Below are 56,181 nucleotides of genomic sequence, written 5' to 3' on the forward strand. Positions count from 1 at the left end.
TGTCAGCCCGGCGCATTCTACTCGAATTCGCCATCCGTGCAACCCTTTTATTTAGCTAACCTTTTGATTTACAAGAGGTTTTGCTTGAGGACTGCGCCGGAAGTGGTGCGCATTATAGGGGCCTGAAAACTACCGTCAACCGTTTATTTGTACTTGGGCCAGATTTGTTTGGCTCCCCTCCTATATTCGTCGCGGGAGGCAATCTCACATTCAGAACAGCGTTAATGCATAGCTGAGGATTAGTCGGTTCTCATCAATATCACTGCGGTAGTTAGAACGTGCGGCCACATTGCGGATACGGATGCCAACGTTCTTCAACGGACCGCTCTGAACCGTATATCCGACGTCCAGGTCGCGCTCATGAGCACGACCCTCGAAGCCCCGATCCGTATCGACGTTATCGCTCGTGATGTAGCGTACCGTTGCAACCAGGCCCGGAACGCCGACCGCGGCGAAATCGTAGTCGTACCGCGCCTGCCAGGAACGCTCATCCTTTTCGGCGAACTCGTAGGTTGGCACCTCGTTGCCGAGCGGCGTTACGTTGGCGAAAACCCGAGGAAAAGCGCTGTCCCCGAACATTGCCTGGTAGCCGACATAGAATGTGTGGCCGCCTTGCCTTGCAGATAACAGCGAATAGAACGCCCGATTATCAATCTCTCCCGCAAGCTTGCTGCCATCTTCCTGCGAGTCATAGAAGCCCAGGTTGGCGCCAAGCGTCCAGCTGCCCAGTGGCTCGCTGTGCTTCAGACCGAGGAAGCGCTGGTCATATATGTCTTCAAGCTGAGCGTACCAGGCACTCAGCGAAGTCCGTTTGGCATTCAACGCATAATCGCCGCCAGCATAGTTGAAGGCATCGCTGAACCCCGCTTGCGGCGTGCGGCCCAGCATCGCACGCATCCGGTCATCACCCGCTTCATTGCGAAGGCTGGTCGAGCGCAGGTGTCCACCCCTGCAAGGTAAGGCCGGCGATCTCGTTGGAAACGAAACTGACGCCCTGATAAGTAGGCGGTAGCAGGCGAATGTCGCTGAAGGTCAACACCGGGAGATTTGGCTGTAGCTCGCCGATCCGCAATTCAGTGCTCGAGACTCGCACTTTCAGCGCAGCACCCAGGCGGGCGTAATCATCCGCTCCCCGGCCATCATCGGCCACCGGCAAGAGCCCCGTCCCCGCCCGATCAGGACTGCTGTCGAGCTTTACTCCCAGCATCCCGATTGCATCGACGCCTACCCCAACTGTGCCCTGCGTATAGCCGGACTTGAAGTTGAGAATGAATCCCTGCCCCCACTCCTCCGCCTTCGACTGCTGATTTGGCCCCTCGATATCCGAGAAGTCGCGGCTAAAGTAATAGTTGCGTGCCTGCAGCGTGGCAGTCGCATCCTCCATGAATCCACCGGCCTCGGCATGCACGTACAGCACGGCGGAAGCGGCAGCAATGGTCAGAGCCAGTCTCGAGATTGATCGTTTCTGCATGGTATTCGTCTCTTGTTGTTGTTTTTGGGTGCACGCAGCTGCTTCTCCGGCGTGGTGCCGGGGAGGACTACGTGTTGGATTACTCGGTTGTCGCGCCGGAAGATCGAAGTCAGCGGGCCGGCTGTCGCTCTTGCGCGTGATTTGCCGCTACGGGGCGAAGCTTTAAGCACAGATGAGCAGCAATGCCGAATATCAGCCCCCAAAACGCCGCGGACAGGCCGAGGAACGACATTCCGGATGCTGTTACCAGAAAGGTGATCAATGCAGCCTCACGGTCTGCGGGCATTGCCATCGCTGCACTCAGCGCCCCGCCAATAGCCGCCAGTAGTGCCAGACCGGCCAGCGCTGCGATCAGCGCGGGGGGAAACGCGGTGAAGATGGAGACCAGCGTCGCACCGAATACTCCCAGCAGCAGATAGAAGAAACCGCCCGATACGCCCGCAACGTAACGCTTCGCCGGATTCTCGTGAGCTTCCCGGCCCGTGCAGATCGCCGCTGTGATTGCAGCAAGGTTCAGTCCGTGGCAACCGAAGGGCGCCAGCAGCAACGAACCCAATGCGCTGCTGCTGATCAACGGGCTGGCCGGCGTGCTGTAGCCGTCGTTGCGCAGAACAGCCATTCCCGGAACGAATTGCCCGGTCAACGCCACCATCACCAGCGGGAAGGCCACATTCAGGATCACCTGCCAACTGAACTCCGGTGCGATCCACATCGGCGTTGCCAAGCCGATCACCAGGGCCTCGCTCTGCAATTCGCCAGAGGCGATGGTGATCGTTACGCCGACAACCAGTACCGCGAGCACCGCGTAGCGAGGCAAAGCACGCTTGAACACCAGATAGGTGGCGAACATCGCCAGCACCAGCCAGGGCTGCTCCTTTATAGAGATGAACAGGCCAGTACCAAAGCGGAACAGGATCCCCGCGAGCATGCCTGCGGCAATCGCGGCCGGCAGGCGGTTGATGATGCGGTCGAAGGCACCTGAAAGGCCCACCAACAGCACCACCACGCTGGTGACGATATAGGCGCCGACAGCCTCATTCAGCGTGATGTCTGGCAGCATGGTGACGAGCAACGCCGAGCCCGGCGCAGACCAGGCAATGATGATCGGCACCTTGTAGCGCAGGCTGAGCAGAATACCGAGCACGCCGCTACCGATGGAAATCGTCCAGACCCATGACGACAGTGCATCTTGGGGCAACCCACCCGCCTTGGCTGCCTGAAAGATGATCACCAGGGGGCCGGCGTAGGAGATTACCGTCGCGATGAATCCCGCGACCACGGCAGAAAGCGAACAGTCTCTGAGTAGCGTCTTCATGAAGCCTCGCAAGTCAGACCTGGCTATCCGTGACAGTGTCCGGACGGCTCTTGTTGTAGGTGTATCGTTTCAGTGGCTCAACAACGCAGCGGGACACGCCGCACCGCATTAATTGTTGGCGCGGCAGAGCCATCCGTGGCTGGCGCCGACATGCCTGCCTTACGCCTCCTGCAAAGCCCGCGGACGCGAGCTGCGCTGTTCGGCCTTCGGCGCGGGCGCTTTCTGCAGCTGGAAGTCGAAGTCGACCTCGGCGAAGCGGCCTTGCACACCGCGGCTGCGTGCGGCTTCGGCGTCATCAATGAAGTGAATGTCACCGACCAGCCCGTCGCGAGTTGCGTAAGCGAAGTCGTCCCACAAGTACTTGTCGCCGGCCAGGTTGATCTGGGTAGTCAGATGGCGATAGCCCGGCGCGGAGATGAAAAAATGGATGTGCGCCGGACGCTGGCCGTGGCGACCGAGGGTGTCGAGCACCTCCTGGGTCGGGCCGTCGGGCGAGCAGCCATAGCCGGAGGGCACGATGCTGCGCGCGCGGTAACAGCCGTTCTCGTCGGTGACGATGCGGCGACGCAGGTTGTAGTCGGACTGGCTCTTGTCGAAGTAGGAATAGTTGCCCTTGGTGTTGGCGTGCCACAGGTCGACTACCGCACCGGCAATTGGCTTGCCGTCCGGGCCGGTGACGCGACCCTGCAGGAACATCGTCGTGGCAACATCATCCTCGCTGCCGTCGTCCATGCGTGTCACGCCCTGAGCGATCGGCGCGCCGGCCACATAGAGCGGGCCTTCGATGGTGCGCGGCGTACCGCCAGTCAGGCCCTGCTGTTGGTCCTTGGCATCCTCCAGCAGATCGAGAAAATGCTCCAGACCGAGACCAGCAACCAGCAGACCCGCCTCGTGGCGGCCGCCCAGACGATTCAGGTAGTCCACCGCTTTCCAGAACTCATCCTGGGTAATTTCCAGATCCTCGATGATCTTCGCGGTATCGATCAGGATGCGGTTGACCACCGTCTTCATGCGGCGGCTGCCCTCGTCATTGTTGAAGCCGCTGGCTTCATTGAAGAACTTCTGGATTTCCGGGGAATGGGAGATTTTCACAGTCATGGCTCAGGCCTCGTCTTGTAGTTGTGGTGACGCGGGTTGATTGGCCGACGCACGCCAGCCCTTGAATAGTCGATCAGGTGTCGTCTTCACGAATCGAGGATGGGTGCCGGCACAGCGGATTGACCTCGATCTCCATATAGGGGAACAGCGGCAGCTGCATCAGGGTGTCGTGCAGTTCCTGAACGCTGGCCACATCGAACACGCTGTAGTTGGCGTACTGGCCGGCGATGCGCCAGAGGTGCCGCCACTTGCCTTCACGCATCAGGCCCTGGGCCAGTTCCTTCTCGTCAGCCTTCAGCTTGAACGCCTTGCCGGGGTCCATATCGACGGGCAGTTTTACGATCATCTTTACGTGGAACAGCATCAGTTCAGCCTCCAGTTACGTGCGACTGAAGAACGCCAGGCGCTCTTCGTCGAGGGTCAGGCCAAGGCCCGGCGTGCGCGGCACTTCCAGATGGAAGTCGCGGTAGACCGGCGGCTCGGCGACGATTTCTTCGGTGAGCAGCAGCGGGCCGAACAGCTCGGTGCCCCAGGTGAGCTTGTTAAGGGTGACGAAGGCATGCGCCGAGGCCAGGGTGCCGACGGCACCTTCGAGCATGGTGCCGCCGTAAAGCGCGATACCCGCCGCCTCGGCGATCTGCGCGGTGCGCAATACGGCACGTGGACCACCGTTCTTGGCGATCTTCAGGGCGAAGATGCTTGCGGCGCCGTCGGCGGCCAGGCTGAAGGCATCTTCGACGCTCTCGATGGATTCGTCGGCCATGATCGGTGCCGGGCTGCGCTGATTCAGGCGAATCTGCCCGCCGCGGTTGATCCGCGAGATCGGCTGTTCGATCAGGTCGATACCGTTGTCGCCGAGGATGCGGCAGGCACGCAGCGCCACCGACTCGTCCCATGCCTGATTGACATCGACGCGCACACTGGCGCGCTCGCCAAGGGCCTGCTTGATGGCGATGACGTGCTTGAGGTCGGCATTCACTTCGCCAGCGCCGATCTTCAGCTTGAAGATGCGATGGCGGCGGATATCGAGCATGCGCTCGGCCTCCTCGATGTCCTTGGCGGTGTTGCCGCTGGCCAGGGTCCAAGCGACTTCCAGGCTGTCGCGCACGCGGCCGCCAAGCAGCTCGCTGACCGGCAGCCCGAGGCGTTTGCCCTGGGCGTCGAGCAAAGCGGTTTCCAGTCCGGACTTGGCGAAGGTGTTGCCCTTCGCCGCCTTGTCCAGCCGCAGCATGGCGGCGTTGATATTCGCCGCATCCTGCCCCACCAGCAGCGGGCCGAGGTGGCTGTCGATGTTCTGCTTGATGCTTTCTGGGCTCTCGTTGCCGTAGGCCAGACCACCGATGGTGGTGGACTCACCAATACCTTCGATGCCGTCGCTGCACTGCACACGGATGATCACCAGCGTCTGTTGTTGCATGGTGTGCATCGCCAGCTTGTGCGGGCGGATGGTCGGCAGGTCGACGACGATTGCCTGGATGCTTTCGATCAGGATGGGGCTCATATCGATTTCCGATTTACCAATGTCAGGGTTCACGCCTTGGCCGCCGACAGCACGACTGGTGCGGCTTCCGGGCTGCGCTTGCTGGAGATGGCGAAGGCGGTCATGGCCAGTGCGGCGACGACGCCCGGCACGGCGAAGGCCATGAAGTTGAGTTGCAGCGGCAGGTTGATGCCCAGCAGCGCACCACCCAGCAGCGGGCCGACGATGGCGCCGTTGCGGCCGATGCCCGAGGCCCAGCCAAGCCCAGTGGAGCGGATCGAGAGGCCATAGAACTGCGCGGCGGTCGCGTACAGCAGGATCTGCGTGCCGATCACCGTGGCGCCGGCGATGAAGATCAGCGTGTACAGCACCGGCATCGGGGTCTTGAAGCCCAACAGGCTGATCGAGGCCACCGACACGGCGAAGAACACCACCACTACCTTGGACAGGTTGTAGCGATCGCCCAGCCAGCCGCCGAGAATCGCGCCAGCCATCCCCCCGAAATTCAGCGCCAGCAGGAACGACAGGCTGGAGCCCAGGCTGTAACCGGCGCTGGCCATCAATTTCGGCAGCCATGAACCCAGCGCGTAAACCATCAGCAGGCAGCAGAAGAACGCCAGCCACAGGGAGAAGGTGCGCACGCCACGACCGTCACGGAACAACTCAAGCACCGAAGCGCTCTTGCCCTTCACGTCGGTCATCACCAGTTCATCGGCTGCGGTCAGTTGGCGGCTCGGGTCGACTTTGTTCAGCAGCGCTCGGGCCTGCTCGTCCCGGCCCTGGCGGACCAGGAAGCCAACCGACTCCGGCAGATACCAGAGGATCACCGGCAACAACAGCAGCGGCACCGCGGCGGCGAAGAACATTGCTTCCCAGCCGAAGCGCGGCAGCATGTAGATCCCGAGGCCGGCCGACAGCATGCCGCCCAGCGAGTAGCCGCTGAACATGACGGCGACCAGCGTGCTACGCAGCTTCTTCGGCGCGTATTCGTTCATCAGCGCGACCACGTTGGGCATCAACCCGCCGCAGCCGAGGCCGGCGAGAAAGCGGAAGATGCCGAACTCGGTGGGTGTGCTGGCGAAGCCGTTGAGCACGGTAGCGCTGCTGAAGAGCACGAAACAGATGGCGATGCCCTTCTTGCGGCCGATGCGGTCGGCCAGGGTGCCGAAGACCAGCGCGCCGAACATCATCCCGAACAGCGCGTAACTACCCAGCGCACCGGCTTCGAGCGGGGTCAGTCCCCATTCCTTCATGATCACCGGCAGCACCACGCCATAGATGAACAGGTCATAGCCGTCGAAGATCAGCAGCAGTGCGCAGAGGCACACGACGAGCCAGTGAAAGCGGCTGAAGCGCGCGTTATCGATGATTTCGTGAACATCTACTTTTCGCATGGCAAGACTCTCTATTGTTTTTGTTAGTCGCGGGTCGGCCGCGGCGGTGAGTCGCCGCGCAGCCGACGTGCCTTGGCGTTGTCCGGCCGGGCCGGTCTGCTTCATTCAGCCGAGATCGCCACCGCCCACCGGCAGGGTCACGCCGGTGATATAGGACGCGTCGTCCGAGGCGAGAAACAGGATTGCGCCGGCCTGCTCGTCGACCGTCCCGTAGCGCTTCATCAGCGATGAATCGACGGTCTGATCGACGATCTGCTGGTACCAGAGCTTTTCCTGCTCGCTCTGCTCGGCGGCGTTGCGCGGGATGCGTCGTGGCGGCGCCTCGGTGCCGCCCGGCGCGGTGGCGTTGACGCGAATGCCGCGCTGGGCGTTCTCGAAGGCCAGGCACGCAGTCAGCGCATTCACCCCGCCCTTGGCCGCGCCATAGGGCACGCGATTCAGGCTACGCGTGGCAATCGAAGAAACGTTGACGATGGCGCCCGCGCCCTGCTCCAGCATGTGCGGCAGCGCGGCGTGACAACACCACAGCGTCGGGAACAGCGAGCGACGCACTTCGGCCTCGATCTCATGTTCCAGGTAATGCTCGAAGGGCTTGACCCAGATGGTGCCGCCGACGTTGTTGATCAAGATATCGAGGCGGCCGAAGCGCGCCTTCGCCGCGTTCATGACGCGATGGCAGTCGGCAAATTGCTCGAGATCGGCGGTGAGCGTCAGCACCTCGACGCCCGTAGCCCCCAGCTCATCGGCCAGTTCGTGGACCAGCTCGGAGCGGTCGACCAGAATCAGCCGTCCACCCTCTTCGCCCATGCGCTCGGCCACACGCCGGCCGATGCCCTGGGCCGCGCCGGTGATGACGGCAACCTTGTTCTGAAAACGTGTGTTCATCTACCCAACCTCTGGAATGACGAGGAATTCGGTGGGCAATGCTGCCCAGTTGCCCACTCAACGGCCGGCTGTCAGGCGCTGGCGGCAAACTTCTCGTAGTAGAAATTCGCAGGTTCCAGCCCTTGCTCCCGAATGAAGCCACTGACCGCCTCGACCATCGGAGGCGGGCCGCAGAGGTAGATGTCCACTTCACCATCGTTGAGGTGCCTGGGCTCGATGTGCTGGGTCACGTAACCCTTCTGTGGATAGGCGCTGTCCGGGCTGGCGACGCAGGCGCTGTAGGTGAAGTTGGGGATGCGCGCGGCGAAGGCCTCGAGCTTCTCCATTTCCACCAAGTCGTGGTCGTGGGTGACGCCGTAGATGAGGTGCAGCGGGTGCTCGCTGCCCTGCTCGGCGATCTTCTCCAGCATCGCGGTGAAGGGCGCGAGGCCGGTGCCGCCGGCCAGCAACAGCAGCGGCCGCTTGATCTCGCGCAGGTAAAAAGCGCCCAGCGGACCGGCCAGATTGACACTGTCGCCAGCCTTGGCAAGGTTGGTCAGGAAGCTGCTCATCAGCCCGCCCGGCACGTTGCGGATCAGGAAGCTGACTTCGCCATCCTTTTGCAGCGAGCTGAAGGAGTAGGCGCGGGTCTGATCGCTGCCAGGCACCTGCAGATTGACGTACTGCCCGGGCAGGAACGCCAGCTGGTTCAACGCCTCGCCCTTGATCGACAGCGCGAAGGTGCTCTCGGACAGCTGGCGCACATTGCTGATCGCAGCCTGGTAGTTGGCCTGCTGGGTCTTGCAAACGTCCGAGGCGGCCGGCACGCGAATCACGCAGTCGCTTTCGGCGCGCATCTGGCAGGTCAGCACGTAACCCTGCTCGGCTTCGGCTTCGCTCAGCGCGTCCTCGATGTATTCCTCGCCGAGGTCGTAGCGACCGCTTTCGGCGAAGCACTTGCAGGCTCCGCAGGCACCGTCCCGGCAATCCAGCGGGACGTTGATGCCTTGGCGGTAGGCGGCATCGGCGACGGTTTCACCTAAGTTGGCGTCGATGAAACGGGTGACGCCGTCTTCGAAGTTCAATGCGATCTTGTGAGTCATGGCGGCGCCCTCAGAGGTGGTACACGTCGATCATCTGGCGGATGTAGTCGTTCTTCAGCACGACTTTCTTGGCCTTGATCAGCGGGTTCTCGCCGCGCGTATCAAGGGTGTAGAAGCTGGTGCCGTAGAAGTGGTCGACCGTCTTGTAGCGAAAGCTCATCGTGTGCCAGTTGAAGCGCAGCTTGCAGACGCCATCGGCCTGCTCGAGCAACTCGAGGTTGCTGATGTTGTGGCTAGTGCGGGTATCCGGAATGGTCGCGCTGGAACGCTCGGTGCGGATGCGGAACACCCGGTCTTCGAGGCCGCTGCGGTTGCCGTACCAGATCAGCGAAATTTCGCTCATCGGGTCCTGGGTCAGCTGGTCGCGGTCATCCCAGGCTGGCATCCAGAAGGTGGCGTCCGGCGCATAGAGTTCGAGCCAGGCGTCCCAGTCCTTGTCATCCAGATAGCGCGCTTCGCGGTAGAGGAAGTCGCGCGCGGTTTCGTAGGAGAGAGTCATCACGCGCCCTCCACGTGGATCAGCTGGTCCTGCTCTTGCTGCACCGCCTTGATCATCTGCTGCTGCCAGTAGTGGTGCTGCAGCACGAACAGGCCTTCATCCTCGGTGCGCGCACCACTCATCAGAGGGTGCAGGTCGATCTCCTGCGCGCCCTCGTCGGCGCCATCGATCCAGTGCTTGGCTCCGCGGGACATGTCGTTCCATTCCATGGCGCGGCCGGCAAAGCCCTGCTGACAGGCGCGGAACTCTTCGAGGTCATCCGGCGTGGCCATACCACTGACGCTGAAGAAGTCTTCGTACTGGCGGATGCGGCGGGCGCGGGCTTCGGCGCTCTCGCCCTTGGGTGCGATGCAATAAATGGTGACTTCGGTCTTGTCGACGGAGATCGGCTTGGCGATGCGCAGCTGCGAGCCGAACTGGTCCATCAGGTACAGGTTCGGGTAGAGGCAGAGGTTGCGCGAGTTCTCGATCATCCAGTCGGTCCGGGCCTGGCCGAACTCAGCGACCATCTCCTCGCGACGGGCATACAGCGGGCGGTCCTCCGGGTTGTCCCAGCGGGTCCAGAGCAGCAGGTGGCCGTTCTCGAACGAGTAGAAGCCACCGCCCTTTTTGCCCCAGCCGCCGGCGCTCATGGCGCGGATGTCGTCACCGGCCTCTTTCAGCTTTCGCTGCTGCTGGGTGGCGGCGTAGTTCCAGTGCACGGCGGTGACGTGGTAGCCGTCGGCGCCGTTTTCGGCCTGCAGCTTCCAGTTGCCTTCATAGACATAGGTGGACGAGCCGCGTAGCACTTCGATGCCGTCCGGCGACTGGTCGACGACCATATCGATGATCTTCTTCGATTCGCCGAGGAAGTCTTCCAGCGGCGCCACGTCCTCACGCAGGCTGCCGAACAGGAAGCCGCGGTAGGACTCGAAGCGCGCGACCTTCTTCAGGTCGTGGGAGCCGTCGCAGTTGAAGCTATCCGGGTAGCCAGCTTCCTTCGGGTCCTTGACCTTAAGCAGCTTGCCCGAGTTATTGAACGTCCAGCCATGGAATGGACAGGTATAGGTCGCCTTGTTGCCGCTCTTGAAGCGACAGAGCATGGCGCCGCGATGGCTGCAGGCGTTGATGAAAGCATTGAGCTCGCCATCCTTGTTGCGGGCGATGAAGATCGGCTGACGCCCCATCTGGGTGGTGTAGTAGTCGTTCTTCTCGGGGATCTGGCTCTCATGGGCGAGGTAGAGCCAGTTGCCCTCGAAGATGTGTTTCATCTCCAGATCGAACAACCGAGGGTCGGTAAACATCTCGCGCTTGCAGCGAAAGACGCCCTTCTCTTTATCTTCTTCTAGCAGCGAATCAAGGTAGTCGAATCCCAGGGACATTGCCGGGGCCTCCATTGTTATTGTGTCTACGTGATGAAGGCTACGGCGCGGGCAACGGCATCAATATCCGTTTCCTGCAGGACCTTTATCCGCTTTCTGCAAAGTGCAAACGGACAGATTGATGCAGGCACGCAGGAACCCGCCCGCGCATCACACGGGGTGACGAGCAGCGAATGCGCAGTGGCAGGGGATGAAAAAAGAGCCGCTTCCGTCGGACCGGCAGCGACTCAAGGGGACTCAGTGATGGCGGCGCAGCGTATCCGAAGGTAGCTCGCCGAAGGTGCTCTTGTAGCTTTCAGAGAAACGCCCCAAGTGCATGAAGCCGTAGTCCATGGCGATCTCGGTGATGTTGCGCACCCTGGCCGAAGGATCGCTCAGCCGGCCATGGATCTGCTCCAGCTTGCGCTGGCGGATATAGGACTTCGGCGTGGTGCCGACCTTGCGTTCGAACAGCAGGTACAGCGAGCGCAGGCTCATGTTGGCCAGCTCGGCCAGTTGCCCGACGTAAATATCCCGCTTCAGATGCTCATCTATATAGTCGGCAATCCGCCCGAAGGACGGGCAACTGTCGCCAAACGGATCGCGGCGGATGTTGCTGGCCAGGCTACAGAGGAGCTTGCTGGCGATGATCCGGCTGTACTGCTCCTGAATCTGCGGAACACTCTGCTCGGATCCCGCCTCCTGGCAGATCAAGCCAAGCAGGCTGCCAAACCCATCGAGTTCGCTGAGCGCATGACGATTGCTGCCGAAGCGAATCCCCTCCGCCGGAGCCTGCCACTGGTTTTCGCTACAGGCCTTCTCCAGAAAGGAAGCCGGCAGCTTGACGATGAGCTTCTCGCAGTCATCCGAATAGGTCAGGTCGACCGGATCGTCCGGATTGATCAGCAGCAGCTCGCCGGGGGTGAAATACGCCACAGGCAATGGCCGCGCTGCAGCAGCTGCAGGTGGTAGATGGTCTCGAGCGCCGGCGAAGTGACATGAACGCTGCCGCCATAACTGATCTGGCACAGGTCAAGCTTGCCGAACTTGCAATGACTGAGGCTGGCTTGCGGACTGCCGGTGCGCGGCAGCTGGATGCAGTGCGCCCCCACGTGCTGATTGACGTAGTCCGAAACGGCATGCGGATCAGCATGCTCGAAGATCCTGCTTTTCTCGTTCAGCAGTCGTTCCATCACCAGACGCTCGCATTGTTCTTATAGTTGGCCGGTCAATCGTCAAGGCTGCCGGCGGCGATTCCTGCCATGCAGATGCATGCTCAAGCTTGATCTGCGTCAAGAATATCGCTTCGTTCGAGCATAGGAGATTCGACCAACGAACAACACCCCGTCGCTCGGTGACCGAACGGTTTTTTGCGCACGATGGTTGCGTCGAGCTCTCGTTATCAGCAAAAAGAGCTGCGAGGTGATGCGGCCAGGATTGTATTTGAGTGCGGTTGCGGCCGGCCCGCAGTCCGGCAAACAAAAAACCCGCCGAAGCGGGTCTACTCGTTGTTCCTTTTTCCTGGACCGCTCCCAGCGGCAAATCCTAATCACCGTCCCGGTGCTGTGCGAATCCTTCGCCACTACAGCTCAGACGAGCTGGCCAAACTGCGGTTGCTCGCCTAAGCAGCCTAGAGAGGCCTGCATAAGCGGCACCTGTATGAACTGCAATGATGGCAATAGTTCATTAAATTGCCATCAGATTAATCCAACGAAGACTATACGCCGGCAAAGAGAGGTAATTAACCCTCGAAGGGATACTCGGCAGAAGCATGAGATAGCTGGGCATCCGGTACCCTCAGCTCATCGAGTGAATGGTCAGCCCCAGCTTCTGGCGACCATCTTCATGGCTGCCTACGCGCACTACCTCGGTCAAGGCATCGAGCAAACGCCCTGCACGGTTTGCGCTCCCTGGGAAAGGGTTATGGGTGTTTCGATGGACATACGAATGAAGTCGCGTTTTTCGCTGTAATTCCTTTCATGCTGAAGCATTTTTTTCTTCCCTAAAGTAAGTGTGAAAAGTCGTTTATGCATGCCGACGAAGCTCGTCAGGCAAGACGCTCGACAACTCAGAGTTGGAACGCTTTAGGTGTGGGAGTTCCTTCATTCGGCGAAAAACAGCGCTTGCGCCTTGGGAGGTTGACCTTGGGCCGTCAAGCTCGTCCCTTCACTACTTGCCTTGCTTCAGGCAGTTTCCGCCGCTGCATGCTCGCGCAACGTCCCCCGCCGAACTGGAGTCGACGACAAAACGCGCGCGGCTCGACTGCTTTTGAATGGCGCTACCCCTTTCCAACTTGCTGGCCGGGGGTTTCCTTAATGTTCAGCCGGGAATGAGCCTGCTCGCTCGTAACGTGGCGAACACATCGAAAAACGCGTCATCGCTGGCTTGGTAATCAAGAAATCCGAGCTTCCGGCTTTTCGACATGTCCGTGGCTACCTCGATCGGCCGGCCAAGATCGGCATCGGAGTGCCACGGGGAGATAAGCTTTTCAATTTCGGGCTCAGCAAGGTTGAACTGCTTGGCCATGTCGCGCCAAATCAGCGCGTCGCCCGCCATCTGTTGCACCAGAGGAGCCGGACCATCAAACGGTGCTGCTTCAAGCTCAAACCATTCGGCGATGCGCGCCCACATCCACTTCCAACGGAATGTATCGCCGTTGACGATATTGAAGGCTTGGTTCGCCGCCACCGGCGTGGTCGAGGCCCAGCGCAGGTGCTTTGCGAGCTGGCCAGCGTCTGTCATGTCGGTCAGGCTGTTCCACTGGACTTCAGATCCCGGAAAGCGAAACGGGCGCCCGGTAAAGCGGCAGATTGATGCGTAGACCGCTAGAGTGGTCGCCATATTCATGGCATTGCCCACGGCAATTCCGGTGATGGTATGAGGCCGGTGAACGCTCCAGGTAAAGCCGTCCCGGGCCGCCGCAGAGAAAAGCTCGTCTTCCTGAGCGTAATAGAAGTTCTCGACGTCCAAGCGACCTTGATCTTCACGGAACGGTGTTTGCGGCAGCGTGCCCTTACCATAGGCTTCGAATGGGCCGAGATAGTGCTTGAGGCCGGTCACTAGCGCGACGTGACGAACCGAACCGGAAGACCGGATGGCTTCGAGCACGTTACGCACCATCTGTGCATTGACGCGGATATTCTCCGCTTCGCTGGCTTGGCGGGCCCAGGTAGTCAGAAAGACGTGAGAGGGAGCGACGCTGCTCAGGGTGGAGCTGAGTGCGGGAGGGTCGAGCAGGTCTGCACGGATCGGAGTCACGCCAGCTTCGGCGTTCGGCCGCCGAGCGAGTCCGGCTACCGTCCAGCCGTCTTTGGCCAACAGCCGCGAGACAGCCGTTCCGACTATTCCACTTGCCCCGACCACCAGTGCTTGATTTGTCACGTTCAGACCTCCACAAAATGAAACAGGGTCCGCACACTACTCACTTAAAAACGTCGATCCAAGTCGGCACCAAATGGTAACCACCCCCCATGCAACCAGGCTCCGATGAAGAACAATGGCGTGAGGACTGCGCTCCGAGACGAGTGCTCGAGATTTTCTCGACCAAATGGACCAGCATGATCCTGCACACCCTCCACGCTCGACATGATGGGACAGCCCGTAGCGGGGTTCTCCATCGAAGCCTGCCGGGGATATCCAAGAAGATGTTGATCCAGACCCTTAGGGAGCTGGAGAGAAGCGGACTGATCGAACGCCGCCAGCTTGATTCGGTGCCGCCAGAGGTGAGCTATATGCTCTCGCCGCTTGGCAGGTTGATGGTCCAACCGATTGAAATGGTCTACGAATGGGCAAGGCAGAACTCTCCTGCTTTGGACCAGCTGCGGCCGCGAGCCACGTCAAGACGCCGTAATTAAAGCCCGTATGCGTCAGTTAGCTCAGCAGAGCTTCTGCTCGCTGCCGAATCGTAAGCCGTTAGCGCGACGGCCGATCCGTGCCGGTCTGTACTGTCATCTCGGTCATCAGCGTGCGCGATCTCGAAGGTACGGGCCAGACAGCCCGCTCAACCTGAGGCTGGCTGGTCTTGGAATCCCTTGACCCAAAAGCATCTTGCACGCATGAGGATCAGGCAAAAGCGCCTTCTAACAATCTACGCTGCGCGTCGCATCACGAAGTTCGGGCCAGACTGTTAGCACTTCGAATCCGTCATCAGTGACCACGACCATGTGCTCCCACTGGGCCGACAAGGACTGGTCCTTGGTCACCACAGTCCAGCCATCACTCAGCGTTTTCACTCCGAACTTGCCAGCGTTAAGCATGGGCTCAATCGTGAAAATCATGCCGGGACGCAACACAAGACCCTGCCCTGGCCGTCCGTAGTGAAGGACGTCCGGCTTGTCGTGGTAAACCTTGCCAATGCCATGGCCGCAGTAATCGCGCACGACGCTAAACCCTTCGCCCTCGGCGAGCTTCTGGATCGCATGACCGACGTCCCCCAGAGTAGCGCCGGGGCGCACGACCCGGATGCCCGCCCACATGGCCTCATAGGCTGTCTCGACCAGATGCCGTGCTTTGGGGCTGGGCTCACCCACGAAGTACATCCGACTGGTATCGCCGTACCAACCGTCTTTGATGACAGCCACATCAATATTCAGGATATCGCCCTCCTCGAGCGCCTTCGCTGATGGAATCCCGTGGCAGACCACCTGATTGACGGAAGTACACAGCGTTTTCTGGTATCCGTGATAACCGATATTGGCGGGTATAGCGTTCAACTCATCGACGATGAAATCATGACAGAGCTTATCGAGCTGATCAGTCGAGACGCATGCTTTGACATGCGGAGCGACCATCGCCAGTACCTCTGCGGCAAGCGCGCCAGCGGCGCGGGACATCGCGACTTGCTCAGGACTGTTAATCACCACATTCACTTTCATGCACGACCTCTCGCTGCCTGCAGGCCTGCTTGAGCGCAGAGCTGCTGGAGATCAATACCGCCTGACTGCTCTGCTCGGATCAGCAGTCTGCAGATGTCGTGGTGATTCAACTCCGGATACAGCTCGGCGAGCATACCGATACGCAACCAGTGCTCCGCCTGAGCATTGATAGAACGACTCAACGCAGTACCCGCAATACGCAAATTGTCGTGCATTGCGTCAGAGATTTTGACGATACCCATGCGACTTTCCTATACGAAACGTATATGAATCATATAGACCATCATCAATGACTACCAGAGCGATTGGACCAACGTTCCTTGGGCATCGATTTCGCACCCACGCGAGGGGCCGCATATGCCGAGGCAGTCTGCGACCGTATCGTGCGCCACCGCCGGAGGCGGACATGCAACCTGACGGCCAAGGGTCGACGACCTTGCTGCACGAGAGGTTGCCTCTCGGTGTAAACTCGCGGCCATTTTGCTGATTCGTACCCGGAGATGCAGTTCAGCGTGCCATTGCAGGATGGAATTAGCCCAGGCTGGCCAGGCGGCTAGCTAATCCAAATGTCCGGCGCTCGGTGCTAGAGCCCAACGTTCGGCCTCACAAATGCCTCCTGAAGATCTCAGTAACACGAACCGCCGGAAGTCCCATGCTAGAAGTCCCTGATTCCAAAACTACGCGCCCTACGCTGTCCCGCCGCTTCTCCGTGGCGCCGATGATGGACTGGACTGATAGACACTGTAGGTACTTCCTGCGCCAGCTGTCGCGACATGCCCTCCTCTATACCGAAATGGTCACCACCGGCGCCCTGTTGCATGGCGATGCGCGACGCTTTCTGCAGCACCACGAAAGTGAGCACCCGCTAGCCCTGCAGCTGGGCGGCAGCGTGCCGGCAGAGCTTGCCAATTGCGCGAAGCTTGCTGAAGCCGCGGGCTATGACGAGGTGAACCTCAACGTCGGATGCCCCAGCGATCGGGTACAGAACAACATGATCGGCGCCTGCCTCATGGGGCATCCGGCACTGGTGGCCGATTGCGTCAAAGCCATGCGCGATGCCGTGGATGTGGAGGTCACCGTCAAGCATCGTATCGGCATCAACGGGCGGGACAGCTATGCCGAGTTAAGCGATTTCGTCGGCCAGGTCCGTGATGCAGGCTGCCGCAGCTTCACGGTGCATGCACGCATCGCAATTCTGGAGGGGCTGTCGCCCAAGCAGAATCGCGAGGTGCCGCCGCTGCGTTACGACATCGCCGCGCAGCTGAAACTAGACTTCCCTGACCTCGAGATCATTCTGAATGGCGGTATCAAGACGCTGGACGAGTGCCGCGAGCACCTACAAACGTTCGATGGCGTCATGCTAGGTCGCGAGGCGTACCACAACCCCTACCTGCTAGCGCGCGTCGACCAGGAGCTATTCGATAGCGATGCGCCGGCAATCAGCCGGGCGCAAGCCCTACGCAATATGCGGCCTTACATCGAGCGGCACCTGGCTGAAGGCGGCGCGATGCATCACATCACCCGCCACGTACTCGGCCTGGGCCAGGGCTTTCATGGGGCGCGACGTTTCCGTCAGCTGCTGTCGGTGGACATCCACAAGACGAGCGAGCCTCTTGCATTGCTCGATCAGGCCGCGGCGCTGCTCGAAGGGCGCTGAGCGCTCCGCGAACAAGGAACGCAGCCTTGGCATTTGTATCAAAGACCAGGCGAATCCGGGTCCATCCGCTCGTTGAGCGGGCTGACTGGCTCGGGTAAGGTCATGCCACTTAACAGGATGGAGCCCCTCGTAAATGACTTCCAAGCTGGAACAACTCAAGCAGTTCACGACCGTCGTCGCTGACACCGGTGATATCGACGCCATCGCCCGTCTGAAGCCGGTAGACGCCACCACCAACCCGTCGCTGTTGCTCAAGGCAGCCGCCATGCCGCGTTATGCCGACGATCTGGCGAACGCCATGAAGCACTGCCAGGGTGATATCGGCCTGGCATGCGACCTCTTCGCTGTAGCGGTGGGCAAGCAGATTCTGGAGCTTATTCCCGGGCGCATCTCCACCGAGGTCGACGCCCGCCTGTCCTTCGATAGCCAAGCCATGATCCAGCGCGGCGAACGCCTGATCGGTCTTTACGAGCAGGCGGGGGTCAGCCGTGAGCGCGTGCTGATCAAGATCGCTGCTACCTGGGAAGGTATTCGTGCAGCCGAGCAGCTCGAAAAGGCCGGCATCCAGACCAACCTCACGCTGCTGTTCTCCTTCACCCAGGCCGTGGCGTGCGCCGAGGCAGGCGTGTTCCTGATCTCGCCCTTCGTCGGCCGTATCTATGACTGGTACAAAAAACACGAAGGTCGTGACTACCAGGGCGCGGAAGATCCGGGCGTGCAGTCGGTCAGCCGTATCTACGACTACTACAAGACTCATGGATACAAGACGGTGGTAATGGGCGCGAGCTTCCGCAATGTCGGACAGATCGAGGCGCTGGCCGGTTGTGATCGACTCACCATCAGCCCGGAACTGCTCGGTGACCTGGCCGAAGCAAGCGGCACATTGGAGCGCAAGCTGCAGCCCGGTCGCGAGTCCGAAGCGCGTATCAGCCTGGATGAGAAGAGCTTCCGCTGGGGCCTGAACGAAGACGCGATGGCAACCGAAAAGCTCGCCGAAGGCATCCGCCAGTTCGCGCGGGATCAGGAAAAGCTCGAAGCGCTACTGGCAAAGCTGGCCTGAAGAAACCGGTCCGATCAGGAGCGCTCCAAAGCGGTGACGAGGTCATGGAAGGCCTCGCGATTGGAGTCGTTAAGGCTCATCAGTATCCGGTGAGCCTCCAACACCTTGGCCTTCACCACCTCTTCGGACTGATCCTGCGAGGGAAGATCCGCTAGACACTCCGGGCAAGGCAATGGGGTGTCGACAATATTGAACACTTGATCGAAGCCCATCGACTGCAGCAGCCGGGTGATATCGGGGTGGGTCGTGACTAGCGTGGGCAGCATGCCAATCTTCTGCCGCGACAGGATCGACAGCTTCGCCAGCAGGCCCAGTGTGGTGCTGTCGATGCTACGACTCTCGGTCAGGTCGATGACGATCGAGGAAAAATTGAGCGACGAGAAGATCTTTTCGATCGTCGCATCCAGCGCCGAACAGAGGGTCAGGCGTATTTCACCGATGAACTTAAGAACAAAGGTGCCATCCATCTCGGCGAACTGGATTCTACCAGTACTCATGCAAGGTTCCTGCTCAACACCAGCAAGGCGATATCGTCGGGCATGTCAGCCAGGTCAGCCAACCCGAGGACTCGACGCAATCCATCCAGCGTGCCACCGGCATCAGTGACTAGACCGGGCAACGCGGACTCTTTTTCTTTGAGTGTCTCGCCCGGCAAAAGGTCCAGAATGCCATCGGAGAGCAACGTAAGGCTGAAGGTCTCAGGTAGCTTCAGCTCGAAATTCTGATAGGTGGCCTCAACGAACAACCCAACCGGCAACCCTCGCCCTTCCAGATAGAGAGCACCGTCACCCGTGTAGAGAACCGGCATCGGTAAGTGGCCGCCAATGCTGTAATGCAGCACGTCGTGCTCCTGATCGATCACGCCGCCCAACATGGTGACGTGCTTGCCCAATTTGCAATTGATCAACCCGCGATTGATGTGATCGAGCACTTCCGACGGTTTGAATTCACGCAGCGTGCCACCTCGACGAGATTCGTACAGCAGGCGGGTGGTCATGAATTTGAGCAGAACGGTGACAAACGCCGAAGAGGCGCCATGACCGGACACATCGGCTAGATAGAAACCGATACGACGATCATCCACGCGGAAGTAGTCGACGAAGTCACCGGATAGATATAGCGACGGGATGATCTGGTGCGCGAAGTCGAAGTCATCGACGCTCCAGGGCGTCACCGGCAGCATGTTCATCTGCACCTGGCGGCCGGCGTCCTGATCTTCCTGTAGCAGATGCAGACTGGCCTGCAGATCACGGTTGGCCGTCTCCAGCTGCTCGCGATAACGGCGATTCTCCAAACGCAGGCGTGAACGATCCAGCGCGCGGTGAACCGCGTGCTCGAGCATCGCCAGATCTTCGAGAGGCTTGATCAGGTAGTCGGCAGCCCCCAGACGTAAAGCCTCCACCGCATCGCTCATCACACCAGCACCTGACACTACGATCACTGGCAGATCGAGCTGGCGCTCACTGATCAGGCGAATCAGCTCAAGGCCGTCCATCTGCGGCATGCGCAGATCGCAAATAACCAGATCAGGCTGCTCGGACTCGAAGATTTCCATGCCCTGCGGGCCATTGGCAGCCTGCAGGACACGAAAGCCACTGTCATCCAGATAGGCGGCCAGACTGGCCCGAACCACATCGTCGTCATCTATGATCAGCAGCGTCGCGCTTGGTTTATGCATGTTCCTACCAGGCGATGTCGCCAGGATGATTGGCGAAAACATTGGCCCCGCATGACGCTGGGCATGGGTTCGTTTCAAGGCGCAGACGGTACTCCCATACGATCGGGGTTTCAAGCCAACCGGCTGGCACCTTTACAGGTCGAATTGAGGGGAGCTATAACAAAGCCGCAGCCCATATATAAAAGGTTTGGACCATGAGCCAGAAAGACCGTGATTACAGCGAAAAGCGCGATTTCATCCGCATGCAGATCGAAACCACCGTAGCGCTGGAACATGGCGATACAAAGCTCAGTGGGACCTGCATCGACCTCTCCAGCACCGGCATGCAGGTGTTGGCCAGCGCCACGCTAAGCATAGGCGACAAGGTGCGCGTGCTGATCCCTTCAGAGCACAGCGAGCTGAAAGGACTCGACGCACAGACTGAAGTGGTGCGCATCAGTCAACTTGACGATGGCCGGCAGAGCCTGGGCCTGGCCATTCTCTCGATGGCCTGACCCTACCCTCCTTTCGGGCACATGGCCGCATCACTGCGGCCAGGATTCAGAAGTCGTCTTCGACTTCTCCATCTCTAGTGCGGAACTCGCGATTCTGCAGATAGGCATTACGCACAAAGATATAGCGGTCACCGCGAATCATCTTCTCGGCAGCAAGCAACCCGGCGCGCGTATCCACCAGATCGACGCCCCGCGTCACGTTGCGCGTCGGCACGTGATCCATGTGGGGGTATGGCTGAAGGAAGGAATCCGGCACCCGACCAAAAGCATCACGTACGCTGCTCGGCCCCAGCAGCGGTAGCACAACGTAAGGGCCGCTACCCAATCCCCAAACGCCTAAGGTCTGCCCGAAATCTTCGTCGTTCTTGTGCAGGCCCATCGGGGTCGCAACATCAAAGAAGCCAAGCACACCAAAGGTGGTGTTGAAGAGGAGACGGCTGGTGTCGATGCCTGCGTCGCGAACCTTGCCCTGTAACAGGTCATTGGCCAGCACGATCACGTCACCGAGGTTGCTGAACACGTTACCGATGCCGTCTTCGAGAAACTCCGGCGTCACCTTCTGGTAACCCTTGGCCAACGGCTTGAGCGTGTAGGTATCAACTGTGTCGTTGAAACGAAACACCGCACGGTTCACGCCTTCCCACGGATCTTCTTCGGCCGCCAGCGCAGGCACTGCGCCTACCATGGCGACAGCAGCGACGAAACCGGCCTTGAGCACGGCGATCCAGGCCGTAGCGATCTTGGGCATTGCTCTTTCTCCTTAGGGTATTGATGCATGCGGCGCACCGACGCAGACGCCGCAGTATAGATTGATCATTTAGCTTTCGGCAGCTACCCGGATATGCGGCCGATCAACTACCCGGCCATGCCCCACATCTTCGCACTGCAAAGGCACAGACAAGGTCAGGCCGCTGGTTTAACCTTCAGCTATCAACGTTCATATAACATCGTCCGTAAACCCATGAGAGGGAAGCAACATGCCGGAACATGATCTGCAGTCGCAGCTCGAAGAACTGCGTAATCAACTGGCCCAGGACACGCCGCTGACCGACGAGGAGCGGGCTTCACTGCACGCGATCGCCCAGGACATCGAAGCTCGCCTGGCGACACAAGGCACCACCGACTACAACGACTCGCTGGTGGACGGCGTGAATCTGGCCGTCGAGCGTTTCGAGGTCAGCCACCCGGGTATGGCGATGACACTGCGCAACATCATGCAGACCCTTGCCAATATGGGCATCTGAGCCACATTACCGATCAGGCCGCGGCGCCCGTCGATGCGGCCTCCCCTTCTACTGGCGTACCAGGCGACGGTTGTCGACGACCATGGCCTCGGTGCTGCGGTACGGATTGATGTCCAACCCGCCACGGCGCACGTAACGCGCATAGACCGTCAGCTTCTCCGGCTGCAGCAAGTGCTGTAGATCCAGGAAAATGCGTTCCACACATTGTTCGTGAAAGTCAGCGTGCTGACGAAAGCTCACCAGGTATGTGAGCAAACTCTCCGCCTGCAGCGCCGCACCGCGGTACTCGACCACCACGCTGCCCCAGTCCGGCTGGCCGGTGACCGGGCAATTGGATTTGAGCAGGTGGCTATGCAGGGTCTCCTCGACCATACGCCCAGCATCGCAGACCAACAGCCTCGACTGGGGATGGTCGTAGTGCTCGATGGCTACATCGAGATCATCGATGCAGCGGCCTGGCAGCGGCGCGACACCCTCTGCTGCGACCTCATCCAGCGTGCGCAGGCGCACGCCTACCGGCTGCCCCGCCGCCGCGGACAGGTCATCGACCATCACCTTGACCAGCGCTTCGCGCGACTCGAATACCGACTGGTTCAGCGAATTGAGATAGAGCTTGAACGACTTAGATTCGATGATATTCGGCGAGTCCGCGGGAATCTCGAATTCACCGATCGCCACCACGGGCTTGCCGGAAGGCAGCAGCCAGGACAGCTCGTAGCAATTCCACAGATCCACGCCCTGATAGGGCAGCGTCTCGGCAGTGAGACCGAGTTCGGCCCACTTGGGTGCACGCGGGATCGGGAACAGCAGATGTGGGCTGTAGGTGGCGACGTAGGCGCTGGACTTACCCAGCGGGGAGTGTTCGGCGGGATGCTGCATTGGAAGAGACCTGAACGAAAAACGCCGCGAAGTTTAGCGCTTCGCGGCGTTCTTTTCAGCGACATCGGCGCAGCGGCAGACCGAAGCGAGGTTTACTGGCGCATTCCCCGACCACTTTTGAGCAGGCCTACCGACACTAAATAGAGCGCGACCACCGCCACCAGCATAAAGCTGATTGCCACACCTATACGGATGTCGGACACCCCCAGAATGCCGTAGCGGAAGGCATTGACCATGTGTAACACCGGGTTGGCGAGCGACAGGGTCTGCCAGAACGGTGACAGCAGGTTGATCGAATAGAACACCCCGCCCAGGTACGTCAGCGGCGTCAGCACGAAGGTCGGAATGATCGAGATGTCGTCGAAATTGCGCGCGAACACCGCATTGACGAAGCCACCCAAGGCGAAGATGCTCGCCGTCAGAGTGATGACCAGCACCGTCACGCCGAGGTGGTGCACCTGCAGATCGGTGAAGAACATCGACAAAAGCGTGACGATCACCGCGACGGCAAGCCCGCGAGTGATGCCACCAAGGGCGAAACCGATGACAATCACATGGGGCGAAACCGGCGAGACCAACAGCTCCTCGATGGAGCGCTGGAACTTGGTGCTGAAGAAGCTCGACACCACGTTGCTGTAGGAGTTGGTGATCACCGACATCATGATCAGGCCTGGGACGATGTAGTCCATGTAGCTGAAGCCGCCCATGTCCCCAATCCGAGCACCGATCAAGCTGCCGAAAATGACGAAGTACAGCACCATGGTGATCGCCGGGGGCAACAGCGTCTGGGGCCAGATACGGGTGTAACGACGGATCTCGCGCTGGACGATGGTCTGCAGCGCGACCAGGTTGGGACGCAATTCGCTGCTCATGACTTCACCTTCAGGTTGTTCTCCACCAGCGACACGAACAGCTCCTCCAGCCGATTGGTCTTATTGCGCAGGCTCAGCACTTCTATGCCTTGGGCGCTTAGCAGGCGAAACAGCTCCGTCACGCCCTGACTCTTCTCCACCTGCACCTCAAGGGTGTGATGGTCGACCAGTCTCGCCGGGTAGCTGCCCAGCTCTGGCGCTACCGAGCGCGACTCCTTGAGATCGAGCAGGAAGGTTTCCACGTGCAGCTGGGTGAGCAGCTCGCGCATGCTGGTATTCTTGACGATCTGACCGTGGTCGATGATGCCGATGTTGCGGCACAGCTGTTCGGCCTCTTCCAGATAGTGGGTGGTGAGGATGATGGTGATGCCTTCACGGTTGAGCTCGGTGAGGAACGACCACATCGAACGGCGCAGCTCGATATCCACGCCCGCCGTTGGCTCGTCGAGGATCAACAGCCGCGGCTGGTGAATCAGCGCTCGAGCGATCATCAGACGGCGCTTCATACCGCCGGAGAGCATCCGCGAGGAAACATCACGCTTGTCCCACAACCCCAGCTGGTTGAGATAGCGCTCGGCCCGCTCCTTGGCGATCTTCGCCGGGATGCCGTAGTAGCCGGCCTGGGTAACCAGGATGTCGAAGGCTTTCTCGAACTGGTTGAAGTTGAATTCCTGGGGCACCACGCCCAGACAGCGCTTGAGCCGAGACGGGTCTCGGTCCAGGTCATGGCCAAACACGTTGACCGTGCCGCCACTCTTGTTCACGAGAGTGGAAAGAATGCCGATGGTCGTGGACTTGCCGGCACCATTGGGGCCAAGCAAAGCGAAGAAGTCGCCTTCGGCCACGTCCAGGTCGATGCCCTTGAGGGCTTGGAAGCCGTTGCCGTAGGTCTTGGTCAACTGCCGGATGGACAGAGCAGTACTCATAAGAAGGTGCACACAACGCGAAGGGAGTGAAGCTAGATAAGGGCGCAAGTGACCGATTGCAACCGCCCATTTCCGGAGCGAGCGCCTCAGTGCTACCTGTCGGACTGCTCCAATGGCACGACGATCAATGCAGCACGCTGTCCTTCGGCAACATCGGCCATGGGGAAAAGAATGCGCGCTTCGGGCTCATCGACCACCCAGCGCATGCCGTCGTCCTCGGCAAGCAGGCTGCCAATCGGCAATGGCGCAAAGTTTTCGATGTCAGCGGGTATATACAGCCGAAACCGCGAGCTGCGCTTGATGAGCTCTCGAGAAATACACAGCAGCTGCGGTTGCGCCTCTGCACCCGCAGACAACTCGCGCCCCTCGATCATTGCGATCAGCCCCTGCTCGAACTGCAGCACTTCCGGCTGCAGGTCCTCGCCCTTGCCTTCCGCAAGCTCCAAGGTAAACGCCTCGGCGCCATGAAGTGTGGCGGTCATGGCGCTGAAGGTAGAGCTGGTCTGGCGCTGCAACAGGACGCCGTCGATTGCCAGACCATGCAGTCGCGCCAACGCATCGGGTTGTGCGCCCCCACCCTCGCGCCAAGGGCAGATCGCAAACTGGGCGAGACGCGACGGACGCATCGCCGAGTGCAGATCGTAGTGCCGGCGTTGGCGTCCGGACACGCTGAAGAAGCCTCCGACCAACGCCTCGAGCTCTGACGCACGAATGGCTTCGCCGCCCCACACATCAGCATGGGCACCGAGAAAGAGACGGTTAAGGTCATGTTCGATGTACCGAACCATTCGACGCATCGCTAACGGATTGGCGAACAGCAGCAACAGTCGCGCACGGGGCTGCACATCGCCCCGTGCGAGCGCACGGATCAGGCGATCCAGGACATGTATGGGGATGAGTTCATTGCCGTGTATTCCGGCCGACAGAACCAGGTCGACGCCCTGATCCTGGCCGCTCGGCGGCGATACCAGCAGCGCGCCCTCGGCCAGCCAGTGCAGCTTCACCCCGCGCGGGGTGAGCTGGACTTTCTCGCAGGGCTCGCGCCCGGCGAGGGTCAGTTCCAGCAGCTTGCCGATAGCGAGCATGCCGGGCTGCCGTCAGTGATTGCAGTCGGGGCCGTGGACGTGCTCGTCGTCATCGGCCTCGACCGGTTCCATTTCCAGTTGCAGGCTGACCAGGTTGGTCGCCAGCGGGCGCAGCACCAGATTGGCGTACTCGGTGTCGCCATCCTCGACGTCCACGCCAATCATCAGCTGACCGTTGCCAACCTGCTGAATCCACACCTCACGGCCCTGCCAGATCACGGCGAAACGGGTGCAGGAAGTTTCCAGTTGGGTTCCGTCGACATCTTCCAGAACCAGTTGCAGGCTATCGCTCATTGAATTGCTCTCGCTAGTGAAACGCGCGACACCCGCAGCGCCGCGCATGGGGAATGATCAGGCCTGGGTCAGCGTCGCAACAGCGCGCTCGAGGCGATCCAGCCCTTCGTCGATATCAGCTTCGTCGATAACCAGGCTCGGTGCCAGGCGCACCACGTCGGGGCCGGCCTGCAGCACCATGAGTGCTTCCTTCTCCGCTGCAGCACAGAAGGCACCGGCCTTGCCTTTCCAGGCATCGCTCAGCACACAGCCGATCAGCAGGCCACGGCCACGCACCAGGCTGAATACACCATAGCGCTCGCCGATCTGCATCAACCGGGCCTTGAAACGCTCGTGCCGCGCCTTGACGCCTTCGAGCACTTGCGGCGTATTGACGATATCCAGCACCGTCTCGGCAACCGCGCAGGCCAGCGGATTGCCGCCATAAGTGGTGCCGTGGGTGCCGACGCTCAGGTGTGCAGCGATTTCATTGGTGGTCAGCATCGCGCCGATGGGGAAGCCGCCGCCCAGGCTCTTGGCGTTGGTCAGGATGTCCGGCGTGACACCGTAGTGCATGTAGGCGAACAGCTCGCCGGTACGACCGAGGCCTGTTTGCACCTCGTCGAAGATCAACAGTGCGTTGTGCTCGTTGCACAGCTGGCGCGCGCCTTCCAGATAGGCCTGGTCGCCCGGCAGGATGCCGCTCTCGCCCTGAATCGGCTCCAACACCACCGCGCAGGTCTTGTCGGAAATCGCAGCCTTCAAAGCGTCGAGATCGTTGAAGGGTACATGGGTAATCCCTTCGATCTTTGGCCCGAAGCCGTCGGAGTACTTCGACTGCCCGCCCACCGTGACGGTGAACAGGGTCCGGCCGTGGAAGCTGTTCAGCGCGGAAATGATCTCGAACTTCTGCGGACCGTACACACCATGGGCGTAACGACGGGCCAGCTTGAATGCTGCCTCGTTGGCTTCCGCGCCAGAATTGCAGAAGAACGCGCGGTCGGCGAAGGTCGCTGCCGTCAGCTTCTTCGCTAGGCGCAGCGCCGGCTCGTTGGTGTAGATGTTGGAGATGTGCCAGAGCTTGCCAGCCTGCTCGGTCAGCGCCGCGACCATCGCCGGATGCGCATGGCCTAGTGCATTGACCGCGATGCCGCCAGCGAAATCCACCAGTTCTCGCCCGCTCTGATCCCATACTCGCGAGCCCAAGCCACGTACCGGTACGAAGGCTGCTGGGGCGAAGGTGGGAACAATGACCTGGTCGAAATCGGCACGTTCTACCGGGGTGTGCGGGGCGGACATCGGGGCTCTCCTGCGAGGCGACACTGAATGAGAAATGAAAACGCCCCGCCATCGGCGGGGCGTCACTCGCGCAGTGTAAACGCAGGGCCGGCCCTCGTGCGCACTCGAGAAGAAATTCTCTTGTGAGCCAGCTGCTCAATCAGCCGAAGTGCTGCTGGTCCAGCGCGATCGCCTGATCCAGTGTTTCCAGCAGCGCCTTGCGCACTTTGAGCTTGGTGTTCTTGTGCGCCACCATGTTGATCTTCTTCAGTTGCTCGGCCGAGGCTTTGGCGACTGCCAGCAACTCACCGGCCGGCACTACCTTGTCGAGGAAACCGGCATCCACCGCGCCAGCCGGGTCGAACATCTCGCCGTTGATCACCGAGCGATGGAAGGCCGACTTGCGCAGACGGTCGCGCGCCAACTCGATGCCGGCATGGTGCATGGTCATGCCGATCTGCACTTCATTGAGGCCGATATGGAATGGCCCTTCGACACCAATGCGGTAATCGGCGGACAACAGCAGGAAGGCACCCTTGGCGATCGCATGCCCCGGGCACGCCACGATGATCGGGAACGGGTGCGCCAGCATCCGGCGGGTGAAGGTCGAACCGGTAGCAACCAGCGTCATGGCGTTCTGCGGGCTCGACGTCATGACCTTCAGATCGTAGCCGCCGGACAGGATGCCTGGCTGCCCGGTGATAATCACGACGGCACGGTCCTGCTCGGCGCGATCCAGCGCGGCGTTGAGCGCCTCGAACACGGCAGGCGAAAGAGCGTTGACCTTGCCATTGCATAGCGTCAGCGTGGCGACGCCGTCTTCGAATTGGTAGGAGACCAGCTCACTCATGACGAGATTCCTTGTTTTGAAGTGCGCAGACGTTACCCAGCACTCAAGCTCAGGTAAAGCACGATGACCGACCGGCCGGTCACATCGTGCGCATCCAAGGTGTACCGTGAAGGTCGCTGAAAGGGCCGTCAGACGTGCAGTTCGAAGTCCGCCAGCGCCTCCGGGTGCAGGATCGATTGCAGCTCAGGATCGGCGATATGCAACCCGAAAGAGCCATCCGGCAAACCGGTGGAGATTCGATACGGCGTCCCCGCCTCGTCCACCGTTATCTGCGCCAGGTCCAGATAACGAGGTGCGCAACGCTGCTTCGCGGCATCACGCAGCACCACGACTCGCGGCCGCAGCTGGAACTGGTGGTGCTTTTCCACTACCACAGCCACTTCACCGGTGTGCAGCTCCACCAGCGTGCCCACCGGGAATGCACCCAGCCAGCGAATGAATTCGTGCACGAGATCCTCGTCGAACTGCGCACCGGCGGCACTACGCAGAATCTCGAACGCCGACTGCACGGGGCGCGCGCAATCGTAGGCCCGATGACTCGTAATTGCATCGAATGCATCGACAATGGTGATGATGCGCGTCATGTAGGAAATCTGCGCGGCACCGGAGCCTAACGGATACCCCGTGCCGTCGAGGCGCTCGTGATGACCGTATGCAGCCTGCAACGCAGCCTCGGGAATACCCGGCTGCGCCCTGAGCGCCTCTAGACCATAGGCCGGATGCCGCTTAATCACCTCGAACTCTTGCGGCGTGAGCTTGCCGGGTTTGTTGAGAATTTCAGGGTCGATACGCATCTTGCCAACGTCGTGCAGCAATCCGGCCATCCCCAACAACTGCAGCTTGTCATCATGCAGCCCGAGGTGATTGCCGAACCCCATCGCCATGATCGAAACCGATAGGCAGTGCAGGCTGGTGTATAGATCCTTGCTCTTTAGCCGAATCAACCAAAGCATCGCGCTTTCGTTGCGCAGCATGCTCTCCAGGTTACGCTTGACCGCGCCGTGGCAAGCCCGAGTATCGATCACCCGTCCGTGCTGGACATCGGCAAGTACCTGTTCGATCAGCTGGGAGCCATCCAGATACGCTGCGCGCGCCTCTTCTACCTCAGTACAGAGCGCATGATGCACGCGCTCCGGCTGCTTGCGCATACGTGGCGCGCCTGGCGCAGCTGGCACGCCGTGCTGCAGCAGGACGCGCCGAGTATCGTCGACGTAAACGTACATGCAGCATTTGCGCACCGCGCGAATTTCACCGTGGGTTAGCAGTGGAAACCCCTGGAACGCGAAGTTCGTTTCATTCCATGGCCGATCCAACTCGCAGACGAACATGCCCAATTCCAGGTTGGCAGCAGCAACCCGGCGACGGGTCGGCACCAACAAGGTATCGCTATGCTTGCCTGACTTGGTGGTCAGTTTCATCGAACGGGTGTGCTCCCTCGGCTTCTTTTCAAAATAACCCAGGCGTCGGCCGAGGTTGCACTAGCAGTCTAGCGGAACGTGCAGCCTGTCACCTGACCGATACGAATTTGTTAAGCACATGAATAGGTTAAAAAAGTTTTTGCCAAAGGCAGTGCGTTCGATTACATTAGCGCGCCTCGACGGACATGAACCTCCGTCGATCCGGTGAGGTGTCCGAGCGGTTGAAGGAGCACGCCTGGAAAGTGTGTATACGAGAAATCGTATCAAGGGTTCGAATCCCTTCCTCACCGCCATATAGCAAATCACGCAAGCCCCTGGAGTCGTAAGACTTTCAGGGGCTTCGTCGTTCTGGGGACCTGGTCGCCCCAACCTTCGCGAATCGAGAAAATCACCTCGACCAAGATGGACCTCATGCACAGACTTGCCCAGTTGCGATCCATCATCGCTGCCGACCCCGTCCGGATGCGCGTTCTGCATCAGGTGAAAGAGCTCGGATTGCCAGATTGCTGGGTAGCGGCCGGGTTCGTGCGCAGTGCAGTTTGGGATTACCTTCACCAACGCGCCGACTTCACCCCGCTGTCAGACATTGACGTCATCTGGTTCGAGGCTCGAGCGGCCGGTAGGGCCTCGGATGTCGGAATCGAAGCGTGCCTTAGGTATTCGGACGGCTCGCTCGACTGGTCGGTGAAAAACCAGGCACGCATGCACCTTCGCAATGGTGATCAGCCATACAAGTCGGCGGCAGACGCGATGAGCCATTGGCCAGAAACGGCCACTGCCGTGGGCGTGAGGTTAGGCATGGGCGATGAGATCGAGGTCGCAGCGCCGCTGGGGCTGGACGATCTATTCAACCTGATCGTCCGCCCTACTGCGCGTTTTCAAAGCGAGAAACGACAAAACTATCTGAATCGTATCGCCTCGAAGAAATGGATCGAGACCTGGCCTAGGCTAACCATTCTTTAAGCGTCCGTTCCCGCCGAGAAACGCATCCTTCAAACCCGCTGCTAGATGAAAGCTTGCCGAGGTACGCCGCGGGGAACGCGATTTCGCCCTGGCAACTGCTCGAGGCGTTTTTGCCACTCTGCACGCGGCGACAGGCGTGGAGCCGACTTCGGAGCCTCCGAGCTGGCCGCTGGGGTCGCGGCCGCTTTTGCCGCCGCTCTCAGCTCGGCAAGGGTCGGCGTCTTGCGCACGGGCTCACTGGCCGCCTTTTCAACGCTGCGAAGGCAGAGCTTGCAGGAAACCTGACCGGCATCCGGAGAGCTGTTCAAGCTCGACCCCGCACGCCCACATGCGACATTCCCATTGGCTGGGGAGTAATGAATCACCAACGTACTGCCTCCTGAATTTTGGGGGCGCGGATTCTACACCGTCATTCCGCCCAGGCTAGGCACGTGGTGAAAAAAGTTGGCAACGGAGGCAGCGGCCAGGTTGCCGCGAGCACCGCTCAAGCAGGCATCCGCAAGAGCGCGCCCGAATCCTCGTGGCGAGGCCAGTTGCGTCCATACGTCCGCCAGCGGTTGTGGCCCCTACCCGGCCTGTAGCAGATTGCTGGGCATTCTTCTTCGCCAGGACGCACTCCATGGCTGCCCCGCATGACCTGCAACGCTTCCTCGACGCCCAGCAGACGCAGTACCAGCAAGCGCTGGAAGAACTACACGAGGGCCGTAAACGCTCACACTGGATGTGGTTCATCTTCCCCCAGCTACAGGGGCTAGGCCGTAGCGCCATGGCGCAGCACTACGCCATTTCGGAACGATCCGAGGCGCTAGCCTACCTACAGCACCCGGCGTTGGGGCCACGACTACTGGCCTGCACAGAGGCGATGCTCAAGCACGGCGCCGACAGTGCGCAACGGATCCTGGGTAGCCCGGACGACCTGAAGTTTCGCTCCTGCATGACCTTGTTCGCCCACACAGCCCCAGACCCCGCCCCGTTCGAGCAGGCGCTGCAGACATTCTTCGGTAGCCGGGCTGACCCGATCACTCTAAAACTTCTGAACGGCACCGCTGCAACTCCTTAGAACGCCCTACGGGTCAACGCTGACCGGCAGCGCCACCCGACGAGCCACTGGCGGCACCACCACTGCTGGCCCCGCCTGAGCCGTTACCGCTACCTGTTCCGATTCCACCCGGTGGGGTGACGCCGCCCTGATTGGCGTTTCCATTGGCACCACCCGGAGCCGTTTGCGGCTGAGCAGAACCTGGCGCAGGATTGGCCTCCACGCCACGATTCGGCTGGCGTACGTTGCCCTGTGCACTCGGCAAACCGGTCCCGCCCGGCGGATTCGCAGCGCCTGGAACGTTGGGTTGGGGATTGTAGGCATCACTCTGAACGCCGCCTCGATTGAGACCCGGTGTCTGCTCCTGCGTGGAGCCCGGCTCGCGAATACGGTTGATATCACGACCGATCTGCTGGCGATTTTCCTCTAAATCGGCACCCATTTGGTCACGCTCCTGTTGCAGGGTCATGCCCTCCTGCTGCGCAAACACGGCACCGGAAACGGCGGTGAGCAGAAACAATAACGGTAGCTTCGACTTGTTCATCGGTTGCCCTCCAAATGATCTACCCACGGAAGACAACCGAAAGAACGTGGCAGCTCCATAGCGCAATGCATTTGCTGGTGTGGAACTTGCTTACTCTTTTATCTCTGGGCGAAGGACCGGCGCGCCTCGTTTCCATGGTTCTGCTTCTGGAACGTCGCGCGCCGTAGCCTCTCAGCCCGCTCGGCAAGGCGACAAAAATCCGCTACACACAAAAATAAAAGGCCATGTCATGCTCAAGCAGAATAAATACCGGCAGGCGACGTTGATCGTCATTGCCACGGCAGTGATTCTGATCCTGCCCAACTTGACCCGAATATTCAGCTGAGCGCGCCCACCGGCGCGCCGTGAGGTAGCCCCTATGCGCCCGCCCGCCGTTTTCCTGATAGCTGCCTTCAGCGCTGCCGCTACTGCAGGCGAAATCGAGCAACGCACCGCCGTTCAGGTGCTGCAACAACCCGATGCAGTGCTGATCGACGTTCGCACCGCGGAGGAATTTGCTCAGGGCGCATTAGCAGGCGCCACACGCATCGAGACGCCAGATCTCGCAAAACGCATCGGCACCCTGGTGCCAGAGAAGGACACGCCGGTGGTCCTCTACTGCCACAGTGGCAGGCGTTCGTCGGCCGCCCAGGATGTCCTCGAAAAGCTCGGCTACAGCCAGGTCATCAATGCCGGCGCTTATCACGAACTCGCCTCGATATTGCCGAGCAACTGACGGTCCAGCACGGACCACCCCACCCCGACCGACCTCCGACAAGGGAACTTATGCGCAGCACGGACCACTGAAAAACGTGGTCTTCGCCGCATCAAGCGCACCCTTGCCGGAGGATATGGATGAACTGGGACGCCCTGCTAAACGAGACATTCTGGATCAACCTGGCGATCGTACTGGGCATCACCATCGCCAGTTTTCTAGTCCTGCGCACCATTCTTGGAATCGTGACCCGGCGCCTGAGCAAGCTTGCGGTAGGGTCGAAGACGAAGTTTCTCGGGATCGCCGCCGAACTGCTTTCGCGCACCAGCAACCTTCTGATTCTGGCCTTCTCGCTACTCATCGCCTTGAAGACCGTCGAACTGTCGCCACGCTGGGAATCGACGATGTCCCACGGCTGGTTCATCGCCCTGGCGTTTCAATTCGCATTGTGGATGGACACAGGCGTGCGCCTGTGGATGGAAAGCCTGACCCGCGACGGCAAGGCGCGTAATCCAGTCACCACCACCATCATCGGCATCATGATCCGCATTGTGGTCTGGACCATGATGTTGCTATCAATCCTGGCCAACCTGGGCGTAGACATCACCGCCATGATCGCCAGCCTCGGCGTCGGTGGTATTGCCATTGCCCTGGCGGTGCAAACGCTGCTCAGCGACATCTTCGCCTCGCTATCCATTGGCGTGGACAAACCCTTCGAGATCGGCGACTTCGTGGTCTTCGGCGAAGTCGCAGGCAATATCGAGCACATCGGCTTGAAAACCACCCGTATTCGCGCGCTCAGCGGTGAGCAGGTGGTGATTGCCAACGCGGACCTGCTGCGCCAGATCGTGCACAACTACAAGCGCATGAATACCCGTCGGATCGTCTTCAAGTTCGGCATCACCTACAACACGCCGACCGAGAAGGTGAAAGAGGTGGCGGCATTGGTGAAACGCATCATCGAAGGCATAGAGGCCGCCAAGTTCGACCGCGCGCACTTTCTCGGCTTTGACGACAGCCAGCTGACCTTCGAGGTCGTCTACATCATGCAGGTCTCGGACTACAACAAGTACATGGATACCCAACAAGAGATCAACCTGGCCCTACTGGAGGGTATTCGAGAGATGGACGTGCAGTTCGCCTTTCCAACCCGCAGAGTGGAATTCATTGGCGGCAGCCTCCCGGAGATCACCGTGGCAGGGGTGCCGCAGGAAAAAGCGGCGGCCAATCAGAATGCGGGCGATACCGACGCACCAACACGCGGCGCGCAGTCAAACGCATAGGCCCTGCCTGTCGCCGCCGGTGGCCGGCGGCGACACCTCGCCCCTTCGCGGCAACGGCGCAAGCGCCTATGCTGAAGACGGAAGCTGTTCGAACCTAAAAGGATAAGACCCATGACCCTGCTTTGGCTGTTGGTTCTACTGCTCGGCATCGCCGTAATCGCCCACCTGCGCGTGTCGCCGGTGCCCGCCCTGGTGATCGTTGCCACCTACCTGATCTTCATGACCGCTGCCGATACGTCCGGCGTAGTCGTCTTTCTGCTCTGGCTCGCGCTGATTGCAGTAGCGGTACCGCTGCTGGTCGCCGACGTGCGCCGGAAATACTTCAGCGGCCCGATGTTCGACTGGTTCAAGAAGGTGCTGCCGCCAATTTCCGCCACCGAGCGCGACGCCATTGACGCCGGCACCGTCTGGTGGGATGGCGAGCTGTTCAGCGGCCGGCCAAACTGGGACACCCTGCTCGGCTATCCGAAGGCGCGCCTGACCGCGGAGGAACAGGCCTTTCTCGACGGCCCCACTGAAACCCTCTGCGCACTGGTCAGCGAGTGGGACATTGCCCAGCGCATGGACCTGCCGCCTGCTGCCTGGGAGTACATCAAGGCCGAGGGTTTCTTCGCCCTGATCATTCCCAAGGAATACGGCGGCAAGGGCTTCTCCGCCTACGCCCACTCGCAGATCGTGATGAAACTCGCCACTCGCAGCGGAGACCTGGCAAGCACCGTGATGGTGCCCAACTCTCTTGGCCCGGCCGAGCTGCTGATGCACTACGGCACCGACGAGCAACGCAACCATTACCTGCCGCGCCTGGCCAACGGTACCGACATCCCCTGCTTCGCCCTAACCGGCCCCTACGCCGGCTCCGACGCCGGCGCGATGAACGACAGCGGTGTGATCTGCCGCGGCCAGTGGCAGGGCGAAGAAGTTCTCGGCCTGCGACTGAACTGGGAAAAGCGCTACATCACCCTCGGCCCGGTCGCGACGCTGCTGGGCGTGGCGTTCAAGACCTACGATCCGGACCACTTGCTGGGCGATGAGGAAGAACTCGGCATCAGCCTGGCGCTGATCCCCACCGATACCCCCGGCGTCGACATCGGTCGCCGCCACCTGCCGCTGGGCGCGGCATTCATGAACGGGCCGAACTGGGGCAAGGACGTCTTCGTGCCCTTGGAAGCCATCATCGGCGGCAGCGGCATGATCGGCAAAGGCTGGATGATGCTGATGAACTGCCTGTCGGTAGGCCGTTCCATTTCCCTGCCAGCAACCGGAACCAGCGCCGCCAAGGTCTGCAGCTATGTCGGTGGCCGCTATGCGCAGGTCCGCGAGCAGTTCAACGTTCCGCTCTCCGCCTTCGAAGGTATTCAGGAGCCGCTGGCACGCATCGGTGGCAACGCCTGGCTGATGGACGCGGCACGAATCCTCACCGCCAACGCCGTCGACCTGGGCGAGAAGCCCTCGGTTCTCTCAGCGATTCTCAAGTACCACCTCACCGAGCGCGGCCGCGACTGCATCACCGACGCCATGGACATCCACGGCGGCAAGGGCATCATTCTCGGGCCGAACAACTACCTCGGTCGGCTGTGGCTGTCGGCGCCGATCTCCATCACCGTGGAAGGCGCCAACATCCTCTCGCGCAACCTGATGATCTTCGGCCAGGGCGCAATCCGCTGCCATCCGTTTGTGCTGCGGGAAATGGAGCTGGTCCACGAGCCCGATCGCGAAGCAGCTGTTGTGAAATTCGATGACCTGCTGATGCAGCATATCGGCTTCGCCGTCAGCAACACCGCCAGCACCCTGCTGCTGGGTCTGAGCTTCGGCCTGATGGGGCGCGTACCGGGGACGAGCGTTACGCAGCCTTACTTCCGCGCACTCAACCGCATCGCTGCAGCATTCGCCATGCTGGCCGACTTGTCGATGATGCTGCTAGGCGGCGAACTCAAGCGTCGCGAACGGCTGTCGGCCCGCCTGGGCGACGTGCTCAGCCATCTCTACCTCGCCTCCGCGGCGCTCAAGCAGTTCCATGACCTTGGCCATCCGGCTGAACAGGAACCGCTGCTGCGCTGGGCGCTGGAGGATTGTCTGGAAAAGGCCGAATCCGCGCTGCAGGACGTGCTGGCCAACTTCCCCAACCGCATCCTCGGACACCTGCTGCATGCACTGGTCTTCCCGTTCGGCGCACGCCACAAAGGGCCATCGGATGTACTGGACGCCGAAGTCGCCGCCCTCCTCGGCCGCCCCGAAGGCGATCCGGCCATGGAGAGCATTCTCAGCGGCATGTACCGCCCACACGATCCAGAGCAGCCGCTCGGCGCGTTGAAGCACGCCTTCGAAACCATCCTAGCCAGCCAGGATGCGGCGAAGAAGCTGGCTAAAGCGCTCAAGGCAGGCGCAGTGAAACCGATCCCAGGCGAAAGCCCGATCGACACAGCCCTCGCGGCAGGCGTCATCGACGCCGCCGAAGCCGCGCAATTGCGAGTAGCGGAATTGGCACGACGCAAAGTCATCGACGTTGACGACTTCGCCAAAGAGGAGCTGGAACTGCAGGAAGGTCGAATCCGCTGACCAACGCCGTCTCTGGACGCTCGCGTAGAGTGGGTCCTCACCAATGTGTATCGGTGGGCTGAAGCCCACCCTACGCTTGGTTCGTGCATCCACCACGTCCAGCGTTCACGCCACGGTGCGCTTACCACTTCCGCGCAACTTGAAGCGTGCACATCCCCGTAGGGTGGGCTTTAGCCCACCAGCAAGCTCTCACCAATATGTACCGGTGGGCTGAAGCCCACCCTACGCTTGGTTCCTAGACCCACCACATCAGCGCTCACGCTCCGGTGCTTACCACACCGCGCAACTTGAAGCGCTCACATCCCGTAGGGTGGGCTTTAGCCCACCAGGAAGCTCTCGCCAATGTGTATCGGTGGGCTGAAGCCCACCCTACGCTTGGTTCGTGCACCCACCACATCAGCGCTCACGCCACGGCGCTTACCACACCGCAACTTGAAGCGTGCACATCCCCGTAGGGTGGGCTTTAGCCCACCAGAAAGCTCTCGCCAATGTATATCGGTGGGCTGAAGCCCACCCTACGCTTGGTTCGTGCACCCACCACGTCCAGCGTTCACGCCACGGTGCGCTTACCACTTCCGCGCAACTTGAAGCGTGCACATCCCCGTAGGGTGGGCTTTAGCCCACCAGAAAGCTCTCGCCAATGTATATCGGTGGGCTGAAGCCCACCCTACGCTTGGTTCGTGCACCCACCACGTCCAGCGTTCACGCCACGGTGCGCTTACCACTTCCGCGCAAATTGAAGCGCTCACATCCCCTTAGGGTGGGCTTTAGCCCACCAGCAAGCTCTCACCAATGTGTACCGGCGGGCTGAAGCCCACCCTACGGTGCGGCGCTCAGTTCGAGTGCTGGCGCGGCCAGACCAGACTGAAGCGGGCGCCGCCCAGGTTGCTGTGGCCCACCTGGGAGCGGCCGCCGTGCCAGTAGATGATCCGCCGCACGATGGATAAGCCCAGCCCATGCCCACCCGAGGCACGGGTACGGCTGTCGTCCAGGCGCAGGAACGGGGTGAAGACCTTTTCCCAATCCGCTTCCGGCACGCCGGGGCCATCGTCGTCCACTTCCAGCCGCACCGTTTGCCCGTCGATGGTGAAGCTGACCTGCACCCGACTCTCGGCATGGCGCATGGCATTGGTAATCAGGTTGCTCAGGGCGCGGCGCAGATACTGCGGCTCCGCGTCTGCCCAACTGCTGCCATCGGCTGCCGTGGTGCATTCTCCACGGCTGACGCTGACGTCGGCACGGAGCGGTGCCAGCTCACCGATCACCTGATCGACCAGCGCACCCAGGTCTACCTGCTGGAAATGCAGGGTCGGCGAGCCGCGCTCCAGGCGCGAATACACCAGCATCTCGTCGACCAGTGCATCGAGGTCGTCGATATCGCCATCCATGCCTTGCAGATACTTGCGCCGGGCCTCGTCGGTCTGCGCCTCAGCGGTCATCTCCAAACCGAAACGCAGACGTGCAACGGGTGTGCGCAGCTCATGGGCCACGGCACTGACCATCTCCCGCTGCACGGCCAGCAAACGCTGCAGATGCCTGGCCATGCCATTGAATGCCGCAGCCAGGCGCCCGACCGAATCGGTGCCGACGTCCGGCACACGGGTTTCCAGATTACCGGCGGCGATGCGCGTCGCAGCACCTTCCAGCACGCTCAGGCGCTGCTCCAGCTGGCGCACCAGCAGATACACCGTCAGGCCGATCAGCGACAGGCCGAGCAGGCCGATCAAGATCAGTAGCTGTGGCGGATATGGATTCATCTGATATAGCGGGCCGAGCTGCATGATCCAGCCGGTGCCGGCGATAGCGGCGAACACGCGGATGGCATCGCCGCGATGGGCGAGCGCCATCACCGTGTCGCCCTCGTCCAGTCGCCGTCGCTGGTCGTCATCGAGGTTGGCGTTGTCGCGGGTCAGCAATTCTAGATCGAAGCCGAAACCACGCGCCTGTTTCAGCTCAGCGAGGCGCCGTGGCTGTTCCGCTTCGGGATAGCGGATCATTTCATCGATCAGCAGATAGATGGTGGCGCGCGCCAACTGCTCGCTGATTTGCTCCACTTCGCCAGTGAGCACCAGTCGATCCTGCGCGCTGACTAGGCTGAACACCGTGGTGCTCTGCGGACGAATCTGCTCGACCAGCACCTGCCCACGCAGCAGACGCGCCTCAAGCCGGCTTTCAAGGCGAACGTCATCCAGCGTGCGCACCCGCAGTGGGATGCCCAGCAGCCGGCCCCAGAGGTTCGCCGCCTGGCGCCGTTCGATCGGCGTCATGCTGCTCATGTTGTGCGCCATCAGACGGAAGGTGCCGCTGGCCAGGCGCTCGCGGTGATCGTCCGCGCGAACCTGGTTGAGCAGGTGCAGGCCGCCGGCGCCGAGCAGCGCCACCAGCACCAGCACCCCCAGCATGCCGCCATAGATGCGCAGGAAGATCGAGTTCATGGATGGCGGCGCTACACCATCGCCACGGCAGCTTCAGAAACGAACAGATAGCCCTTGCCGCGCACCGTCTTGATCAGTCGCGGATGATCGGGATCATCACCAATCTTCGGGCGGATACGCGAAATACGCACATCGATGGAGCGATCCTGCCCGTCGTACTCGATGCCGCGTAGTTGGGCAAAGATTTCTTCACGGGAAAGGATGCGTCCGGGGTTGGACGTCAGCAGCCAGAGCAGATCGAACTCGGCGCCGGTCAGTTCGATCTGCTGTTCGCGCAGCCAGGCTTCGCGTAGCGCACTGTCGATCACCAGCGGGCCGAACTGCAGGCGCTTGGCATTGGCCGGGGTTTCGGGTGCTTCGCGGCGGCGCAGCAGCGCACGGATGCGCGCCAACAGCAGACGTGGACGCACCGGTTTGCAGACATAGTCGTCAGCGCCGGTTTCCAGCCCCATCACCTGATCCAGGTCGTCGGCCCGCGCGGTGAGCATGAGGATCGGGCCATCGTAGCGATCGCGCACCTGCCGGCAGATCGACAGGCCATCCTCGCCGGGCAGCATCAGATCGAGCACCACCAGATCCGGCCGCTCCTCGATGATGCGTGCAGCAGCGCAAGCACCGTCCGACTCGATCGACACCTCGAAGCCGCCATCGCTCTGCAGATACTCCTGCGTCAGCTCAGCCAGCCGTCGATCGTCCTCGACGATGAGAATCCGCCACGTGTCTTGCTCCATCCCCGCCCCCTGTCAGACCCTCAGGCCACAAACCGAACAGCGCGCATTGTACCCAACGCCCGGCCCCGCACGATGCACAAAAAGCGTGCAGCAGCAAACACAACATGTAGTGTCAGCGGGTGCCAGGAAAATATGCCCGGCGGCGCGTATTTCGTCGGCAACCGGGCAAGCGCCGGAGCCATGCGGCCTGCGGCCGGGCGCCGCACTTTCACCCACAAAACACGCACACCTTATCCACAGGTTATCCCAGCCAATCGCCTTGCATTGGCCCCAAGCCAGCATTATCTTGTCGCCCCTGCGCGCCGCTGACCCTATATGTTGGGCCCAGACGCGCAAAAGCACACAATTGAAGACTTACCCAAGGGCGAGCACGCAGCTCGTCTCTTACCGCTCTGCAACACCGTCGGCAGCCTCAGGTCAAGCATAAATGCACGCCTTCGACAGTCGTCTCACTGACTCCAAGCCCGCATCTACCCGCTGTGCCAGGAGCCCAGACAAAACACAACATATTGTGTTGACAGTTCTTCCAGCCTGACTATCCTTCCGGCATCGACTTAGCTCGTTAGCGGCCGAGTCAGGGCTATTCCTTGCGACACCGTCATGTCCTGCGATGCGGGGCACGGCTCATGCAACAACAGACGCCCGGGCGCGACCACGCCCGCGCAGACAGAATCAGAACGCGATCAAAATAGAATCCGGAGCCCCCATGCAGAACCAATCCACTCGCGAGAACCCGCTGTCAGCCGATGCACCGGATCTGGCGGCTACCGCCCCGGGCCAGCTGCGCGTGATCAAGCGCAACGGTACCGTCGTCGCCTACACCGACGACAAGATCACCGTAGCCATCACCAAGGCGTTTCTCGCAGTGGAAGGCGGTAACGCTGCCGCTTCCTCGCGTATTCACGACACCGTCGCGCGCCTGACCGAGCAGGTCACCGCTACCTTCCGTCGTCGCATGCCCTCGGGCGGCACCATCCATATCGAAGAAATTCAGGACCAGGTCGAACTGGCACTGATGCGTGCCGGCGAACAGAAGGTCGCGCGTGACTACGTGATCTACCGCGAAGCCCAGGCCGTCAAGCGCAAGAGTGCCAGCGACAGCAGCGACATCGCCCAGCCGCACCCGAGCATCCGCATCAAGCGTGCCGACGGCAGCCTGGCGCCGCTGGACCTGGGCCGCCTGAACACCATCATCACCGAAGCCTGCGAAGGCCTCGAAGAAGTCGATGGCGCACTGATCCAGAAAGAAACCCTGAAGAACCTCTACGACGGTGTCGAGCAAACCGACGTCAACACCGCCCTCGTGATGACCGCCCGCACCCTGGTCGAGCGTGAGCCGAACTACTCCTACGTTACCGCTCGCCTGCTGATGGACACCCTGCGCGCCGAAGCTCTGAGCTTCCTGGAAGTCGCCGAGTCCGCCACCCATCACGAGATGGCCGACCTGTACGCCAAGGCGCTGCCGGCCTACATCGAGAAAGGCGTCGAGTTCGAACTGCTCGACTCCAAGCTGAAGAGCTACGACCTGGCCAAGCTGGGCGCCGCGCTGAACCACGAGCGTGACCAGCAGTTCACCTACCTCGGCCTGCAGACCCTGTACGACCGCTACTTCATCCACAAGAACGACATTCGCTTCGAACTGCCGCAGATCTTCTTCATGCGCGTGGCCATGGGCCTGGCCATCGAGGAAGAGCAGAAAGAAGCGCGCGCCATCGAGTTCTACAACCTGCTGTCGTCCTTCGACTACATGGCTTCGACGCCGACCCTGTTCAACGCCGGCACCCTGCGTCCGCAGCTGTCCTCGTGCTACCTGACCACCGTGCCGGACGACCTGGGCGGCATCTACGACGCCATCCGCGATAACGCCCTGCTCTCCAAATTCGCCGGCGGCCTGGGCAACGACTGGACCCCTGTGCGCGCGCTGGGTGCCTACATCAAGGGCACCAACGGCAAATCCCAGGGCGTCGTGCCCTTCCTGAAAGTGGTCAACGACACCGCCGTTGCGGTCAACCAGGGCGGCAAGCGCAAGGGCGCGGTCTGCGCCTACCTGGAAACCTGGCACCTGGACATCGAGGAATTCCTCGAGCTGCGCAAGAACACTGGTGACGACCGTCGCCGTACCCACGACATGAACACCGCCAACTGGATTCCGGACCTGTTCATGAAGCGCGTCTTCGACGACGGCAAGTGGACCCTGTTCTCGCCAAGCGAAGTACCCGACCTGCACGACCTCACCGGCAAGGCCTTCGAGGAGCGCTACGAGTACTACGAAGCCCTGATCGAATACGGCAAGATCAAGAACTACAAGACCCTGCAGGCCAAAGACCTGTGGCGCAAGATGCTCTCCATGCTGTTCGAAACCGGCCACCCATGGCTGACCTTCAAGGACCCGTGCAACCTGCGCAGCCCGCAGCAGCACGTCGGCGTGGTGCACAGCTCCAACCTCTGCACCGAGATCACGCTGAACACCAACAAGGACGAGATCGCCGTCTGCAACCTGGGCTCGATCAACCTCCCGCGCCACATCGTCGACGGCAAGCTGGACACCGCCAAGCTGGAGCGCACCGTGCGCACCGCCGTGCGGATGCTCGATAACGTCATCGACATCAACTACTACTCGGTGCCGCAGGCGAAGAACTCCAACCTCAAGCACCGCCCGGTGGGCCTGGGCATCATGGGCTTCCAGGACGCGCTGTACCTGCAGCACATCCCTTACGGTTCCGACGCCGCCATCGACTTCGCAGACAAGTCCATGGAAGCGGTCAGCTACTACGCCATCCAGGCCTCCTGTGACCTGGCCGACGAGCGTGGCGCCTACGAAACCTTCCAGGGTTCGTTGTGGAGCCAGGGCGTCCTGCCGCTGGACTCGCAGCAGATCCTCATCGAAGCGCGTGGCCAGAAGTACATCGACGTCGACCTGACCGAGTCCCTGGACTGGGCCCCGGTACGTGCCCGCGTCAAGAACGGCATCCGTAACTCGAACATCATGGCCATCGCGCCGACCGCGACCATCGCCAACATCACCGGCGTGTCGCAGTCCATCGAGCCTACCTACCAGAACCTGTATGTGAAATCGAACCTCTCGGGCGAGTTCACCGTGATCAACCCCTACCTGGTTCGCGACCTCAAGGCGCGCGGCCTGTGGGACGCGGTCATGATCAACGACCTCAAGTACTACGACGGTTCCGTGCAGCAGATCGAGCGCATCCCGCAGGAGTTGAAAGACCTCTACGCGACCGCCTTCGAAGTGGAAACCAAGTGGATCGTCGACGCCGCCAGCCGCCGCCAGAAGTGGATCGACCAGGCCCAGTCGCTGAACCTCTACATCGCCGGCGCCAGCGGCAAGAAGCTGGACGTGACCTACCGCATGGCTTGGTACCGTGGCCTGAAAACCACCTACTACCTCCGTGCCCTGGCCGCGACCAGCACCGAGAAGTCCACCGTCAACACCGGCAAGCTCAACGCCGTGTCCAGCGGCAATGGCGACGGCTTCAGCGCCGCGCCGGCCAAGGCCGCGCCAGCCCCGGAAATGTCCGCCGGACCGGCACCGGTGCCGAAGGCCTGTGCCATTGATGAACCGGATTGCGAAGCCTGCCAATAAGGAGCCTGGCTGACGCACGAAGCTGAGCGGACCGCGCGTTGTTGTCCGCCAAGCCGGCCCCATCACGTACAGCTGTACGCTCAGGGGCTCCGACTTGGCAGACGCCTAGCGCTGCCTCGCTCAGCTTCGCGCTCATACCGAGCCGCTGCTGAAAAGCGATGCTCTTTTTGTAGGAGCGAGGGGGACGCCTAGTCGGGGACGCCTAGTCCTTGCTCGCGATCCACTACTCGCCAACGCAGGCGGCTGGATCGTTAACCAAGTCCGAAGCCACCTCAAATCCTGTCCCCTCGCCCCTTTGGGGAGAGGGCTAGGGTGAGGGGCAGCCCACCAGACAACACCAAGGCCGGGCCCAAACCCCGACCTGATACAGAACACTAAGGGCGCAGGGCACCACCACCCTCCCCTAACCAAAACATCCGCTTTTGCGTGCAAACCAAAAGCAACCATACATACCGACCGGCCAAACCCGGTCCCCGATCAGGAGCTATCGCACATGCTGAGCTGGGACGAATTCAACGAAGAAGAAACCACCACCGCACCGGGCATCGCCACGCCGGCCGCCCCCAAAGCCGCTGCGGCCAGCAACGAAACACCGGTCAAGCTCGACCAGGACGCCGCCGGCTCCGTCGAAGAAGCCCGCGCCGTTGCCGCCAGTGACTCCGATGCCATCGCCCGTGCCAAGCGTGCACTGGACGAGCTAGACGTTCAGGAAGGCCTCCACGACCTGGAAGGCGAATCGGCCCGTGTACGCGTCGATGAAAAGCGCATGATCAACGCCCGCGCCGACCTCAACCAGCTCGTACCCTTCAAGTACGACTGGGCCTGGCAGAAGTACCTGGATGGTTGCGCCAACCACTGGATGCCCCAGGAAGTGAACATGAACGCCGACATTGCCCTGTGGAAGAGCAAGGACGGCCTCAGCGAAGACGAGCGCCGCATCGTCAAGCGCAACCTCGGCTTCTTCTCCACCGCCGACAGCCTGGTCGCCAACAACCTCGTGTTGGCCACCTACCGCCTGATCACCAACCCCGAGTGCCGCCAGTACATCCTGCGCCAGGCCTTCGAAGAGGCGATCCACACCCACGCCTACCAGTACTGCATCGAATCGCTGGGCATGGATGAAGGCGAGATCTTCAACATGTACCACGAGATCCCGAGCGTCGCGAAAAAGGCCAGCTGGGGCCTCAAGTACACCCGCTCCATCTCCGACCCGACCTTCCAGACCGGCACCCCGGAGACCGACAAGCAGTTCCTGCGCAACCTCATCGCCTACTACTGCGTACTCGAAGGCATCTTCTTCTACTGCGGCTTCACCCAGATCCTCTCCATGGGCCGCCGCAACAAGATGACCGGCACCGCCGAGCAGTTCCAGTACATCCTGCGTGACGAGTCCATGCACCTGAACTTCGGCATCGACATGATCAACCAGATCAAGATCGAGAACCCGCACCTGTGGGACGCCGACATGAAGGACGAAGCGACCCAGATGATCCTCCAGGGCACCCAGCTGGAAATCGAATACGCCCGCGACACCATGCCCCGTGGCGTGCTCGGCATGAACGCCGCGATGATGGAGGACTACCTCAAGTTCATCGCCAACCGCCGGTTGACGCAGATCGGTCTGAAAGAGGAATATCCAGGCACCACGAATCCCTTCCCATGGATGAGCGAAATCATGGACTTGAAGAAGGAAAAGAACTTCTTTGAGACGCGGGTTATTGAGTATCAGACTGGTGGGGCGTTGAGCTGGGATTAAATGTAAAGATTGTCGCAGAACCATAAATGAGCCCTGCTAATGCAGGGCTTTGCTTAAGAGTTTTTCACTAGGACGCCGAAAATGCTCTCTTGGGAAAAGTTGCTAAACCCTGTTCGCAGGAAAGATCTTCATGGCTCAAGCGAGACCATAGGCACTGCTTCGAAAAGAACAGAGATCGAGCGTGATTACGATCGCATTCTGTTCGCAACACCAACTAGGCGCCTAGCTGATAAAACGCAAGTATTTCCAATGGAGGAAAACGACTCTGTCAGGACTCGTCTGACTCACTCACACGAAGTCAGCAACCTAGCCAGGGGAATTGGTATTCAGCTTGCGTTTGAGCATGCAGAACGGGTTTTTGGGCCAGACCACGAAAAGCTAAACGTTAAAAGGAACATTCCTCCTTTATTAGCTGCCGTAGGACTAGCACACGACTTGGGCAACCCTCCGTTCGGGCACCAAGGCGAATTAGCAATGCAACAATGGTTTGCGGAGCGGAATGATGAAAATTTTGACCTCGATTTCCTAGAGTTCGACGGCAATGCTCAGACGTTCAGGCTACTGACTCGGCTACAGGTGTTAAACGATCAATTTGGTTTAAACCTCACGCTCGCAACATTGGCGGCATTATTAAAGTACCCGAGCATTTACGGCTCAGAAAATAAAGGCGGATTCAAAAAGGCCGGGATATTCAAAAGTGAACGAAGCATAGTTCAAGAAGTATGGGAACATACTGGACTATCTGAAGGCATAAGACACCCCCTCGCATACATCATGGAGGCTTGTGACGATATCGCATATTCAGTTATTGATGCGGAAGATACAGTCAAGAAAGGCTACGCATCTTTCTATGACCTCATGGATTACCTCGACAGTAATTCGCATCAAGACGAGGTCATCGAAAGAGTCATTACCTCATCCAAACGAAAAAATGAAGAGTTCAGAAAGGAAAACCTTAGCTCTCGCGAGCTGAACGACATATCGATGCAAATGTTTCGCGTGACAGCGATTTCTGAAATGGTTAATTCAGCAATCAGTGTTTTTGTAGAAAAAGTTGACGACATAATGAGCGGAGAAATTGCCCCCGGCTTCGAAATCATCAAAAACTCCAGCTGCCGCCACCTTTGCGCAACGACCAAAAAATTTGATTTTCACTTTGGCTTCCAACATAAAGATGTGCTAAAGCTCGAGTTGCAAGGGAGCAATCATATAAAAAGCATGATGGACATGCTCTGGGACGCCGTTTCCAAAGGCGAAAGCAGAGATCACCCATTCGAGCGTTACGTTTTCGGAGCCATTTCAGAAAACTACAGGAGAGTCTACAAGGACGCTGTTACGACTGGAGGCCATGAAAACCCGAACTACCCAAAAGCGCAATTAATTTGCGACGCACTCTCCGGAATGACTGAGTCATACCTCATTAAGAAGCATAACGAATTTAGATCATTGACAGGCTTCTCCCAATAGCATGCGAGCAGTCGCCTCATTCTCTAACCTAAAGTCTAGGGTAGAAAGGTTTTTTGATACCGCACCCAAGCGGCCAATGACCAAAAACCAAATCCCCCTAGACTTAAATGATACTTCCACGAAGACGGGAGGCGCCGCCTATGCCTTCAAAAAGCCAAAAGATTTTATTGAATTAATATCCAAGAGCTCCCCCTATTCAGATATCTATCTTTTTGGAGGAATACTCCGCGACATAGCCATGTTCGGAAAAAAAGGTTTCTGCTCAGATATTGACATAGTCATAGATGGGAACTGGGAAGACTGTTTTAATATAATCTCAAACCTTGGACTCACACCGAATAAATTCGGCGGCTACAGACTAACTGTCGCCGGCTGGCCAATTGACATATGGCACGCAAAGGACACATGGGCTGTAGCTCGCGGCTTCGTAAAATACGAATCAATTCATTCCCTAACCAAAACAACAATTCTAAACTGGGATGCCATACTAATGAACTGGCGCTCCCGTGAAGTCATTTGCGATTCTAGCTATCTAGAAAGCTTAGAAAGAAAAAAAATGGATATAGTGCTTTTGCACAACCCAAACCCCAAAGGAGCTGCCGTCAGGGTCTTTAGACATTTATGCCTTAAAGATGCGAGAAGCATAACGCAAAGCACAGCCCTTTACTTAATTAATACAACAAAACAGTTTTCGCTGCATGAGCTAAAAGAATACGAGCTTTATAGTTACAGCAATACGTTTATCGAGCCCAGCATTTATGAACTTTTTAAAAAAGCCCAAGAAATTGAGGCACTATCTACAAGAGACCGCATCGACGAAGCTGCAAAGCTTTTACTTATGCAAGGCGTAGCACCCTCTTTTAAACAAATGCACTGGGACTTTTCTTGAGCTTCTCCTTTCTATGCAACTAGAAATGAGCCACAAAAAAGTGAACAGTTTATTTTCAGGTGATGGCGCGCTGCTTGATGCTCCCGCCACGCTTTCCTCGTCCCAACCGGCAGATTTCGCCTGCACGGCGAGTCACTTTCTCTTGTCTGGCCAAGAGAAAGTAACCAAAGAGAAGGCCACCCCGACATCCGGGTCTGACCTCCGGCCAGACTTCCCTCGCACCGGCGCTGCTCCGGAGGCCGGCTTACAAGGGCCATCCTTGGCCCTTTATGCGGGGGCGCCTAGCCCTCTCGCCGCATCCATGCGGCTCATCCCCCTACGCAACACCTCGACTCGGCCTCCTGACGGGGAACGGAGTCCGAGTCGCCCGAGAGTCCTTTGGATTATTTATTTCTTCTGTACAAACCGGCAGGCGACACCAACCGCCCCTTTCAGGAGGGTGAGCGGAATCGACGTGGAAGGGGTTGAGCGGCATGGATGCCGCGAGAGCCGCGATGGGCCAGGGATGGCCCTTCGCGGCGTGCCCCTGGAATGGCGATGGAGCGAACGAACCCGGAGCGAAGCGCAGGGCCGGATGCAGGGGCAAGCCCTTTTGGTTCCTTTTGGGGCGACTGCCAAAAGGAACCCGCCCAGCAGGGCGGAACAGAAGGCTAGACATCTGCAGCCCCAACCCCTATGCAATACCTCTACTTGGCGCCAGCAGGAAAACAAGTCCGAGCTCAAGGGGAATACAAATCGACCACCCTTCAACCGGCACACAAATATAAACTAGCCAATTCACTTCAGCCCGCCCCCAGCGATGCAAGACTCGAAACCTAAGGATGCATAATGACAACAAATGAGAAGGCAGTAAGAAAACTGCCAAAGATTTTTAAAATTGAAGGTCTATCAGCAATCGCAGTAGTTTTTGCTCTATTCTTTACTAATGGCTACGTATACTTAGAAACACTAAAAAACCGGCTAGACGTCCCGATCAATCGCCTCGGATACTCAAGCCAGATCTATGCAGTATATGGCGGCGTGAGCTTTCTGGTAATTATCGCCGCCTCGCTCATAGCGCTCAGCGTGATCATGTTTGTAACTTACATAATCGCTCTTATAGAGAACCCTGAAAGCGAGACAAACAAAGACAATTTCATTAATAATTTAATCAACAAGGCAAGACACAAACTATCCAAAAGACACGCCAAGACAAAGCAATTTCTTCTCGCCACTCTTTTAACAATGCTTCTCGCAGCGCTACTTTATGGCTTATGGGACTTCACTGTATCCACGGCCGTTAAACGAGCAGAAAAGCAGGCATTTGAATTCGCAACCACCTGCACCGAGTCGGTTATCTCTCTAACGAATACTGATCGAGTCAAAGCATGCATAGCCGGCGAATCCGACGACATCTTGTATTTATTATTCAAAGGTAACTCAACAGATAAGAAAGCTGTATTTGAGACAGGAATGCTACCCAAGAAAAACTTAGAAATGACTCGGAAGCCCTCTAAGGATGGTCTGAAGTAGTCAGGTATTTCTGGCTGACTCCAGCCCTTGCCGATTTCAAAACGGTGATTCGGCTAAAAAACGATCAAATCATCCCCTATTTCCGGATTTATAGCCGGCGCGAGCACCTCGCGCCGGCCATTTCCCGCATTACAGACGCACCTCTCCTGCATTCGTCAGCAAATGTCGGCGCGCCATCCACAGGTTCGACAGCGCGAACAGTGTCACCAACTGCGCGGTGTTCTTCGCCAGGCCACGGAAGCGTGTCTTCACGTAGCCGAATTGGCGCTTGATCACCCGGAACGGGTGCTCGACTTTGGCGCGCACCTGGGCCTTGGATTTCTCGATCTTGCGCTTGGCTTTGTACAGCGCACTGCGCTTACTCAGCTTCTTGTACATACTGCGGCGGGCCGCAATCTGCCAGATCACCTCCCGGCCTTCATGTTCCGGGCGTTTCTCTACGCCGGTGTAACCCGCGTCGGCGCCCACCATGTTTTCCTTTCCATGCAGCAGTTTGTCGACCTGGGTAACGTCAGCAACGTTGGCTGCCGTCCCCACCACGCTGTGCACCAGGCCAGACTCGGCATCCGCGCCGATGTGGGCCTTCATGCCGAAGTAATACTGATTGCCCTTCTTGGTCTGGTGCATTTCCGGGTCACGCTTACCGTCCTTGTTCTTGGTCGAACTCGGCGCATGGATCAGCGTGGCATCGACGATGGTGCCCTGGCGCAGCGACAGGCCCGATCGCCCAGGTAACCATTGATCACCGCCAGAATCCCGGCCGCCAACTCGTGCTTCTCCAGCAGGCGACGGAAATTGAGGATGGTGGTTTCGTCGGGAATACGCTCTAGGTTCAGCCCGGCAAACTGGCGCAAGATTGTGGTCTCGTACAGCGCCTCCTCCATCGCCGGATCGCTGTAGCCGAACCAGTTCTGCATCAAATGTACGCGCAGCATCGCCATCAGCTGATACGCCGGACGACCACCTTCACCCTTGGGGTAGTGCGGCTCGATCAGGGCAATCAAACCCTTCCACGGCACCACCTGATCCATCTCGATCAGGAACAACTCTTTGCGGGTCTGCTTGCGCTTGCCGGCGTGCTCGGCGTCGGCGAAGGTCATTTGCTTCATCGGGAAACTCGGGCAACGGGATCGGCGTATTTCACCAGATTCGGGAAGTCTTTTTCAGACCATCCCTAATATCGTTGAGGAGTAGTTCGGGTCGGATGGGACGCAAAAAGCATCCGCGAAGCTACAACTCACACAACCCACCCGGCACCTTCATTACCCACTCCCTAACCGCCCGTACCGTCGGGTCATCCCGACGGCTCTCCGGATAAACCAGATGAAACGGCTTGCCTTCCATCTCCGGCCCGAACGGCTGCACCAGCCGCCCTTCCCTCAGTTCATCTTCGATCAGCTGCCGACTCATCAACGCCACACCCTGCGCGCCGATGGCGGCGGAGATGGCGTGGGTTTCGTCGGAGAAGACCAGCCCGGCGCTCACATCCAGCCCCGGCACGTTGGCGAGCTTTTGCCACGACGCCCAATGAATCGGGGCGGATAACGCAGCTTGCGCACGGAAGTGAATCAACGGGTGTCTGGGCAGCTCGGCCATATCCCGCAAGCCGAGGTGCGGGCTGCAAACCGGGACGAAGGTGTTGTCGAACAGCTTCTCCGCCACCACCCCCGGCCAACGGCCGTCGCCGTAGCGGATGGCGATATCCGCCGTGACGCCATCCAGCGCGACCGGTTCATGGGAGGTGTGGAAGCGCAGGTCGATATTCGGATGGGAATCGCGCAGCAGGCAGACCCAGGGCACCAGCCAGCGCACCGCGATGGCCGGTGTGGTGCTGAGGGTGATCGCCTGGCGGCAGGGCTTCGCGCTGAGGCGTTCGACCGTGGCGCTGATGCTGTTGAACGCGGCTTCCAGCGTCTGTTGCAGCTCGCGCCCCTGGTCAGTCAGTTCCAGTTTCCGAGGTTTGCGCAGGAACAGCGCCACACCGAGGGATTCCTCCAGCGAACGAATCTGGTGGCTGATCGCCGTGGCCGTGACGGACAGCTCCTCGGCGGCCTGCTTGGCGCTCTCGTGGCGGGCGGCGGCTTCGAAGGCCCGCAGCGCAGAAAGCGAAGGTAACCGGCGGTGCGCCATGGCTGAGTTTCTCTCATCTGTAGTTGGAAGAAATGGTCGTTTGTCGCTCGCACAGCCTAGCCCTAGGCTGGATTTACCGCGAACGACAGATGAATTTAATCACAGAGGAGAATCATCATGACGCACCTTCTGCACCTCGATGCCAGCGCCCGCCCCGGCCTTGCCGGCAAGGACGAGCACGGTTCCCACAGCCGTAACCTCACCCACCGCTTCGTCAGCCAGTGGGCGGCCCGCCGCGCACAGGACGGCATCGTCTATCAGGATATAGGCCAGAACCCGCCTTCGTTTATCAGCCATGACTGGATCGCCTCGAGCTTTACGCCGGAAGAAAGCCGTGAGCCGTGGATGCGGGACACGCTGGCGGAAAGCGACCAGCTGGTCGATGAGCTGATTGCCGCCGATGTATTGGTCATCGGTACGCCGCTCTACAACTTCGGCATGCCCGCGGCACTGAAGGCCTGGATCGACCAGATCGTGCGCCCGGGCCGGACGGTTGAGGTCGACGAAAGCAAACTGCCTGATCCGTACGTGCCGTTGCTGGCGGACCGGCCACGGCATGCGGTCATCCTAAGCGCCCGCGGCGGCATCGGCTTTGGTCCTGGTGGGGAGATGGCGCACATGAATCACCTGGAGCCGAACCTGGTGACGGCACTCAATTTCATCGGGATCACCCGCATTCACCAGATTGCGATTGAAGGTCAGGAAACCGGTGGCGAGGTACTGGCCGCCTCGGTGGCCGAGGCGCTGCGCGAGGTGGATGCGTTGGTTACGGAGCTGCAGGCATCACTCGACACGCCCCCACTCCATACGCGGGCAAGGGAGGTGGAGCTCAATCAGGTGTAAGGCGGGCAATGCGTGGAAACGGCCTCGCTTTCCACGCTACGCTCCATGGGCGTGGCACCCAGTCGAGACAGCGGAGCAGACATGGCGAGCGACAAAGATTTCGTGCTGTATGTGGCGGAGCAGATTGGCCTGGGGAGCAGGCTGACGTACAGGAAGATGTTTGGCGAGTACGCCCTTTATCTGGATGAAAAGGTCGTCGCGTTCGTCTGCGACAACAGCCTGTTCATCAAGCCTTCGCAGGCCGCCGAAACGCTTGCCCCGGACTTGCCGCAAGCGCCGCCCTATCCCGGCGCGAAGAACTATCCGGTGGCGGACGAGCTGCTTGACAACGCCGACGAACTCCGCCGCCTGGTGATCGAAACGGCTCGCCTCATGCCAGCACCTGTGCCACGCAAACCGCGAAAGAGAAAGCCAGACGCAGCCGCGACTTAGAGGCAGGCAGGATCTCTCGTAGCACCGATCACCATGCCGCTTACCCTCGCCTGACGCACACCGCCCGGTACAATGCCGCCATTTTCAGTACCGCCCCGGAGCGCCGCCATGTTCACCCTCACCCACCTCGACACCCCGCCGCCGGAATCGCTGAAAAGCCAGGTGCTGCAGATGGTGGTGGATTACCTCGGCGACATCAGCCCGGTATCGCTGCAGCCCAGCAACCCGCTGTATCAGCTGTACCAGTACGTGGTGGGTTTCGAGGTGCATCGCTATCTGGACAGCATGGACGGCGCGCAGGCCGGCAAGCCGGAACTGATCATGGCGTTGGATGCTGAGGACCCGGCGGTCCTGCTCGGCTTCGCGCTGTACTTGCCCTTTGTGGATGACCCGGAAGCCTGCGCGCTGGTCTATCTGGCGGTGGACGCCGGCCATCGTCGCCAGGGCATTGGCCGGGCAATGGTCGAGGCGATGGTGGCGCGCTATCCCCATGCCGAGGTGGCGTGCGTTGCAGGCAAGGTGCCGTACTTCCGCGCGCTGGGCTTTCAGCCATTGCTGGCGCGCGGCCCGCAGGTGGTGATGAATACGCGAAACGAGGCCTCGAACGGTGCGGTGGCGGTGCAGGATCTGGAGCCGATCTTCCAGTCCAAGGAAGTCCGGCAGATTTACAGCTACCTGGTGCAGCAGAACGGCCGCAGGGCGATGAGCGAGGCGGAGAAACAGCGCGACCGCCTGCTCGATCAACTGGCGCGCCAGGCGCAAGAAGTAGTGCAGCAATCGAGCGTTCGGCGTTTGCATTGATCGAGCGAGACGTCACCAGGCTCGGGTGATACCGAGCCCGCGCCTGCGCCATTACCATCCCGCGCGGATATACGCCGCGCCCTATCGAGCCGCGGTCCTTATCGCGGCTTACGCCAGGCGTAGCGCTAGCGTCCTGCCAGCCACTTGCCCAGCAGCCTGTCGAGCTGTTCCTGTTCGTCACGACTGAGCGAGGCAAGGGCCGTTTTTTCGTTCTCGACGTGGGCGGTCATCAGGCCGTCGATCAGAGTGAAGCCGGCTTCGGTCAGGGCAACCAGGGTGCCACGACGGTCCTCGGGGTTGGGCTTGCGTTCAATAAGCCCAGCACGCTCGAGGCGGTCGAGCCGGTTGGTCATGCCGCCTGAAGAAATCATCGCCGCTTCATACAGAGCGGTCGGGCTCAAGGCATGGGGCTCGCCGGCGCGACGCAAGGTCGCCAGCACGTCGAATTCACCGAAGTGCAAGCGGTGCTCATCAAAGAATGGCTGCAGCACATCTCGATTGAGCACCTGCGCCGCCTCGCCCAGTCGGCCAATCAGCCGCATGGGCAAGGTGTCCAAATCCGGCCGTTGCCGTTGCCATTGTTCAACGGCGAGTTGAGCTCTATCGATCACCGGATACCTCGTCTATTTATCTTGATGTTAAGATACTTATCGCAAAGACATTAACTGCCCACTTGGAGATTGCCATGCTTTCCGTTCGATCACCCGCGTCATCTTCACTATCGCGGGCCGGCGAGGCGTTACTGGCGGTCATGCTCGTCCTGCTGGTAGGCCTCAATCTGCGGCCTATCCTAGCGGCCATCGGGCCATTACTCGACGAAATCCAGGCCGCGACCGGTCTGGGCAGTGCCGGTGCAGGAGCACTTACCACCCTGCCCATCGCTGCCATGGGATTCTGCGCACTGGGCGGCGCCATGTTGCAGGCGAAGCTGGGCGAGCGTCGTGGCGTAGCGCTCGGGCTCACGCTGGTGGCGCTCGCCAGTGCCTTGCGCTGGGGTTCGCCTGGCGGCATCGGCCTGATCCTCACCGCCGCACTGGGCGGCGTCGGGATTGCCCTGGTGCAGGCGCTGATACCGGCGTACATCCACCGCTGCCATCCGCAGCGGACCAGCGCGCTGATGGGGCTCTACACCACCGGCATCATGGGCGGCGCTGCCCTCGCCGCTGCCAGTGCCGCGCCGCTGGCAGAACGATTCGGTTGGTCAAATGGTTTGGCATTGTGGGCGATTCCGGCCGTACTGACCTTGTCGATCTGGTGGAGCCTGGCGCGCCCGCCGGTCGCTACAGGGCGAGCCGTTGCCAGACCATTGCCGCTGAAATCGCCACTCGCCTGGCGGCTGTTGCTGTTCTTCGGCATCGGTACGGCGGCCTATACCCTGGTGCTGGCCTGGCTGCCGCCCTATTACACCGGCCTTGGCTGGAGCGCTGCGGACAGCGGCCTGTTGCTCGGCGGCATCAGCCTTGCGGAAGTGGGCGCCGGATTGCTGCTCTCCGCGCTGATCGGACGAATCCGGCAGCGGCGGCCGCTGGTGCTGGGTGTGTTGGCCGTGGTGCTGGCCGGGCTGTTGTGCCTCGCCCTTGCACCGCTGATGCTCGCAATTCCAACGGCGATTCTGCTGGGTGTAGGCATCGGCGCCCTGTTCCCGCTCTCGTTGATTCTAGCCATGGACCATGCAAGGGACTCGGCCGACGCCGGCTCGTTGCTGGGATTCGTTCAGGGTGGCGGCTACCTGATTGCCAGCCTGGCACCGCTGGGCGCGGGCCTTTTACGCGACCGCTTGGCGAGCCTGGCGGATGCCTGGCTGCTGATGGCCGTTGGCATCGTGCTGTTGATGGGCCTCGCCGTGCAGCTCACGGCGCCGTCGCGAGAGGCGCAACCGGCATGACGCAGCCGTATCGAGAACCTGATCAACCAATTGGCGATGATTAGGCGCAGTTCAGATACGGCTCGATATTGACGAGCGCTCGCGCTACGTAGTCCTCCTTCTCCCCTACCGGCGCGACGTAGTGCAGCGCCTCGGCTGCCGCATCGAGCCCAACCAGCCGTGCCAACGTCCAAGCCGCTAGATAGATGGACGCCAGACAGCCGCCGGCAGTTGCCAGGTTGTCGCGCGCGAAGAATGGTTGCTCCAGCACTTCGATACCCGCTTCCTGCACCCAGGGCTTGGTGGTGAGGTCGGTGCAGCCGGGAACGCCGTTCAGCAAACCCGCTTTAGCAAGCAGCAGGGTGCCCGAACACTGGGCGCCGATCAGCTGGCGTGCGGGATTGAGCCGCGCCAGCAGCTGCATCACTGCGACATCCTGAGCGATTTCACGGGTTCTGATGCCGCTGCCGACCAGCACGGCGTCGCAGGACTCGAGCTCTTCTAGACAAGCCTGTCGATACAGCCGCACGCCGTTCATCGAGGTAACCGTCTCGCTCGGCGAAGCCAGCGCCACACGCCAGCCCGGCCGCTTGATGCGGTTCAGGATGCCAAGCGCGATCAGCGAATCCAGTTCGTTGAAGCCGTCAAAGGTAAGAATGGCAATGTGCATGGCTGGGTCCAGCGCCAGTGAGTCGACCTATTCTCAAAGCGCGGCAGGCGCACGCAAAGGCACAGTCGGCAGCGGCGATACCAGTACAGTGTCTAAGGCTGGCCACAGGGCGAGAAGCGCTTGGGCACTCCACGGACCTGAACGAAGGGCCTGACTTTCGCTGCTAAATCTTCACGCAGACGAATATCGCGTTCCCGGATGCCTGGTCCCAGGGCACGATCTTCTCGTAGTCATGCTCGAGCACATGCACCTCGAAGTACCGCTCCAGCAGATCGCTCAGCTCGGCAAAGCTCACTGCCACCATCCTGTGTTCGTCGTGCCAGACCTGGCTTTCATTGCTGATGGTCTTTTCGATTCGCAGCTTCAGCCATTGCTGTTCCCCTTCACCGGGGTAATGCCAACCAGAGCTGAAGGTAAACAGGCCGTCCGCATGCCTGGCCGTGTGCGAGACGAATGACGCGTTGTCGATCCGGCGCTTGTCCACGGCGTTGAAGCAGAACAGCCCGCCCGGGGCCAGCGCGGCATGCACGCTGGCGATGCAGGCTTCGAGCCTGGTCAGCGCGGCGCTGTAATGGATGGAGTAAAGAAAGCAGGTGATCAGATCGGCCGGCTGCTCGACCGCAAAGCCACACATGTCCTGCAGGGAAAACTGCGCTTCCGGGCAGCGTGCGGCCGCTCTGTCCAGCATCGGCTGATTGATGTCGAGCCCGCCGCTGGTATAGCCGGCATCGATGAAATGGCGGACGTGCGGACCCGTGCCGCAGGCGAGGTCCAGATGCCTCGTCCCGCCGTTGCCGAACAGCTGCTGCAACCGATGAA

The 56,181-nt window shown here is 60.2% G+C and carries 51 protein-coding genes, 1 tRNA gene and 3 pseudogenes (1 of these 55 only partly in view); 20 read left to right on the forward strand and 35 right to left on the reverse strand.

Annotation, left to right across the window (positions count from 1 at the left end):
- Positions 1-210: 210 nt before the first annotated feature.
- The 13 genes and pseudogenes from AAEZ08_RS08745 to AAEZ08_RS08805 all read right to left on the reverse strand — a co-directional run bounded on the left by AAEZ08_RS08745 (position 211) and on the right by AAEZ08_RS08805 (position 13,945).
- Positions 211-1,471: pseudogene (locus AAEZ08_RS08745) on the reverse strand (OprD family porin).
- 109 nt (positions 1,472-1,580) lie between these two features.
- The gene (locus AAEZ08_RS08750; RefSeq protein WP_500124098.1) at positions 1,581-2,786 is read right to left on the reverse strand and encodes a benzoate/H(+) symporter BenE family transporter; all 1,206 of its coding nucleotides are present in this window, start codon (positions 2,784-2,786) and stop codon (positions 1,581-1,583) included.
- 159 nt (positions 2,787-2,945) lie between these two features.
- Positions 2,946-3,884: a catechol 1,2-dioxygenase gene (gene catA, locus AAEZ08_RS08755; protein ID WP_500124099.1), complete on the reverse strand. Its 939-nt coding sequence runs from the start codon at positions 3,882-3,884 to the stop codon at positions 2,946-2,948.
- Between the two features lie 73 nt (positions 3,885-3,957).
- Positions 3,958-4,248 (reverse strand): muconolactone Delta-isomerase, encoded by a 291-nt coding sequence (gene catC / locus AAEZ08_RS08760; RefSeq protein WP_058065626.1) that lies wholly within the window; start codon positions 4,246-4,248, stop codon positions 3,958-3,960.
- A 15-nt stretch (positions 4,249-4,263) separates the two neighbouring features.
- Entirely contained in the window at positions 4,264-5,385 is a 1,122-nt protein-coding gene (locus AAEZ08_RS08765) for a muconate cycloisomerase family protein (protein WP_500124100.1), read from the reverse strand.
- Positions 5,386-5,414: 29 nt separating this feature from the next.
- Positions 5,415-6,758: an MFS transporter gene (locus AAEZ08_RS08770; protein WP_500124101.1), complete on the reverse strand. Its 1,344-nt coding sequence runs from the start codon at positions 6,756-6,758 to the stop codon at positions 5,415-5,417.
- Positions 6,759-6,863: 105 nt separating this feature from the next.
- Positions 6,864-7,643, reverse strand: a complete 780-nt coding sequence (locus tag AAEZ08_RS08775) for a 1,6-dihydroxycyclohexa-2,4-diene-1-carboxylate dehydrogenase (RefSeq protein ID WP_427702298.1) — start codon at positions 7,641-7,643, stop codon at positions 6,864-6,866.
- A gap of 71 nt (positions 7,644-7,714) precedes the next feature.
- Positions 7,715-8,725 (reverse strand): benzoate 1,2-dioxygenase electron transfer component BenC, encoded by a 1,011-nt coding sequence (gene benC / locus AAEZ08_RS08780; protein WP_500124102.1) that lies wholly within the window; start codon positions 8,723-8,725, stop codon positions 7,715-7,717.
- A gap of 10 nt (positions 8,726-8,735) precedes the next feature.
- A complete protein-coding gene (gene benB / locus AAEZ08_RS08785) occupies positions 8,736-9,224 on the reverse strand; it encodes a benzoate 1,2-dioxygenase small subunit (RefSeq protein WP_073299683.1) in 489 nt (162 codons plus the stop codon).
- Positions 9,224-10,585 (reverse strand): benzoate 1,2-dioxygenase large subunit, encoded by a 1,362-nt coding sequence (gene benA / locus AAEZ08_RS08790; protein ID WP_102820528.1) that lies wholly within the window; start codon positions 10,583-10,585, stop codon positions 9,224-9,226. The genes benB and benA overlap by 1 nt, the downstream gene beginning before the upstream one ends.
- 237 nt (positions 10,586-10,822) lie before the next feature.
- Positions 10,823-11,757 (reverse strand): annotated as a pseudogene (locus AAEZ08_RS08795) (AraC family transcriptional regulator).
- A 604-nt stretch (positions 11,758-12,361) separates the two neighbouring features.
- Positions 12,362-12,555, reverse strand: a pseudogene (locus AAEZ08_RS08800) (hypothetical protein).
- A 328-nt stretch (positions 12,556-12,883) separates the two neighbouring features.
- Positions 12,884-13,945, reverse strand: coding sequence for an SDR family oxidoreductase (locus AAEZ08_RS08805; protein WP_500124103.1), 1,062 nt, complete (start codon positions 13,943-13,945; stop codon positions 12,884-12,886).
- An 89-nt stretch (positions 13,946-14,034) separates the two neighbouring features.
- Between AAEZ08_RS08805 and AAEZ08_RS08810 the strand changes: the two genes are divergently transcribed.
- Positions 14,035-14,418: a winged helix-turn-helix transcriptional regulator gene (locus AAEZ08_RS08810; protein WP_003282898.1), complete on the forward strand. Its 384-nt coding sequence runs from the start codon at positions 14,035-14,037 to the stop codon at positions 14,416-14,418.
- Between the two features lie 225 nt (positions 14,419-14,643).
- On the opposite strand, the gene map is transcribed toward AAEZ08_RS08810, so the two are convergent.
- Together map and AAEZ08_RS08820 are read right to left on the reverse strand one after the other, a co-directional pair.
- Positions 14,644-15,438, reverse strand: coding sequence for a type I methionyl aminopeptidase (map, locus tag AAEZ08_RS08815; protein WP_500124104.1), 795 nt, complete (start codon positions 15,436-15,438; stop codon positions 14,644-14,646).
- Positions 15,435-15,680, reverse strand: coding sequence for a ParD-like family protein (locus AAEZ08_RS08820; protein WP_500124105.1), 246 nt, complete (start codon positions 15,678-15,680; stop codon positions 15,435-15,437). Before AAEZ08_RS08820 ends, map begins: the two co-directional genes overlap by 4 nt.
- A gap of 410 nt (positions 15,681-16,090) precedes the next feature.
- On the opposite strand from AAEZ08_RS08820, the gene dusA reads away from it, so the two are divergent.
- Both dusA and tal read left to right on the forward strand, forming a co-directional pair.
- A complete protein-coding gene (dusA, locus tag AAEZ08_RS08825) occupies positions 16,091-17,095 on the forward strand; it encodes a tRNA dihydrouridine(20/20a) synthase DusA (RefSeq protein ID WP_500124106.1) in 1,005 nt (334 codons plus the stop codon).
- A 133-nt stretch (positions 17,096-17,228) separates the two neighbouring features.
- Positions 17,229-18,155, forward strand: a complete 927-nt coding sequence (tal, locus tag AAEZ08_RS08830; protein WP_003282902.1) for a transaldolase — start codon at positions 17,229-17,231, stop codon at positions 18,153-18,155.
- Between the two features lie 14 nt (positions 18,156-18,169).
- Here the strand turns inward: tal and rssC are convergent, their stop codons facing one another.
- Both rssC and rssB read right to left on the reverse strand, forming a co-directional pair.
- Positions 18,170-18,652, reverse strand: a complete 483-nt coding sequence (rssC, locus tag AAEZ08_RS08835; RefSeq protein WP_058065639.1) for an anti-sigma factor antagonist RssC — start codon at positions 18,650-18,652, stop codon at positions 18,170-18,172.
- On the reverse strand, positions 18,649-19,833 hold the full coding sequence (gene rssB, locus AAEZ08_RS08840) for a two-component system response regulator RssB (protein WP_500124107.1): 1,185 nt from the start codon (positions 19,831-19,833) through the stop codon (positions 18,649-18,651). The genes rssC and rssB overlap by 4 nt, the downstream gene beginning before the upstream one ends.
- A gap of 194 nt (positions 19,834-20,027) precedes the next feature.
- Between rssB and AAEZ08_RS08845 the strand changes: the two genes are divergently transcribed.
- Positions 20,028-20,327 (forward strand): PilZ domain-containing protein, encoded by a 300-nt coding sequence (locus AAEZ08_RS08845; RefSeq protein ID WP_003282906.1) that lies wholly within the window; start codon positions 20,028-20,030, stop codon positions 20,325-20,327.
- Positions 20,328-20,373: 46 nt separating this feature from the next.
- On the opposite strand, the gene AAEZ08_RS08850 is transcribed toward AAEZ08_RS08845, so the two are convergent.
- Positions 20,374-21,075, reverse strand: a complete 702-nt coding sequence (locus tag AAEZ08_RS08850; RefSeq protein WP_500124108.1) for an MlaA family lipoprotein — start codon at positions 21,073-21,075, stop codon at positions 20,374-20,376.
- Between the two features lie 229 nt (positions 21,076-21,304).
- Between AAEZ08_RS08850 and AAEZ08_RS08855 the strand changes: the two genes are divergently transcribed.
- Complete coding sequence (locus AAEZ08_RS08855; RefSeq protein ID WP_003282908.1) at positions 21,305-21,571, forward strand: DUF4404 family protein; 267 nt, start codon at positions 21,305-21,307, stop codon at positions 21,569-21,571.
- Between the two features lie 48 nt (positions 21,572-21,619).
- On the opposite strand, the gene queF is transcribed toward AAEZ08_RS08855, so the two are convergent.
- The 8 genes from queF to AAEZ08_RS08895 form a co-directional block, all read right to left on the reverse strand.
- On the reverse strand, positions 21,620-22,450 hold the full coding sequence (gene queF, locus AAEZ08_RS08860) for an NADPH-dependent 7-cyano-7-deazaguanine reductase QueF (RefSeq protein ID WP_482693425.1): 831 nt from the start codon (positions 22,448-22,450) through the stop codon (positions 21,620-21,622).
- Between the two features lie 92 nt (positions 22,451-22,542).
- Positions 22,543-23,322, reverse strand: a complete 780-nt coding sequence (locus tag AAEZ08_RS08865; RefSeq protein WP_102820522.1) for an ABC transporter permease — start codon at positions 23,320-23,322, stop codon at positions 22,543-22,545.
- Positions 23,319-24,248 carry an ABC transporter ATP-binding protein gene (locus AAEZ08_RS08870; RefSeq protein ID WP_003282911.1) on the reverse strand — a complete coding sequence of 310 codons (930 nt, stop codon included), beginning with the start codon at positions 24,246-24,248 and terminating at the stop codon, positions 23,319-23,321. Before AAEZ08_RS08870 ends, AAEZ08_RS08865 begins: the two co-directional genes overlap by 4 nt.
- A 92-nt stretch (positions 24,249-24,340) precedes the next feature.
- The gene (locus tag AAEZ08_RS08875) at positions 24,341-25,333 is read right to left on the reverse strand and encodes a succinylglutamate desuccinylase (RefSeq protein ID WP_500124109.1); all 993 of its coding nucleotides are present in this window, start codon (positions 25,331-25,333) and stop codon (positions 24,341-24,343) included.
- A gap of 12 nt (positions 25,334-25,345) precedes the next feature.
- A complete protein-coding gene (locus tag AAEZ08_RS08880; protein ID WP_003282913.1) occupies positions 25,346-25,627 on the reverse strand; it encodes a hypothetical protein in 282 nt (93 codons plus the stop codon).
- Between the two features lie 57 nt (positions 25,628-25,684).
- Entirely contained in the window at positions 25,685-26,905 is a 1,221-nt protein-coding gene (locus AAEZ08_RS08885) for an aspartate aminotransferase family protein (protein WP_500124110.1), read from the reverse strand.
- A gap of 139 nt (positions 26,906-27,044) precedes the next feature.
- Positions 27,045-27,734: a crotonase/enoyl-CoA hydratase family protein gene (locus AAEZ08_RS08890; RefSeq protein ID WP_181066689.1), complete on the reverse strand. Its 690-nt coding sequence runs from the start codon at positions 27,732-27,734 to the stop codon at positions 27,045-27,047.
- A gap of 128 nt (positions 27,735-27,862) precedes the next feature.
- Positions 27,863-29,152, reverse strand: coding sequence for an HD-GYP domain-containing protein (locus AAEZ08_RS08895; RefSeq protein WP_500124111.1), 1,290 nt, complete (start codon positions 29,150-29,152; stop codon positions 27,863-27,865).
- A 203-nt stretch (positions 29,153-29,355) separates the two neighbouring features.
- Here AAEZ08_RS08895 and AAEZ08_RS08900 point away from each other — a divergent pair.
- Positions 29,356-29,445: transfer RNA gene (locus tag AAEZ08_RS08900), tRNA-Ser, on the forward strand.
- Between the two features lie 118 nt (positions 29,446-29,563).
- Positions 29,564-30,115, forward strand: coding sequence for a nucleotidyltransferase family protein (locus AAEZ08_RS08905; protein WP_427702308.1), 552 nt, complete (start codon positions 29,564-29,566; stop codon positions 30,113-30,115).
- A 41-nt stretch (positions 30,116-30,156) separates the two neighbouring features.
- Here AAEZ08_RS08905 and AAEZ08_RS08910 read toward each other — a convergent pair whose 3' ends face one another.
- On the reverse strand, positions 30,157-30,483 hold the full coding sequence (locus AAEZ08_RS08910) for a hypothetical protein (RefSeq protein ID WP_427702309.1): 327 nt from the start codon (positions 30,481-30,483) through the stop codon (positions 30,157-30,159).
- A 251-nt stretch (positions 30,484-30,734) separates the two neighbouring features.
- Here AAEZ08_RS08910 and AAEZ08_RS08915 point away from each other — a divergent pair, with 251 nt between their 5' ends.
- Positions 30,735-31,175 carry a DUF1810 domain-containing protein gene (locus AAEZ08_RS08915; protein ID WP_500124112.1) on the forward strand — a complete coding sequence of 147 codons (441 nt, stop codon included), beginning with the start codon at positions 30,735-30,737 and terminating at the stop codon, positions 31,173-31,175.
- A gap of 13 nt (positions 31,176-31,188) precedes the next feature.
- Here the strand turns inward: AAEZ08_RS08915 and AAEZ08_RS08920 are convergent, their stop codons facing one another.
- Entirely contained in the window at positions 31,189-31,698 is a 510-nt protein-coding gene (locus AAEZ08_RS08920; protein ID WP_058065648.1) for a hypothetical protein, read from the reverse strand.
- Between the two features lie 358 nt (positions 31,699-32,056).
- Here AAEZ08_RS08920 and AAEZ08_RS08925 point away from each other — a divergent pair, with 358 nt between their 5' ends.
- From AAEZ08_RS08925 to AAEZ08_RS08935, 3 genes are all read left to right on the forward strand, one after another.
- Entirely contained in the window at positions 32,057-32,413 is a 357-nt protein-coding gene (locus tag AAEZ08_RS08925; RefSeq protein WP_500124113.1) for a rhodanese-like domain-containing protein, read from the forward strand.
- Positions 32,414-32,532: 119 nt separating this feature from the next.
- The gene (locus AAEZ08_RS08930) at positions 32,533-33,675 is read left to right on the forward strand and encodes a mechanosensitive ion channel family protein (protein ID WP_102820516.1); all 1,143 of its coding nucleotides are present in this window, start codon (positions 32,533-32,535) and stop codon (positions 33,673-33,675) included.
- A 111-nt stretch (positions 33,676-33,786) separates the two neighbouring features.
- The gene (locus AAEZ08_RS08935) at positions 33,787-36,231 is read left to right on the forward strand and encodes an acyl-CoA dehydrogenase (protein ID WP_500124114.1); all 2,445 of its coding nucleotides are present in this window, start codon (positions 33,787-33,789) and stop codon (positions 36,229-36,231) included.
- A gap of 833 nt (positions 36,232-37,064) precedes the next feature.
- Here the strand turns inward: AAEZ08_RS08935 and AAEZ08_RS08940 are convergent.
- A complete protein-coding gene (locus tag AAEZ08_RS08940; RefSeq protein ID WP_500124115.1) occupies positions 37,065-38,666 on the reverse strand; it encodes an ATP-binding protein in 1,602 nt (533 codons plus the stop codon).
- An 11-nt stretch (positions 38,667-38,677) separates the two neighbouring features.
- A complete protein-coding gene (locus tag AAEZ08_RS08945; RefSeq protein WP_500124116.1) occupies positions 38,678-39,397 on the reverse strand; it encodes a winged helix-turn-helix domain-containing protein in 720 nt (239 codons plus the stop codon).
- 706 nt (positions 39,398-40,103) lie between these two features.
- Here AAEZ08_RS08945 and AAEZ08_RS08950 point away from each other — a divergent pair.
- From AAEZ08_RS08950 to AAEZ08_RS08970, 5 genes are all read left to right on the forward strand, one after another.
- Positions 40,104-42,998, forward strand: a complete 2,895-nt coding sequence (locus AAEZ08_RS08950) for a ribonucleoside-diphosphate reductase subunit alpha (RefSeq protein WP_500124117.1) — start codon at positions 40,104-40,106, stop codon at positions 42,996-42,998.
- 493 nt (positions 42,999-43,491) lie between these two features.
- Positions 43,492-44,754 carry a ribonucleotide-diphosphate reductase subunit beta gene (locus AAEZ08_RS08955; protein WP_058065655.1) on the forward strand — a complete coding sequence of 421 codons (1,263 nt, stop codon included), beginning with the start codon at positions 43,492-43,494 and terminating at the stop codon, positions 44,752-44,754.
- An 81-nt stretch (positions 44,755-44,835) separates the two neighbouring features.
- Positions 44,836-46,221: a deoxyguanosinetriphosphate triphosphohydrolase family protein gene (locus AAEZ08_RS08960; RefSeq protein WP_013982411.1), complete on the forward strand. Its 1,386-nt coding sequence runs from the start codon at positions 44,836-44,838 to the stop codon at positions 46,219-46,221.
- Positions 46,222-46,297: 76 nt separating this feature from the next.
- Positions 46,298-47,110: a hypothetical protein gene (locus tag AAEZ08_RS08965; RefSeq protein ID WP_148263411.1), complete on the forward strand. Its 813-nt coding sequence runs from the start codon at positions 46,298-46,300 to the stop codon at positions 47,108-47,110.
- Between the two features lie 828 nt (positions 47,111-47,938).
- A complete protein-coding gene (locus AAEZ08_RS08970) occupies positions 47,939-48,622 on the forward strand; it encodes a hypothetical protein (protein ID WP_500124118.1) in 684 nt (227 codons plus the stop codon).
- 129 nt (positions 48,623-48,751) lie between these two features.
- Here AAEZ08_RS08970 and AAEZ08_RS08975 read toward each other — a convergent pair.
- Both AAEZ08_RS08975 and gcvA read right to left on the reverse strand, forming a co-directional pair.
- A protein-coding gene (locus tag AAEZ08_RS08975) for an IS5-like element ISPst5 family transposase (RefSeq protein WP_500124119.1) occupies positions 48,752-49,731 on the reverse strand; the annotation gives its coding sequence in 2 pieces (ribosomal slippage) (positions 48,752-49,359 and positions 49,359-49,731; 981 coding nt in all).
- Between the two features lie 121 nt (positions 49,732-49,852).
- Positions 49,853-50,752 carry a transcriptional regulator GcvA gene (gene gcvA, locus AAEZ08_RS08980; protein ID WP_500124121.1) on the reverse strand — a complete coding sequence of 300 codons (900 nt, stop codon included), beginning with the start codon at positions 50,750-50,752 and terminating at the stop codon, positions 49,853-49,855.
- Positions 50,753-50,869: 117 nt separating this feature from the next.
- Between gcvA and AAEZ08_RS08985 the strand changes: the two genes are divergently transcribed.
- From AAEZ08_RS08985 to AAEZ08_RS08995, 3 genes are all read left to right on the forward strand, one after another.
- Positions 50,870-51,595 (forward strand): FMN-dependent NADH-azoreductase, encoded by a 726-nt coding sequence (locus AAEZ08_RS08985; RefSeq protein WP_427702317.1) that lies wholly within the window; start codon positions 50,870-50,872, stop codon positions 51,593-51,595.
- Between the two features lie 81 nt (positions 51,596-51,676).
- Complete coding sequence (locus tag AAEZ08_RS08990) at positions 51,677-52,027, forward strand: TfoX/Sxy family protein (RefSeq protein WP_427702318.1); 351 nt, start codon at positions 51,677-51,679, stop codon at positions 52,025-52,027.
- A gap of 108 nt (positions 52,028-52,135) precedes the next feature.
- The gene (locus AAEZ08_RS08995) at positions 52,136-52,828 is read left to right on the forward strand and encodes a GNAT family N-acetyltransferase (RefSeq protein ID WP_500124122.1); all 693 of its coding nucleotides are present in this window, start codon (positions 52,136-52,138) and stop codon (positions 52,826-52,828) included.
- Between the two features lie 125 nt (positions 52,829-52,953).
- Here AAEZ08_RS08995 and AAEZ08_RS09000 read toward each other — a convergent pair whose 3' ends face one another.
- Entirely contained in the window at positions 52,954-53,439 is a 486-nt protein-coding gene (locus AAEZ08_RS09000) for a MarR family winged helix-turn-helix transcriptional regulator (protein ID WP_180983308.1), read from the reverse strand.
- Positions 53,440-53,579: 140 nt separating this feature from the next.
- Here AAEZ08_RS09000 and AAEZ08_RS09005 point away from each other — a divergent pair, with 140 nt between their 5' ends.
- Positions 53,580-54,713 (forward strand): MFS transporter, encoded by a 1,134-nt coding sequence (locus AAEZ08_RS09005; RefSeq protein ID WP_500124214.1) that lies wholly within the window; start codon positions 53,580-53,582, stop codon positions 54,711-54,713.
- Between the two features lie 40 nt (positions 54,714-54,753).
- On the opposite strand, the gene AAEZ08_RS09010 is transcribed toward AAEZ08_RS09005, so the two are convergent.
- Together AAEZ08_RS09010 and AAEZ08_RS09015 are read right to left on the reverse strand one after the other, a co-directional pair.
- Positions 54,754-55,362 carry a DJ-1/PfpI family protein gene (locus tag AAEZ08_RS09010; protein WP_102820505.1) on the reverse strand — a complete coding sequence of 203 codons (609 nt, stop codon included), beginning with the start codon at positions 55,360-55,362 and terminating at the stop codon, positions 54,754-54,756.
- Positions 55,363-55,525: 163 nt separating this feature from the next.
- A protein-coding gene (locus tag AAEZ08_RS09015; RefSeq protein ID WP_500124215.1) for a class I SAM-dependent DNA methyltransferase crosses the window boundary here: on the reverse strand, positions 55,526-56,181 show its 3' portion. Its footprint extends 88 nt past the window's final position; 656 of the gene's 744 nt are visible here — the last part of the coding sequence; its start codon lies beyond the right edge, outside the window — the gene reads right to left on this strand; the stop codon is at positions 55,526-55,528.

It is taken from the genome of Pseudomonas sp. E45-MNA-CIBAN-0222, from assembly GCF_040310405.1.
Classification (GTDB): Bacteria; Pseudomonadota; Gammaproteobacteria; order Pseudomonadales; family Pseudomonadaceae; genus Stutzerimonas; species Stutzerimonas stutzeri_AC.

Coding starts and splice junctions, on each gene's coding strand:
- AAEZ08_RS08750 (WP_500124098.1), bottom strand. CDS start 2,786: ATGAAGACGCTACTCAGAGACTGTTCGCTTTCTGCCGTGGTCGCGGGA.
- catA (WP_500124099.1), bottom strand. CDS start 3,884: ATGACTGTGAAAATCTCCCATTCCCCGGAAATCCAGAAGTTCTTCAAT.
- catC (WP_058065626.1), bottom strand. CDS start 4,248: ATGCTGTTCCACGTAAAGATGATCGTAAAACTGCCCGTCGATATGGAC.
- AAEZ08_RS08765 (WP_500124100.1), bottom strand. CDS start 5,385: ATGAGCCCCATCCTGATCGAAAGCATCCAGGCAATCGTCGTCGACCTG.
- AAEZ08_RS08770 (WP_500124101.1), bottom strand. CDS start 6,758: ATGCGAAAAGTAGATGTTCACGAAATCATCGATAACGCGCGCTTCAGC.
- AAEZ08_RS08775 (WP_427702298.1), bottom strand. CDS start 7,643: ATGAACACACGTTTTCAGAACAAGGTTGCCGTCATCACCGGCGCGGCC.
- benC (WP_500124102.1), bottom strand. CDS start 8,725: ATGACTCACAAGATCGCATTGAACTTCGAAGACGGCGTCACCCGTTTC.
- benB (WP_073299683.1), bottom strand. CDS start 9,224: ATGACTCTCTCCTACGAAACCGCGCGCGACTTCCTCTACCGCGAAGCG.
- benA (WP_102820528.1), bottom strand. CDS start 10,585: ATGTCCCTGGGATTCGACTACCTTGATTCGCTGCTAGAAGAAGATAAA.
- AAEZ08_RS08810 (WP_003282898.1), top strand. CDS start 14,035: ATGCAACCAGGCTCCGATGAAGAACAATGGCGTGAGGACTGCGCTCCG.
- map (WP_500124104.1), bottom strand. CDS start 15,438: ATGAAAGTGAATGTGGTGATTAACAGTCCTGAGCAAGTCGCGATGTCC.
- AAEZ08_RS08820 (WP_500124105.1), bottom strand. CDS start 15,680: ATGGGTATCGTCAAAATCTCTGACGCAATGCACGACAATTTGCGTATT.
- dusA (WP_500124106.1), top strand. CDS start 16,091: ATGCTAGAAGTCCCTGATTCCAAAACTACGCGCCCTACGCTGTCCCGC.
- tal (WP_003282902.1), top strand. CDS start 17,229: ATGACTTCCAAGCTGGAACAACTCAAGCAGTTCACGACCGTCGTCGCT.
- rssC (WP_058065639.1), bottom strand. CDS start 18,652: ATGAGTACTGGTAGAATCCAGTTCGCCGAGATGGATGGCACCTTTGTT.
- rssB (WP_500124107.1), bottom strand. CDS start 19,833: ATGCATAAACCAAGCGCGACGCTGCTGATCATAGATGACGACGATGTG.
- AAEZ08_RS08845 (WP_003282906.1), top strand. CDS start 20,028: ATGAGCCAGAAAGACCGTGATTACAGCGAAAAGCGCGATTTCATCCGC.
- AAEZ08_RS08850 (WP_500124108.1), bottom strand. CDS start 21,075: ATGCCCAAGATCGCTACGGCCTGGATCGCCGTGCTCAAGGCCGGTTTC.
- AAEZ08_RS08855 (WP_003282908.1), top strand. CDS start 21,305: ATGCCGGAACATGATCTGCAGTCGCAGCTCGAAGAACTGCGTAATCAA.
- queF (WP_482693425.1), bottom strand. CDS start 22,450: ATGCAGCATCCCGCCGAACACTCCCCGCTGGGTAAGTCCAGCGCCTAC.
- AAEZ08_RS08865 (WP_102820522.1), bottom strand. CDS start 23,322: ATGAGCAGCGAATTGCGTCCCAACCTGGTCGCGCTGCAGACCATCGTC.
- AAEZ08_RS08870 (WP_003282911.1), bottom strand. CDS start 24,248: ATGAGTACTGCTCTGTCCATCCGGCAGTTGACCAAGACCTACGGCAAC.
- AAEZ08_RS08875 (WP_500124109.1), bottom strand. CDS start 25,333: ATGCTCGCTATCGGCAAGCTGCTGGAACTGACCCTCGCCGGGCGCGAG.
- AAEZ08_RS08880 (WP_003282913.1), bottom strand. CDS start 25,627: ATGAGCGATAGCCTGCAACTGGTTCTGGAAGATGTCGACGGAACCCAA.
- AAEZ08_RS08885 (WP_500124110.1), bottom strand. CDS start 26,905: ATGTCCGCCCCGCACACCCCGGTAGAACGTGCCGATTTCGACCAGGTC.
- AAEZ08_RS08890 (WP_181066689.1), bottom strand. CDS start 27,734: ATGAGTGAGCTGGTCTCCTACCAATTCGAAGACGGCGTCGCCACGCTG.
- AAEZ08_RS08895 (WP_500124111.1), bottom strand. CDS start 29,152: ATGAAACTGACCACCAAGTCAGGCAAGCATAGCGATACCTTGTTGGTG.
- AAEZ08_RS08905 (WP_427702308.1), top strand. CDS start 29,564: ATGCACAGACTTGCCCAGTTGCGATCCATCATCGCTGCCGACCCCGTC.
- AAEZ08_RS08915 (WP_500124112.1), top strand. CDS start 30,735: ATGGCTGCCCCGCATGACCTGCAACGCTTCCTCGACGCCCAGCAGACG.
- AAEZ08_RS08920 (WP_058065648.1), bottom strand. CDS start 31,698: ATGAACAAGTCGAAGCTACCGTTATTGTTTCTGCTCACCGCCGTTTCC.
- AAEZ08_RS08925 (WP_500124113.1), top strand. CDS start 32,057: ATGCGCCCGCCCGCCGTTTTCCTGATAGCTGCCTTCAGCGCTGCCGCT.
- AAEZ08_RS08930 (WP_102820516.1), top strand. CDS start 32,533: ATGAACTGGGACGCCCTGCTAAACGAGACATTCTGGATCAACCTGGCG.
- AAEZ08_RS08935 (WP_500124114.1), top strand. CDS start 33,787: ATGACCCTGCTTTGGCTGTTGGTTCTACTGCTCGGCATCGCCGTAATC.
- AAEZ08_RS08940 (WP_500124115.1), bottom strand. CDS start 38,666: ATGAACTCGATCTTCCTGCGCATCTATGGCGGCATGCTGGGGGTGCTG.
- AAEZ08_RS08945 (WP_500124116.1), bottom strand. CDS start 39,397: ATGGAGCAAGACACGTGGCGGATTCTCATCGTCGAGGACGATCGACGG.
- AAEZ08_RS08950 (WP_500124117.1), top strand. CDS start 40,104: ATGCAGAACCAATCCACTCGCGAGAACCCGCTGTCAGCCGATGCACCG.
- AAEZ08_RS08955 (WP_058065655.1), top strand. CDS start 43,492: ATGCTGAGCTGGGACGAATTCAACGAAGAAGAAACCACCACCGCACCG.
- AAEZ08_RS08960 (WP_013982411.1), top strand. CDS start 44,836: ATGCTCTCTTGGGAAAAGTTGCTAAACCCTGTTCGCAGGAAAGATCTT.
- AAEZ08_RS08965 (WP_148263411.1), top strand. CDS start 46,298: ATGACCAAAAACCAAATCCCCCTAGACTTAAATGATACTTCCACGAAG.
- AAEZ08_RS08970 (WP_500124118.1), top strand. CDS start 47,939: ATGACAACAAATGAGAAGGCAGTAAGAAAACTGCCAAAGATTTTTAAA.
- gcvA (WP_500124121.1), bottom strand. CDS start 50,752: ATGGCGCACCGCCGGTTACCTTCGCTTTCTGCGCTGCGGGCCTTCGAA.
- AAEZ08_RS08985 (WP_427702317.1), top strand. CDS start 50,870: ATGACGCACCTTCTGCACCTCGATGCCAGCGCCCGCCCCGGCCTTGCC.
- AAEZ08_RS08990 (WP_427702318.1), top strand. CDS start 51,677: ATGGCGAGCGACAAAGATTTCGTGCTGTATGTGGCGGAGCAGATTGGC.
- AAEZ08_RS08995 (WP_500124122.1), top strand. CDS start 52,136: ATGTTCACCCTCACCCACCTCGACACCCCGCCGCCGGAATCGCTGAAA.
- AAEZ08_RS09005 (WP_500124214.1), top strand. CDS start 53,580: ATGCTCGTCCTGCTGGTAGGCCTCAATCTGCGGCCTATCCTAGCGGCC.
- AAEZ08_RS09010 (WP_102820505.1), bottom strand. CDS start 55,362: ATGCACATTGCCATTCTTACCTTTGACGGCTTCAACGAACTGGATTCG.